The organism is Arthrobacter bussei (genome assembly GCF_009377195.2).
Classification (GTDB): Bacteria; Actinomycetota; Actinomycetes; order Actinomycetales; family Micrococcaceae; genus Arthrobacter_D; species Arthrobacter_D bussei.
The window spans coordinates 171,250-228,920 of record NZ_VJXX01000004.1 but is presented as its reverse complement, the minus strand read 5'-3'; the positions used below and the strand labels follow the sequence as shown (position 1 = coordinate 228,920).

General features: G+C 71.3%; 38 protein-coding genes, 1 tRNA gene and 1 other RNA gene (2 of these 40 only partly in view). 23 read left to right on the top strand and 17 right to left on the bottom strand.

Features of this window, described 5'->3' with window-relative positions:
• The 4 genes in view from FNH21_RS13000 to FNH21_RS12985 are tightly spaced (at most 5 nt apart) and all read right to left on the bottom strand, a layout consistent with a single transcriptional unit that may run on beyond the window.
• Positions 1-765, bottom strand: the 5' portion of a protein-coding gene (locus tag FNH21_RS13000) for a family 1 glycosylhydrolase (RefSeq protein WP_152816340.1). 567 nt of this gene lie to the left of the window's left edge; 765 of the gene's 1,332 nt are visible here — the first part of the coding sequence; the start codon lies at positions 763-765; its stop codon lies beyond the left edge, outside the window.
• The gene (locus tag FNH21_RS12995) at positions 758-1,021 is read right to left on the bottom strand and encodes a DUF6752 domain-containing protein (RefSeq protein WP_152816338.1); all 264 of its coding nucleotides are present in this window, start codon (positions 1,019-1,021) and stop codon (positions 758-760) included. Before FNH21_RS12995 ends, FNH21_RS13000 begins: the two co-directional genes overlap by 8 nt.
• Before the next feature lie 5 nt (positions 1,022-1,026).
• On the bottom strand, positions 1,027-2,598 hold the full coding sequence (locus FNH21_RS17145) for a methyltransferase domain-containing protein (RefSeq protein ID WP_152816336.1): 1,572 nt from the start codon (positions 2,596-2,598) through the stop codon (positions 1,027-1,029).
• Positions 2,595-4,058, bottom strand: coding sequence for a bifunctional cytidylyltransferase/SDR family oxidoreductase (locus FNH21_RS12985; RefSeq protein WP_152816334.1), 1,464 nt, complete (start codon positions 4,056-4,058; stop codon positions 2,595-2,597). The genes FNH21_RS17145 and FNH21_RS12985 overlap by 4 nt, the downstream gene beginning before the upstream one ends.
• 180 nt (positions 4,059-4,238) lie before the next feature.
• Between FNH21_RS12985 and FNH21_RS12980 the strand changes: the two genes are divergently transcribed.
• Positions 4,239-4,694, top strand: a complete 456-nt coding sequence (locus FNH21_RS12980; protein ID WP_152816332.1) for a 23S rRNA (pseudouridine(1915)-N(3))-methyltransferase RlmH — start codon at positions 4,239-4,241, stop codon at positions 4,692-4,694.
• Positions 4,695-4,771: 77 nt separating this feature from the next.
• Complete coding sequence (locus FNH21_RS12975; protein WP_152816330.1) at positions 4,772-5,497, top strand: DUF4232 domain-containing protein; 726 nt, start codon at positions 4,772-4,774, stop codon at positions 5,495-5,497.
• On the opposite strand, the gene FNH21_RS12970 is transcribed toward FNH21_RS12975, so the two are convergent.
• Positions 5,463-6,056, bottom strand: a complete 594-nt coding sequence (locus tag FNH21_RS12970; protein WP_152816328.1) for a hypothetical protein — start codon at positions 6,054-6,056, stop codon at positions 5,463-5,465. The genes FNH21_RS12975 and FNH21_RS12970 overlap by 35 nt on opposite strands.
• Here FNH21_RS12970 and FNH21_RS12965 point away from each other — a divergent pair.
• The 5 genes from FNH21_RS12965 to FNH21_RS12945 all read left to right on the top strand — a co-directional run bounded on the left by FNH21_RS12965 (position 6,037) and on the right by FNH21_RS12945 (position 15,241).
• Entirely contained in the window at positions 6,037-11,208 is a 5,172-nt protein-coding gene (locus FNH21_RS12965) for an Lhr family ATP-dependent helicase (protein WP_422108778.1), read from the top strand. The two genes, FNH21_RS12970 and FNH21_RS12965, sit on opposite strands and share 20 nt — an antisense overlap.
• On the top strand, positions 11,201-12,019 hold the full coding sequence (locus FNH21_RS12960; RefSeq protein WP_191931952.1) for a DNA-formamidopyrimidine glycosylase family protein: 819 nt from the start codon (positions 11,201-11,203) through the stop codon (positions 12,017-12,019). The genes FNH21_RS12965 and FNH21_RS12960 overlap by 8 nt, the downstream gene beginning before the upstream one ends.
• Before the next feature lie 54 nt (positions 12,020-12,073).
• The gene (locus tag FNH21_RS12955; protein ID WP_152816485.1) at positions 12,074-12,982 is read left to right on the top strand and encodes a pseudouridine synthase; all 909 of its coding nucleotides are present in this window, start codon (positions 12,074-12,076) and stop codon (positions 12,980-12,982) included.
• A gap of 62 nt (positions 12,983-13,044) precedes the next feature.
• The gene (locus FNH21_RS12950; RefSeq protein ID WP_152816326.1) at positions 13,045-13,680 is read left to right on the top strand and encodes a VTT domain-containing protein; all 636 of its coding nucleotides are present in this window, start codon (positions 13,045-13,047) and stop codon (positions 13,678-13,680) included.
• Complete coding sequence (locus FNH21_RS12945) at positions 13,643-15,241, top strand: TspO/MBR family protein (protein ID WP_191931951.1); 1,599 nt, start codon at positions 13,643-13,645, stop codon at positions 15,239-15,241. The genes FNH21_RS12950 and FNH21_RS12945 overlap by 38 nt, the downstream gene beginning before the upstream one ends.
• Before the next feature lie 175 nt (positions 15,242-15,416).
• Here the strand turns inward: FNH21_RS12945 and FNH21_RS12940 are convergent, their stop codons facing one another.
• The 4 genes from FNH21_RS12940 to FNH21_RS12925 all read right to left on the bottom strand — a co-directional run bounded on the left by FNH21_RS12940 (position 15,417) and on the right by FNH21_RS12925 (position 21,822).
• Complete coding sequence (locus FNH21_RS12940) at positions 15,417-16,355, bottom strand: NADP-dependent oxidoreductase (protein WP_152816324.1); 939 nt, start codon at positions 16,353-16,355, stop codon at positions 15,417-15,419.
• 307 nt (positions 16,356-16,662) lie between these two features.
• Positions 16,663-19,488 carry a phosphoenolpyruvate carboxylase gene (gene ppc / locus FNH21_RS12935; protein WP_422108781.1) on the bottom strand — a complete coding sequence of 942 codons (2,826 nt, stop codon included), beginning with the start codon at positions 19,486-19,488 and terminating at the stop codon, positions 16,663-16,665.
• A gap of 338 nt (positions 19,489-19,826) precedes the next feature.
• Positions 19,827-20,990 carry an acyl-CoA dehydrogenase family protein gene (locus FNH21_RS12930; protein ID WP_152816322.1) on the bottom strand — a complete coding sequence of 388 codons (1,164 nt, stop codon included), beginning with the start codon at positions 20,988-20,990 and terminating at the stop codon, positions 19,827-19,829.
• Positions 20,991-21,036: 46 nt separating this feature from the next.
• Positions 21,037-21,822, bottom strand: coding sequence for an SDR family NAD(P)-dependent oxidoreductase (locus FNH21_RS12925; protein ID WP_152816320.1), 786 nt, complete (start codon positions 21,820-21,822; stop codon positions 21,037-21,039).
• Between the two features lie 143 nt (positions 21,823-21,965).
• Between FNH21_RS12925 and FNH21_RS12920 the strand changes: the two genes are divergently transcribed.
• Both FNH21_RS12920 and FNH21_RS12915 read left to right on the top strand, forming a co-directional pair.
• Positions 21,966-23,027 carry a glycoside hydrolase family 76 protein gene (locus FNH21_RS12920; protein ID WP_152816318.1) on the top strand — a complete coding sequence of 354 codons (1,062 nt, stop codon included), beginning with the start codon at positions 21,966-21,968 and terminating at the stop codon, positions 23,025-23,027.
• A gap of 39 nt (positions 23,028-23,066) precedes the next feature.
• On the top strand, positions 23,067-24,299 hold the full coding sequence (locus FNH21_RS12915) for a saccharopine dehydrogenase family protein (RefSeq protein WP_152816315.1): 1,233 nt from the start codon (positions 23,067-23,069) through the stop codon (positions 24,297-24,299).
• Positions 24,300-24,430: 131 nt separating this feature from the next.
• Here FNH21_RS12915 and FNH21_RS12910 read toward each other — a convergent pair whose 3' ends face one another.
• Positions 24,431-42,853 carry an Ig-like domain-containing protein gene (locus FNH21_RS12910; RefSeq protein WP_152816313.1) on the bottom strand — a complete coding sequence of 6,141 codons (18,423 nt, stop codon included), beginning with the start codon at positions 42,851-42,853 and terminating at the stop codon, positions 24,431-24,433.
• Between the two features lie 453 nt (positions 42,854-43,306).
• Complete coding sequence (locus FNH21_RS12905) at positions 43,307-43,912, bottom strand: YdeI/OmpD-associated family protein (protein WP_152816311.1); 606 nt, start codon at positions 43,910-43,912, stop codon at positions 43,307-43,309.
• 56 nt (positions 43,913-43,968) lie between these two features.
• On the opposite strand from FNH21_RS12905, the gene FNH21_RS12900 reads away from it, so the two are divergent.
• From FNH21_RS12900 to FNH21_RS12855, 10 genes are all read left to right on the top strand, one after another.
• Positions 43,969-44,112, top strand: coding sequence for a ribbon-helix-helix domain-containing protein (locus FNH21_RS12900; RefSeq protein WP_152816309.1), 144 nt, complete (start codon positions 43,969-43,971; stop codon positions 44,110-44,112).
• On the top strand, positions 44,112-44,822 hold the full coding sequence (locus FNH21_RS12895) for a VOC family protein (protein WP_152816307.1): 711 nt from the start codon (positions 44,112-44,114) through the stop codon (positions 44,820-44,822). The genes FNH21_RS12900 and FNH21_RS12895 overlap by 1 nt, the downstream gene beginning before the upstream one ends.
• Positions 44,823-44,953: 131 nt before the next feature.
• Entirely contained in the window at positions 44,954-45,493 is a 540-nt protein-coding gene (locus tag FNH21_RS12890) for an NUDIX hydrolase family protein (protein WP_055765306.1), read from the top strand.
• Positions 45,494-45,598: 105 nt separating this feature from the next.
• Positions 45,599-46,468: a DUF6707 family protein gene (locus FNH21_RS12885; RefSeq protein WP_241743246.1), complete on the top strand. Its 870-nt coding sequence runs from the start codon at positions 45,599-45,601 to the stop codon at positions 46,466-46,468.
• A gap of 50 nt (positions 46,469-46,518) precedes the next feature.
• The gene (gene tgt / locus FNH21_RS12880) at positions 46,519-47,784 is read left to right on the top strand and encodes a tRNA guanosine(34) transglycosylase Tgt (RefSeq protein ID WP_152816305.1); all 1,266 of its coding nucleotides are present in this window, start codon (positions 46,519-46,521) and stop codon (positions 47,782-47,784) included.
• A gap of 111 nt (positions 47,785-47,895) precedes the next feature.
• Positions 47,896-48,561: a TetR/AcrR family transcriptional regulator gene (locus tag FNH21_RS12875; RefSeq protein ID WP_152816303.1), complete on the top strand. Its 666-nt coding sequence runs from the start codon at positions 47,896-47,898 to the stop codon at positions 48,559-48,561.
• A complete protein-coding gene (locus FNH21_RS12870; protein WP_152816301.1) occupies positions 48,558-49,061 on the top strand; it encodes a hypothetical protein in 504 nt (167 codons plus the stop codon). Before FNH21_RS12875 ends, FNH21_RS12870 begins: the two co-directional genes overlap by 4 nt.
• Positions 49,058-50,008 (top strand): TIGR01777 family oxidoreductase, encoded by a 951-nt coding sequence (locus tag FNH21_RS12865; RefSeq protein ID WP_152816299.1) that lies wholly within the window; start codon positions 49,058-49,060, stop codon positions 50,006-50,008. Before FNH21_RS12870 ends, FNH21_RS12865 begins: the two co-directional genes overlap by 4 nt.
• A gap of 4 nt (positions 50,009-50,012) precedes the next feature.
• Positions 50,013-50,834 (top strand): hydroxymethylpyrimidine/phosphomethylpyrimidine kinase, encoded by an 822-nt coding sequence (locus FNH21_RS12860; RefSeq protein ID WP_152816297.1) that lies wholly within the window; start codon positions 50,013-50,015, stop codon positions 50,832-50,834.
• A 31-nt stretch (positions 50,835-50,865) separates the two neighbouring features.
• Positions 50,866-51,357 carry a DUF6328 family protein gene (locus FNH21_RS12855; protein ID WP_152816295.1) on the top strand — a complete coding sequence of 164 codons (492 nt, stop codon included), beginning with the start codon at positions 50,866-50,868 and terminating at the stop codon, positions 51,355-51,357.
• Between the two features lie 12 nt (positions 51,358-51,369).
• Here FNH21_RS12855 and FNH21_RS12850 read toward each other — a convergent pair whose 3' ends face one another.
• The 4 genes from FNH21_RS12850 to FNH21_RS12835 form a co-directional block, all read right to left on the bottom strand.
• On the bottom strand, positions 51,370-52,047 hold the full coding sequence (locus tag FNH21_RS12850; protein ID WP_152816293.1) for a LytR C-terminal domain-containing protein: 678 nt from the start codon (positions 52,045-52,047) through the stop codon (positions 51,370-51,372).
• Positions 52,040-52,339 (bottom strand): type II toxin-antitoxin system VapB family antitoxin, encoded by a 300-nt coding sequence (locus tag FNH21_RS12845; protein WP_055765330.1) that lies wholly within the window; start codon positions 52,337-52,339, stop codon positions 52,040-52,042. Before FNH21_RS12845 ends, FNH21_RS12850 begins: the two co-directional genes overlap by 8 nt.
• A 99-nt stretch (positions 52,340-52,438) precedes the next feature.
• The gene (rbsD, locus tag FNH21_RS12840; protein ID WP_191931950.1) at positions 52,439-52,822 is read right to left on the bottom strand and encodes a D-ribose pyranase; all 384 of its coding nucleotides are present in this window, start codon (positions 52,820-52,822) and stop codon (positions 52,439-52,441) included.
• The gene (locus tag FNH21_RS12835; RefSeq protein ID WP_152816291.1) at positions 52,819-53,772 is read right to left on the bottom strand and encodes a ribokinase; all 954 of its coding nucleotides are present in this window, start codon (positions 53,770-53,772) and stop codon (positions 52,819-52,821) included. Before FNH21_RS12835 ends, rbsD begins: the two co-directional genes overlap by 4 nt.
• 77 nt (positions 53,773-53,849) lie before the next feature.
• Between FNH21_RS12835 and FNH21_RS12830 the strand changes: the two genes are divergently transcribed.
• Positions 53,850-54,770: a Cof-type HAD-IIB family hydrolase gene (locus tag FNH21_RS12830; RefSeq protein ID WP_152816289.1), complete on the top strand. Its 921-nt coding sequence runs from the start codon at positions 53,850-53,852 to the stop codon at positions 54,768-54,770.
• A 60-nt stretch (positions 54,771-54,830) separates the two neighbouring features.
• Here the strand turns inward: FNH21_RS12830 and FNH21_RS12825 are convergent, their stop codons facing one another.
• A complete protein-coding gene (locus FNH21_RS12825; protein ID WP_152816287.1) occupies positions 54,831-55,334 on the bottom strand; it encodes a glutathione peroxidase in 504 nt (167 codons plus the stop codon).
• Positions 55,335-55,487: 153 nt separating this feature from the next.
• On the opposite strand from FNH21_RS12825, the gene FNH21_RS12820 reads away from it, so the two are divergent.
• Entirely contained in the window at positions 55,488-56,396 is a 909-nt protein-coding gene (locus tag FNH21_RS12820) for an oxygenase MpaB family protein (RefSeq protein WP_152816285.1), read from the top strand.
• A gap of 48 nt (positions 56,397-56,444) precedes the next feature.
• Here the strand turns inward: FNH21_RS12820 and FNH21_RS12815 are convergent.
• Positions 56,445-56,529: transfer RNA gene (locus tag FNH21_RS12815), tRNA-Ser, on the bottom strand.
• Between the two features lie 112 nt (positions 56,530-56,641).
• Between FNH21_RS12815 and ffs the strand changes: the two genes are divergently transcribed.
• Both ffs and gluQRS read left to right on the top strand, forming a co-directional pair.
• An RNA gene (gene ffs, locus FNH21_RS12810) (signal recognition particle sRNA small type) lies at positions 56,642-56,737 on the top strand.
• 31 nt (positions 56,738-56,768) lie between these two features.
• Positions 56,769-57,671 carry the 5' portion of a tRNA glutamyl-Q(34) synthetase GluQRS gene (gluQRS, locus tag FNH21_RS12805; protein ID WP_191931949.1) on the top strand. Its footprint extends 51 nt past the window's final position, so only the first 903 of its 954 coding nucleotides appear in the window; its start codon is at positions 56,769-56,771; its stop codon lies beyond the right edge, outside the window.

Sequence of the window (57,671 nt, the reverse complement as noted above, 5' to 3'; positions counted from 1 at the left end):
GCCCAGGACGTCGATCGTCCCCGTGGGCAGGGACAGGAGGCGCTCGCCACCCACGGCGGCGAGGTCCCTGCCCAGCTGGCTGTCGACGTCGTACCCCCTGCCGAGGAAGGCATCGATGACCAGGAACCGGCGGTAGTTGGCCATGTCCGCGTACCGCTGCCCCGATGCGTCGGAGCCGGTGTGGAACTCGCACGTGTCGACCCAGACGTGCCGGGCGTCCGGCAGCAGGTCGCGATAGAGGGCCGAGGCCGTGGCCACCGCGGGCATCACGTTGAGGATGAGGTCCACGAATCCACGGAGCCCGGAGTGGTAGGGCGGCCAGATGGCCTCGTGCCCGCAGAGGAACAGGGTGGAGAACGGCTCGTTGAAGAGCGTGTACTCCTCGACCCACGGATACCGGCGGGCGAAGGCCTCCGCGTACCGCAGGTAGGCGGCTCCGAAGCGGTCGTCCGCGAAGCCGTCGGTGAGCCAGGCGGGATAGCTGGTGTGGTGGACGAGATCCACGATCGGGCGGAACCCCTCGTTGCGCAGGTACGCCATCACCTCGTCGGTGGAGGACCAGTCGTAGCTCCCCTCCACCTCCTCGATCCGGTGCCACCGCACGGGATACCGCAGCCGCGTGATGCCGGAGCGGGACAGCAGCCCGAGATCCTCGCGCCACCGGAGGTCGTGCTCCGTCGTCTCGAAGATGTCGCGGTCGTGGGCGGGCATGAAGGTGCTCTCGAATCCGCCGATGATCTCGAGGGGCCTTCCCGCCTCAGACACGTCCGTCACCGGCCCGTCGCGCACCCAGTTCCTCGTAGACGACGTCGAGCAGTTCGGCAGCGCGCAGGTTCAGGCGCCGCGACTCGTCGAGGTCGGCATCGAGCCGCACCACCTCCGCGCGCAACTGCTCCACGGCCGTGCGCAGCGCATCCAGCTGGAGTGCGAGATCGTCGTGTTCGGTGACCTCGAACCGCAGGCCCCCATCCCCGACCGCGGTGGTGTCCATCGTCTCCGTCAGATCCGTCGTATCGGTCATGTCCGTCATCCCTTCTCCCTCCTCACGAGGACGCGCCGGCTCAGTACCGTGCGTTCCCTGTCCTTGCCGTGCCCGTCCCGGTGCTGTCCCGGCCCGGAGTCCGGCTGATCCTCCGCCACGAGCGAGTACCGGGCCAGCTGCTCCTGGAACCTGGTCCAGTCGACGGGCTGGTACTCGGCCCAGCTGGCCGACCCCTCGGCTCCCGCGACCCCCACCTCGACGAACGCGCGGCTCCCCGGCGCCGCCAGCAGGTGTTTGACGAGCAGCAGCGTGGTGTCCCAGCCGAGCGGACTCAACGCGTTGAAGAGGTGGTTCGCGAGGACGTGCACGGTGCCGTCGAGCTCGGCGCACCGCTTCCGCAGGTGCAGCGCGTGCCGGGCCATGGTCAGGTTGGCCCGCTCGAACTCGATCGCACCGCCGTCGGGCGCCACGTTCTCCCTCGCCCACGCGAGCGCGGGCCGGCTGTAGTCGACCGCCAGGACGCGGTGCCCGCGCTCGGCCAGGTACCGCGCGTCCGCACCGAGCCCGCAGCCGAGATCCAGGACGGCCGACGACGGCGGGAGTGCGCTCGTCGCCGCGACGGCGAGGCCCGACGGCGCCGTCACCGGGCCGCCCTCGATCTCGGCGCGGTGGTGGTCCTCCCAGTTCTCGCGGTCGACGTCGAAGTGGTTGAGCCACCAGTAGTAGCGGCGGAAGGCCGCGGGCGGCGTGACGAAGGTGAAGGTGGGGTCCGGGACCTCCCAGGACGGCCCGTAGATCGCGGCCAGGAGCTGCTCCGGCTCTGCCGGACCGGGCAGCATCCGCCCGTTGACCGGCAACGGCTTCAGGGGGTGGAGGGTGACACTCTCCGCTCGCTCGCGGGCGTGGAAGGTCCCGTAGAACCAGCCCTCGCACTCGAAGTAGGTGAAGATGTCGAGGTAGAAGTGGTCCGTGATGGTCCCACCGGGGAACATCAGCTGGAGGTGGCCGCTCGAGTGCCGCACCACCTCGTAGCCCTCCTGCACGAGGGTCCGCTCGATGCGGAGGCTCTCGAGCACGACGTCGGACGGGTTCGTGTGGGTGCTCAGGTAGGCGAGGTCGGCGTCGTCGTCGTGCGCCATGATCCGCCCGTTGCGCACCGGACCGAGCAGCGTGCCACCGGTGACGAAGAGGTCGATGCCGGCGGTGCGTCGGAGCACCTGGATGAGGTGCTCCGCCTCGTCGAGGACGTGGTCGATCAGCGCGGCGTCACGGCCCTCGAAGGACCGGGCGATCCGCCCCCACTTGTTCACGACCTGAGGGACGCCCGTGCCCGGCTCGGACAGGTCGAACTCCCCGCCCGCGGCGTCGAACACGGCGGTGCCCGCGGCGATCTCGCGGCCGCCGTGCTCGACTGCCAGGCGGGCCGTGCCCGTCAGGCGCTCCGACAGGGACGGGGGCCACGGGACGGTGAGCGATCCGTCGTCGTCGGACTCCGGTGCGCGGACCGTCCAGATGCGGCGTCCGGCCAGCAGCACGGAGAGCGCGTCACCGCTCGGGACGGGGGCGCCGGTGATCACCAGCCGATCGGTATCGGCTGTCAGGGCGCGCGCGCTCACCGGACACTTTCGAGCTGTGCGGCCAGCGGGTCGACCTGCGGGAGGCGGACATCGAAGACCTGACCCGTGATGTCGGAGGCGAGGACCTGCGCGCTGACGCGGGCGACGTCGGCCGCCTGTACGAGCGTGTGCTCGTCCTCGTGGCCGAAGGCCTTCTCCCGCATCGGCGTGGCGGTGCGGCTCGGGCTGATGCAGTTCACACGGATGGAGTCGCAGCTCCACTCGTCCGCGAGCGCCTGCGTCAGGTTCACGAGCGCCGCCTTCGTGGCCGAGTACACCGTGTACTTGGCGCGGCCGCGCGTGTAGGAGCTCGAGGAGAAGAGCAGCAGCGACCCGTGCGAGTCCGCCAGGTGGGTGTGCGCCTCCTGTGCGACGACGAAGGCCGCCATGAGGTTCACGCCGACGTCGTGCTGGAGCTGTTCGTCGGAGAGGCCCACGAGGTCGCCGATGGTCAGGACCCCCGCGGTCAGGACCACATGGTCGATCCGCCCGTACTGCGCCGCGGCGTCGGCGAGCGCTCGTGACACCGAGGCGCGGTCCTCGACGAAGGTCCCGCTCCCGGTCCTGCTGTGGCAGGCCACGAAGGCGCCCTCCTCCTGGAGCTGCCGGCCGAGTTCTCCGCCGATGCCCGAGCTGCCGCCGAACACGACCACGACCTTCCCGCGCAGGGATGACGCGGGCACCGGGACCGGGTCCACGTGCTGGTGCTTGAGCTGGAAGAGCTTGTCGGCCAGGTGGATGTCGATGGGATGGGTGATCTTGATGTTCGCCTCGTGGCCCGGCACCACGATGATCGGGACGTCCGGACAGTAGGTCAGCACCACCGAGCAGTCGTCGGTCGCCGCGAAATGGGGATCCTTCCGTGCTGCACCATACGCCTCCATGAGCGTGTCCCACCGGAAGGCCTGGGGTGTCTGGCCCCGACGGAGCGACGCGCGAGGGGGGACCGACCGGATGAGATCGTGCTCGTCGACCTCGATGATGGTGTCCGCCGACGGGATACCGGTGTCCACTGCGTCGTAGGTGTCGAGCGCCTCGACGCACGCGCGGATGATGGACGGGTCCAGGAGCGGACGGACGGCGTCGTGGAAGACGACCTTGGATCCCGGCGTCGCGATCTCGCGCAGGGCCAGGTAGGAAGTTTCGTTGCGGTCCCGGCCGCCCGGCAGGAGTCCGGTCAGTTTGGGGAACTTCTCGCGAGTGACGAGGAGCTCCGCGCGGTCCATGGACCCGGGATCCATCATCACGATGATCTCGTCGATGAACGGGCACTGCTGGAAGATGTCGACGGTGTGCTCGAGGCTGGTCCGCCCGGCCACGGGGACCAGTTGCTTCGGGATCTCGAGGCCCATGCGGGTACCCACTCCGCCGGCGAGGACCACGCCGACCGTTCGTCGTCGGGGGCGCTCCTCGCTGCCCGCTGTATGTGTAGCGTCGATTCCGCCGGTGATGGTCGACATTGCCGCCCCCTTCGTCCGTGAGTAGCTCCAAGAATTTAGTAAGCGTACTTACGGCATATTCCGCCGGTCAGGAAAAAATTAAGGTCGCAGTTTCCTTGTGGAGGCGCCGGTCCTTTGCCTAGCGTTCACCCGCCGTTCAGTCCCGAGGTGATCCACGGGCACCCGCGATAGCCTGAACGCATGGCAATACGGGTGCTCGCAGTGGGCCGCAAGCACGAGAGCTGGGTGTCCGAGGGGATCGAGCGGTACGCGAAGCGGCTGAAGAAGCCCTTCGATCTCTCCTGGCAGCTGATCTCCCACTCGGCGCGCGAGAACGACGCCGCCCGCAAGGAGGAGTCCGAGCGGCTGCTCGGCAGGCTCGGCTCGGACTTCGTGATCCTGCTCGACGAGCGCGGTACGGCCGTCGACTCCCCCGCGCTGTCCCGAACCCTCCTCGCACCGCTCGAGACCTCCCGCGGTGTCACGGTCATCATCGGCGGTGCCTACGGTGTCGACCGGCCGGTACACCAGCGGGCCGACTTCGTCTGGTCCCTCTCCCCGCTCGTCTTCCCGCACCAGCTCGTCCGGCTGATCCTCGCGGAGCAGGTGTACCGCGCGCAGGAGATCGCAGGCGGACGGTCCTACCACCACGAGTGAAGGCCGTTCCGGTAACAATCGCACCACGCCCCGCCCGCGCCGTCGGCGGCTGCCGCACCCGGACGTAGGGTGAGGGAATGACTACTCTGCTGGGGAGCAAGCGTTGGATCGCGGCCGTGATGGCCGCTGGAGCACTGACGGCGGTGAGCGGCTGCACCGCCTCCGGGTCCGACGACGGCGGGACGGCGGCGACGTCCGCCGGAACCGCGAGCGCGTCCTCCACCCCTTCCGCCGCCCCGACCACTGCACCGTCCACTGCACCGTCCGCCGCACCGGGTCCCACGGGAACCGCCTCCGCGACGCCGTCGGCCTCCGCTGCCCCTGGCGGCGCCGCGTCGCCGTCCGCGTCAGCGAGCCCCTCGGCCTCCGTGCCGACCGCCGGCGGTCCCTGCACGGCGGCGCAGCTGACCGGCGCGGTGGAGGACCAGCTCGGTGGCGGTGCCGCGGGCAGCGTCTACCGCACCCTCGTCCTCACAAATGCGTCCGGCCACGAGTGCACCGTCCAGGGGTACCCGGGAGTCTCCTACGTGGACGCGGCGGGCACGCAGATCGGAGCCCCCGCGGAGCGGGACGGGACGGCGGCCGCCGCCGTCACCCTCGCGCCGGGAGCCTCGGCGAGCACCACCCTCCAGCAGACCACCGCCGAGAACTACGGCGCGGACTGCGGCATCACGCAGGCCGCGGGTGTCCGCGTGTACCCCCCGGGCGCGACCGACTCGCTCGTCCTGCCGCAGGACATCGCGGCGTGCTCGGCCGGTTCGATCGTGCTCATGCGGGTGGGAACCCTGCAGCCCGTTTCCTAGCTGCTGCAGGCGGGCCGTCCCGGGGGCCGTCCGTCGGCTGCTGCCGGCCCGTCTCCCGCAGGCGCCACGCCGCGAACCCGATGAGCGCGGCGGTCGACAGGGCGAGGACCAGCGTCACCCACGACCGGCCGGCGACGATCGACGCGAGCCCGAGGAGGGCCGTGGCCACGCCGGCAGTCACCATGACGCGCCCCCGCTCCAGCAGCCCGTACACCGCGAGGCCGATCCCCAGGACCACCCACGCGCCCAGGCCGTGGAACGCCGCCACGGCCCCGCCGAGCAGCGCCCCGAGCTCGACCACGACGGCAAGGACCAGGTAGGCGCCCGTCCGGGCGCTGATCGCCGGCGGATGACGGACGAGCCAGGGTGCCGTCACGAGGACGAGCACGAGCGTGCTCACGACGAAGTAGGCCGCGATCCGGCCGGTGTCGCCGTCGACCACGACCGCGGCGACCGCCCCGCCGAGGAAGAGCACGCCGATCGCGGCCACCGGCACCCAGTTGTTGGACACGTGTCCGGCGATTCCCGGTCGCTGCACCATGCCTGCTCCGGCCGTCATGCCCTGCTCCCGTCAGCCGTTCCGTCCAGCCCTTGGTCGAAACCTACTGCGCTCCACCCCCGTTCGGCGGCAGCCCTGCGGTGCGGCGGACGGAGCATCCGCGGAAGGACCGAGTGTCGGTGCGCTGGGGCATGATGATGGGGTGACGACGCCGGTGCTGACGAGGTTCACCCCCGCGACCCATGAGTGGTTCGCCGGGGCCTTCGCTGAGCCCACGCCGGCGCAGGAGGGCGCGTGGTCCGCGATCTCCGCGGGCTCCAACGCCCTCGTCGTCGCCCCGACCGGCTCGGGCAAGACCCTCGCCGCGTTCCTCTGGGCCCTGGACCGGCTCATCGCCTCGGGCGAGGGGAGCGGCGATGCCGACGAGGACGTCCCCGAGGTGCCGGCGAAGGGCCGTAAAGCCCCGCCGAAGAAGCCGAAGCGCACCACGCGCGTCCTCTACATCTCACCCCTGAAGGCGCTCGGCGTCGATGTCGAGCGGAACCTCCGCGCGCCCCTGATCGGCATCACGCAGACCGCGAAGCGCCTCGGGCTGCCCGCTCCGAGCATCACGGTGGGCGTCCGCTCCGGCGACACGCCGCAGGCCGAGCGGCGGGCCATGCTGACCCGGCCGCCGGACATCCTCATCACCACGCCCGAGTCACTGTTCCTGATGCTGACGTCGAAGGCGCGGGAGACGCTCATGGAGGTGGACACCGTCATCATCGACGAGGTCCACGCCGTCGCCGGCACCAAGCGCGGCGCGCACCTCGCCGTGTCCCTCGCCCGTCTCGACGCCCTGCTGGACAAGCCCGTGCAGCGCATCGGCCTGTCCGCCACCGTGGAGCCGAAGGAGACGGTGGCGCGCTTCCTCTCCGGGAACGCACCGGTGGAGATCGTCGCACCGCCGTCGAAGAAGCAGTGGGACCTGACCGTCACCGTCCCGGTGGAGGACATGACGGAACTCGGCGGGGCCGTGGCCCCGGGCGACGACGACGGCGACGCCGTGCCCCAGGCCAGCATCTGGCCGCACGTCGAGGAGAAGATCGTCGATCTGATCGGCCAGAACCGGTCCACGATCGTGTTCGCCAACTCGCGGCGGCTCGCCGAGCGCCTCACCGCGCGGCTCAACGAGATCCACGCGGAGCGCCTCGAGCGTGATGCCGTGTGGGCGGCCGTCGGCGACCCCGACGCCCCTGACGCCCCCGGAGCGACGGCGGCATCCTCCTCCGCCCAGCCCTATGCCCATACGACCGCGACCCCCGCACAGATGATGGCGCAGGCCAGCCAGAGCACCGGCGCCGAACCGCTGCTGGCACGCGCCCACCACGGCTCGGTGTCGAAGGACCAGCGCGCCCTCATCGAGGACGACCTCAAGTCGGGGCGCCTGCGCTGCGTGGTCGCGACGAGCTCCCTGGAACTCGGGATCGACATGGGCGCGGTGGACCTCGTGGTGCAGGTCGAGTCGCCGCACTCCGTGGCGAGCGGTCTGCAGCGTGTCGGGCGCGCGGGACACCAGGTGGGCGAGGTGTCGCAGGGCGTCCTGTTCCCCAAGCACCGCGGGGACCTCGTCAACACGACCGTGACGGTGGAGCGCATGCTCGCCGGGAAGATCGAGCCCCTGTACATCCCCACCAATCCCCTGGACATCCTGGCCCAGCAGACCGTCGCGGCGGCAGCGCTGGGCACCATCGACGTCGAGGAGTGGTTCGACGTCGTCCGCGCATCGGCGCCGTTCGCCACCCTCCCGCGCTCGGCCTTCGACGCGACCCTCGACCTCCTCGCCGGCCGGTACCCCTCCGACGAGTTCGCCGAGCTCCGGCCCCGCATCATCTGGGACCGCGTCGAGGGAACCATCACGGGCAAGCCCGGAGCACAGCGCCTCGCCGTCACCTCCGGCGGCACCATCCCCGACCGCGGGCTCTTCGGCGTCTTCCTCGTGGGCTCCGAGGGCGAGGGACCCCGCGCGGGCGGGCGCCGCGTCGGCGAACTCGACGAGGAGATGGTCTACGAGTCCCGCGTGGGAGACGTCTTCGCGCTCGGTGCCACGAGCTGGCGCATCGAGGAGATCACGCATGACCGCGTGCTCGTGTCCCCGGCGTTCGGTCAGCCGGGCAAGCTGCCCTTCTGGAAGGGCGACTCCCTCGGACGGCCGGTGGAACTGGGCCGAGCCCTCGGCGCCTTCAACCGGGAGATGTCCGGGAGCACGCCCGAGAAGGCGCAGGAACGGTGCGAGAGGATCGGCCTCGACGCATGGGCGGCGGGGAACCTCATCACCTACCTGACCGAGCAGCGCGAGGCCACCGAGGTGGTCCCGAACGACCGCACGCTCGTCGTCGAGCGTTTCCACGACGAGCTCGGCGACTGGCGCGTGGTGCTCCACAGCCCGTTCGGCATGCCCGTGCACGCCCCGTGGGCCCTCGCCGTCGGCGCACGGCTCGAGCAGCGGTACGGCATGGACGGGTCCGCCATGGCCTCCGACGACGGCATCGTGCTGCGGGTGCCGCTCATGGACGACGAACCACCCGGAGCCGATCTCTTCCTGTTCGACGCGGAGGAGCTGGACGGGATCGTGACCGCAGAGGTGGGCGGCTCCGCACTCTTCGCCTCGCGGTTCAGGGAGTGTGCCGCGCGGGCCCTGCTCCTGCCGCGCCAGAACCCGAGCAAGCGCACCCCGCTGTGGCAGCAGCGCCAGCGTTCCGCCCAGCTGCTCGACGTCGCCAAGAAGTACCCGACCTTCCCGATCGTGCTCGAGACCGTGCGCGAGTGCCTGCAGGACGTCTACGACCTCCCGGCGCTGAAGGACCTCGCCGCATCGCTGGAGCGCCGGGAACTGCGGATCGTCGAGGTCACCACGCAGCAGCCCTCGCCGTTCGCCCGGTCCATGCTCTTCGGCTACGTCGCCTCGTTCCTCTACGAGGGAGACTCGCCGCTCGCCGAACGACGGGCCGCGGCGTTGTCCCTCGACCCGACCCTCCTCAACGAACTGCTGGGCCGCGCGGAACTGCGCGAACTGCTCGACGCCCGGGTCATCGCCGAGACGGAGCTGGAGCTGCAGCGCCTGAAGGCGGACCGGCGGGTCCGCGGGCTCGAGGGCGTCGCCGACCTGATCCGCATCCTCGGGCCCCTCACGGTCGGTGAGATCGCCGAGCGGCTCGACGCGCCCGCCGACACCACCGCACCGGCCGACGGTGCCGGAGCCACTGCGATTCGTGACGACGCCGGCGTCGTTGCCCGCCCCGGCGTCGGCGACGCCACCGCCGGTGACGCCACCACGGCGGGCGGCTCGGGCGAGGACGCACCGCTCCGCGGTACCGCATCGGTGGACCTCGTCCGGCAGCACGTCGCCGTCCTCGTCAAGGCCAATCGCGCGCTCACCGTGAACATCGCCGGAGTAGAGCGGATCTCCGCCGTCGAGGACGCCGCTCGTCTGCGCGACGCCATCGGCGTACCCCTGCCGATGGGCATCCCGCTGGCGTTCATCGAGCCGGTCGCGGATCCGCTCGGCGACCTCGTGGGCCGCTACGCCCGCACGCACGGTCCGTTCACCGCCGCCGAGGCGGCAGCCCAGCTGGGCCTCGGTGTCGCCGTCGTCACGGGATCCCTGCAGCGCCTCGCCGGCGCCGGGCGCGTGGTCGAGGGGGAGTTCCGGCCCGCGGAATCGGTCCCCGTCCTCGACATCTCCGCGGACTCGGGCGCCGCTCCGGGCACCATCACCCTCCACGCGCCGGCCTCCAGCGAGTGGTGCGACGTCGAGGTGCTGCGCCGCCTCCGCCGCCGGTCGCTCGCGGCGCTGCGCCAGGAGGTCGAGCCCGTCGACCCGACCGCCTACGGCAGGTTCCTCCCCGCCTGGCAGCACATCGGGTCGGGTCTGCGGGGACTCGACGGCGTGGTCACCGTGATCGACCAGCTCTCCGGCGTCCCGATCCCCGCCTCGGCGTGGGAGCCCCTGATCCTCGCCCAGCGCGTGGCGAACTACACCCCGGCGATGCTCGACGAGCTGACCGCGACGGGCGAGGTGGTGTGGTCGGGGGCCGGGTCGCTCGCCGGGAACGACGGCTGGATCGCCCTGCACCTGGCCGAGAACGCCCCGCTCACGCTGCGCCCCGATCCGGCCTTCGAGCCCACGTCGCTGCACTCCGCGCTGCTGGATCTGCTGGCCGGTGGCGGCGGGTACTTCCTCCGGCAGCTGACCAACCTGCTCGATGTCCAGGAGGTCACCTCGGACACCGCCGTCGTCACCGCGCTCTGGGACCTCGTATGGGCGGGCCGCATCAGCAATGACACTTTCACGCCGGTGCGCTCGCTGCTGGCCAACGGGAAGACGGCCCACAAGCAACGCCCCGTTCCGGCACGCGCCCGCACCTCGCGGGCCGGACGGCTCGGCCGCGCCCCGGGGAAGTCCCTGACCGGCGCGTCGATGCGCCTCAGTGCCGCAGCCGACGACGGCGGGGCGGGCGGCTACCAGCGGCCCACTCCTCCCCTGGCCGCGGGACGCTGGAACATGCTGCCCGCGGTGGAGGCCGAGACGACGCTCCACGCGCACGCCACCGCCGAGCTCCTGCTCGACCGTTACGGCGTGGTCACGCGCGGCGCCGTCGGCAACGAGGGCATCCCGGGCGGATTCGGCCTCATGTACAAGGTGCTGGCGCGGCTCGAGGAGATGGGCCGGTGCCGCCGCGGCTACTTCATCGAGCACCTCGGGGCGGCGCAGTTCGCCGTGCCGGCGACGGTGGACCGCCTACGGTCCTTCAGCGCCGACAACCAGCTGCCCACGGCCCAGGACGTCCTCGGTGGTGAGGCCGCGCCCTTGAACGCCGTCGCCCTGGCCGCCACGGATCCGGCGAACCCCTACGGGGCGGCCCTCAGCTGGCCGCAGGCGGAGGGCGGGCACCGAGCCGGGCGGAAGGCCGGCGCGCTGGTGGTGCTCGTGGACGGAGCCCTGGCCCTGTATGTCGAACGGGGCGGCAAGACCCTCCTGACGTTCACCGAGGATGCGCTCGTCCTCCGTGCCGCGGCGCTGGCCCTCGTGCTGATCATCCGGCGCGGCGCCGCGGACAAGATGGCGCTCGAGAAGGTGAACGGCGGCGAGATCCTCGACACGGACATCGGACGCGCGCTCGCCGATGCCGGGTTCTACACCACACCGAAGGGACTGAGGATCCGTGCCTGAGGGGGACACCGTCTGGCGGGCGGCCCGTGAACTGCACCGGGCGCTCGCGGGCCGGGTGCTGACGCGCTGCGACGTCCGGGTGCCGAAGTTCGCCACCGTCGATTTCACGGGGGACACCGTGCAGGAGGCCGTGGCCCGCGGGAAGCACCTGCTGATCCGTGGCGGCGGGGACGACGGCTGGGACATCCACTCCCACCTGAAGATGGAGGGGCTCTGGCACGTCTACGCGCACGGCGAGAAGTGGCGACGCCCTGCCTTCAAGGCGCGGTGCATCCTCGAGACGGAGGACGCCGTCGTCGTCGGCTTCGAACTCGGCTTTCTGCGGGTGATCTCGCGTGCGGAGGAGGACGACGCCGTGGGGTACCTCGGACCGGACCTCCTCGGGCCGGACTGGGATCCGGACGAAGCGATTCGGCGGCTCCGCGACCAGCCCGAGCGGCCCATCGGGCTCGCCCTCCTCGACCAGCGGAACCTCGCCGGGATCGGCAACGTCTACCGGTGCGAGCTGTGCTTCCTCGCAGGGGTGCATCCGCTGACCCCCGTGGGCGAGGTACCCAACCTGCCGCGCATGGTCGAGCTGTCCAAGAAGCTGCTGGAGGCGAACAAGGCCCGCAGCACCCGGGCGACCACGGGCCAGCTCCGCGGCAACACGCTCTGGGTCTACGGCCGGTCCCGTCGCGGGTGCCTGCGCTGCGGCACACCCGTGGCGCTGGAACAGCTCGGGGACAAGGAGACCGAACTCCGCGAGCTGTACTACTGCCCGCACTGCCAGCCCCGGGTGGAAGCACCCGCGGGAGCGGCACTACCCTGACGGGATGAGTCACCACCGGATGGACCACCACGGGCAGGTCACGCCCTGATGGCGATGCGCTCACCCCTGCCCGTGCGCAACGGCGTCAATGCCACGCGGCTGCGGCTCCCGGCGGAGGGCCCGTGGGAGACGGCCCTCGAGTACATCCTCGACCGCTTCGACCACGTGGACCCCGACGGCATCGGCGAGCGCTTCGACCGCGGCGAGGTCGTGGCGCTCGGAGGCGAGGTGCTGACGAGGACCACACCGCTCGGTGAGCACACCTTCGTCTGGTACTACCGCGAACTGCCCGTCGAGGAACGTCTCCCGGTCGAGCTGTCGATCCTCCACCAGGACGAGCGGCTGCTCGTCGTCGACAAACCACACTTCCTGCCGACCACCCCCGGCGGCATGTACGTGGCGGAATCGGCCCTGGTCCGCCTCCGGGTGGAGCTCGGCCTACCGGACCTGATCCCCATGCACCGCCTGGACAGGATGACGGCGGGTGTCCTGATGTTCGCCGTCGACCCCGCGACACGGGGCGCCTACCAGTTGCTGTTCGAGAACCGGCGCATCAGCAAGGAATACCGGGCCGTCGCGCCCGTCCGCCCGGAACTGGGCCTTGACACGGCGCCGCTGGACGTCCGGAGCAGGATCGTGAAGTCGCGCACCTACCTCCTGGCGCAGGAGGTGGAGGGACCCGCGAACACGCACACGACCGTCAGCCTCCTGGACGAGCGGGCGGGGCGCGGGCTGTACCGCTTGCAGCCGCACACGGGCAAGACGCACCAGCTCCGGCTGCACATGGCCTCCCTCGGGCTCGGGATCATCAACGACCCGTTCTACCCTGTGCTGCATCCGCAGGCCCCGGACGACTACGCCCGGCCCCTGCAACTCCTCGCCCACAGCATCGCGTTCACCGATCCGGTGGACGGCACCGAGCGGACCTACGCGTCACGCCTGGCACTCGCCGAATTCGCCTGACCGCCATGGTCCGGGCACGAGACGGCCGTCCACGCAGGGGTGCTGGACGGTAGATTTGCAGGGTGGACCTGCCCGGCACGGACATCCCAGCACCGCTCTACCTCCTCGTCATGTTCGCCGTGATCGTCGTGGACGTGATCCTCCCCGTCGTGCCCTCGGAGCTCCTCGTCATCGGCGCCGGCACGATGTCGGCGCACGGCATGCTCCTCCTCCCGTTCGCGGTCGTCGTGGCCTTCGCCGGGAGCTGGGTGGGCGACGTTGCCCTCTTCCTGCTCTTCCGCCGCAGGCTGACGCACTTCCTCGACCGGTTCCGCTGGGGACGATCCATCCACCGCGGGCTGCGCAACGCCATCGAGAAGGCCGGCAGCTCCCCCACGTACGCGGCCGTCGTCGCGGTCCGGTTCCTCCCGGGCGGCCGCACGGCCAGCGTGGCGGTCGCCGGGATCGCCGAGCTGCCCCTGCGCCCGTTCATGCTCGCTGCCGCCGGCGGCGGCCTGCTGTGGACGGCCTGGCTCGTGGGCCTCGGGTTCGTGGCAGGAGCGTCCACCGGCCTGCCCGCAGGGGTGAGCGCCCTGCTCGGAATGGCGGTCGGTACGCTGGTGGGAGCCATCACGGCGGCAATCCTCGCCCTGAAGAAACACCGGAAGGCCAAAACGACGCATGAGCACCCCGAGAAACCCGGGTCCGACGCTCCCTGAGAAGCCGGCGGGGCCGCCGAGGATCGCGCAGGGAAGCCCCGCGCCCGAGCTGCCCTCGGACACCGCGAGCGTCCTCGAACGGCTCAAGGCAGCGCGGCCCCGGGTCGTTCCCGCGACGAGCGAGGATTCCCCGGCTCCACGGTCCGCAGGCCCCGAACCCGCAAAGGGCACGTCGGCGACGGCCGGCGCAGGAACCGTGGAGTCCACACGCTCCGGCTCCGACACCGCTGCCACTGCCGACAAGGCCGACAAGGCCGACAAGGCCGACAACGCCGGCAAAGCCGACAACGCCGACAGGTCCGGCAGGTCCGGCAGGCCCGGCAGGTCCGGCAGGCCCGGCAGGTCCGGCAGATCCGACAAGGCCGACATGGCCGACATGGAGGAGGCGCGGGTCCCGGCGGACACGAGCGCCACGGTCAGCATGTCCTCCACCGCCGCAGGCGAACGGCGGCGGGTCGCGGCAGCGAAGGCACGGGTTGCGGCGGAGAGGGCCCGCCGTGCCGCAGGGGTGACCGGAAGGACGATCGGTCGCGGAAGCGTCGCTACCGGTAGGGCGATCAGCCAGGGCAGCGCCACTGCCGGCAAGGCCATCGGCCGCGGCAGCAGCGCCGCAGGAATGGCGATCGCCGGAGGAAGCAGCGCCGCAGGGAAGGCGATCAGCCGCGGCGGAACCGCGACGATCCGCCACATCGGGGGGTGGGACGCCGACGTCGTCCGGCAGGCAGCCGTGACGCTCTGCGCGATCGCCTGCATCCTGGGTTCGGCGGCAGGGGTCGGCGCCTTCGGGGGCCCGTCGATCAGGGATGCGGCAGGTGGCCTGTTCTCCCCGGACGCGACGCTCCTGGCGCCGTCGTCGTCCGCCTTCTCGATCTGGAGCGTGATCTACGCAGGGCTCGTGGCCTACACGGTGTACCAGTGGTTCCCGTCGCAGCGGCGCACCGGACGGCAACGGCGCCTCGGCTGGACCGTCGCGGCCTCGATGCTGCTGAACCTCGCATGGATCCTGAGTGCCCAGGCCGGCGGGCTCACGGTGAGCCTCATCGTCATCATGCTGCTGTTCTTCACGCTCCTGGCAGCCGTGCGCACCCTGAACTCCCATCCCACCCAGACACGGGTGGAGGGTGCGCTCGTGGACGCGCCGATCGGCCTGTACCTCGGCTGGGTGCTGCTGGCGGCCGGAGCGAACGCAGCGGCATTCTTCACCGCCGGACGCTTCGACCTCTTCGAGTGGCAGGGCACCACCTGGGCGATCGTCGGTATCGCAGCGATCCTCCTGACGGCGGCCGTCATCTGCTCCACCGATCGCGGCCGGCTGTCGGTCGCCGCGGCCACGTCATGGGGTCTCCTGTGGATCGCCGTCGAGCGGGCACTGGGTGAGCCGGCCTCGCTGGCCGTGGCACTCGCCGCGGCCCTCGCGATCTTCCTGCTCCTCATCACCGCGGGTTCCCGCCGGCACCGCGTCGATCACGCCTACCGACGCTGGCTGCGGGCGGAGGAGGACGCCCTCCGCGAACCGATCGACCTGCTGGGCGACGACGACTACGAGGACTCGCGCTCCTAGGACGCGAGCCTTCCCCGACCGTGGACCACTCCCACGCCCGGGGGGGTGTGACCGGGCACGTCCGGCTAGTCACACGAGCGCGATCTCACCGCAGGACAGGCGGCCCTTGCGCACCTGAGGCGCCGCCCCCGACGGGTACGACGCCTCGACCGGCTACCTCGGGATGCCGGCGCGGCTACTCCTGGCCCTGATCGCCGACGGTGACGGCGATCTTGCCGCGGACATGGCCGTCCATGCTGCTGCGGAAGGCATCGGCGGCCCGCTCGAGCGGGAAGCTCTCCGCGAGCACCGGCGTGACGCTGCCCGCCTCGACGAGTTCGGTCAGGGCGAGGAGATCCGCCGGGTTCGGGCGGACGAAAATGTAGCGCCCGCCCCGGTCCTTGACCTCGGCGTCGGCGACGGAGGCGATCCGCTCCGGTGACTTCAGGTGCTCCAGGGAGGCGACCCAGTCCTCACCGCCCACGAAGTCGACGACGGCGTCGAGCCCCTCCGGCGCTGCCTCGGCGAGGCGCTCCGCGAGCCCTTCCCCGTAGGTCAACGGCTCCGCACCCAGGGAACGCAGGAACTCGTGGTTCTTCTCGGACGCGGTGGCCAGCACCCGGGCGCCCCACGCCGTCGCGATCTGGATGGCATAGGTTCCCACGCCACCGGCGCCGTTGTGCACCAGGACGGTGTCACCCTCCCCGACGCCGACGGCTTGCAGCGACTGGTAGGCGGTGAGCCCGGCCAGCGGCATGGTCGCCGCCTCCGCCCAGGAGATGTTCCTCGGCTTGCGGGCGAGCGTCCGCACCGGAGCGGCGACCTGCTCGGCGAAGGTGCCCAGCCCCACGGTGTCCATGCGGACGTACCCGATCACCTCGTCACCGGTCTCGAACTCGGTGACGGACGGTCCGGGCTGCACCACGACGCCGGCCACATCCCACCCCGGGATCACGGGGAAGGAGGTGGGCAGGGCCGCATCCAGATACCCGGCGGTGATCTTCCAGTCCACGGGGTTCACCGATGAGGCCCGCACGTCGACGAGCACCGAGTCCGGCCCCACCTTCGGGTCCGGCTGCTCGCCGTACTGCAGGACGTCGGGATCGCCGTACTTCTCGTAAAAGACTGCCTTCATGGTGCTCCTCCTGCTCGTCCGGTCGCTGCCGGCGGTGTTCGGGTTCCACTGGCGGCAACCGGCCACTCCCTGCCCCTATTCCGTCGAGCACGCTGTTCCGGTCGACGAGCGCAGGAGAACCAGGGACGCGTAGGCACCGGCGGACGCCCACCCACCGGCAGAGGCGCACCCGCCGGAGATGCAGGACGAGTAGGCACCGGCGAAGGCGCACGCGCCGGAGACGCAGGGACGCGTAGGCACCGGCGAAGGCGCACGCGCCGGAGACGCAGGGACGCGTAGGCACCGGTAGAGGCGCGCCGCGCCGCGGTCAGCCCGTGTTGCGCATCCCCGCGGCCACGCCGTTGATGGTGATGAGCATGGCTCGCTGGAGCCGACCGTCGGGCTGTCCGCCGTCGGCCTCCGCCCGCACGCGGCGCAGCAGCTCGACCTGCAGGTAGGAGATCGGGTCGAGATACTGGTCGCGCACGGCGAGGGACCGCTTGAGCACCGGCTGGTCGTCGAGGAGCTCCTGCTCCCCCGTGAGGTGCCGGATCTCGGCGAGCGTCAGCTCGTACTCCGCCCGGATCACGCCGAAGAGGTGCTGGAGTTCCGCCGGGACCAGCGCCTCCACGTAGTGCGCGGCGATCTCCAGGTCGGTCTTCGCGAGGGTCATCTCGACGTTGGAGACCACGGTGCGGAAGAAGTGCCAGCGCTCCAGCATCTCGGACAGCAGGCCTTCATGGCCCGCCTCGCGGGCGGCACGCAGGCCGGAGCCGACGCCGAACCAGCCCGGGACGATCTGCCGGGACTGCGTCCAGCCGAACACCCACGGGATGGCACGGAGACCGCCGAGACCGCTGCCGGAGTCAGGACGCTTGGACGGACGCGAGCCGATGTTCAGCGAGCCCAGTTGCTCCACCGGCGTCGAGGCGAGGAAGTACGCGGGCAGGTCCTGGTGGTCGATCAACCCGCGGTACCGCGCGAAGGCGGCGTCGGACACGGTCTCCATGACGTCGGCCCACCGCCCGCGATCGTCCTCGGACGTGCGCGGTGTGCGGTGCAGCGCGGAGCCCTGCATCACAGCGGCGAGGGAGAGTTCGAGGTTCTCGCGGGCCAGCGCCGGCAGCGAGTACTTGTCGCTGATGACCTCGCCCTGCTCCGTGAACTTGATCTCGCCCTCGAGGACGCCGTTCGGCTGCGCGAGGATGGCGTCGTACGTGGGACCGCCACCACGGCCCACCGATCCGCCTCGCCCGTGGAAGAGGCGGAGGCGGACGCCGTGCTTCGCTGCGACGTCGCGCAGGCGCCGCTGGGTCTTGTGGATCTCCCAGAGGCTGGTCAGCACCCCGGACTCCTTGTTGGAGTCGGAGTACCCGAGCATGACCTCCTGCAGGTCACCCCGCAGGCGGACCACCTCGCGGTAGGTCGGATCGGACAGCAGGGTGTCCACGATCTCGGCGGAGACGCGCAGCTCGTCCACGGTCTCCAGCAGCGGCGCGAAGCCGATCTTCGCGAACGCGCCCGAGTCCGGTCCGCCGGACCCGTCCCCGACGACGTCGACCAGTCCTGCCTCGCGTGCGAGCACCACGGGCGCCAGGACGTCGTCGGCCCCACGGGTCATGGACACGATGTAGGTCTCGATGACGTCGGGGCCGTAGGTGCGCAGCGCCGAGGCGATCTCACGGAAGACGTCGAAGGTTCGGCGTGCGCCGTCGTCGAGCGGTGGGTTGACCGTCGCGAGCGGACGCCGGGAGGCGAGTTCGCGGGACAGCGCCCGGAGGCGGCCCGCACGGTCGAGCTCCAGATAGGGCACATCCAGTTCGCCCAACCGGTCGGTCAGCTGCGCGACGACGTCGTGGTGCATGTCGGCGTGCTCACGGATGTCGAGTGTGGCGAGGTGGAGGCCCACCGAGGAGATGACGCGCGACGCCGTGGCGAGGGCGCCGTCGGCCGCCAGGCCCGCCGCGTGCTCCCGCAGCGAGTCCCCCACGAGCGCGAGGTCCGCGAGGACCTGCGCGGTATCGACGTAGTCGCGCCCCGGTTCGTGCGCCGTCTGGTTCTGCACCCGGGCCGCGGTGTTGAGCAGCTTGGCCTTCACGCAGGTGAGCTTCAGCCGGTAGGGCTCCTGCGCGTTCAGTTCCAGGACGCGCTTGTCGAGCCGCGGGAGGTTCGCGAGGTCGCGCTCGATGGACGCGGTCAGGTCCCCGGACACTCCGACGATCGCCGTGGACGAGGACAGCGAGGAGATGAGCCGGTCGATGAAGTGGATGGAGATACGGACGGCCTGCTGGTTCTGGATCTGGAGGATCTCGCGGGTCACCGCAGCCGTGACGTTCGGATTGCCGTCGCGGTCCCCACCGATCCACGAGCCGAATCGCAGCGGCGCCCCGGCGGCCGGCAGGGTGACGCCGTGCTGCGCCAGGAGGTCCGAGAGGTCCTCGAGCAGTTCGGGCATGGAGGTCGTGAGGATGTCCCCCAGGTAGTACATGGCGTTGCGCGCCTCGTCGATGGGCGTGGGCCGCACCTGCCGCAGCTCGTCGGTCTGCCAGATCAGGTCGATCACCTCGGCGAGCCGCCGGTCCTGCCGCCGGCGCTGCTGCGAGCCCTCCACCGCGGTCTCCGCGAGGACGTCGGAAAGGCGCCGGAGCTTGTCGAGCACGGAGCGCCGCGAGGCCTCGGTGGGGTGTGCCGTGAAGACGGGGCGGACGTCCAGTTCCTGCACGACGGCGGCGAGCGCTTCCGGGCCGGCGTCGGAGGCGATGCGAGAGACCGTCTGCGCCAGCCAGCCGTCCTCCTCCGACCGTGTGCGGAACCCCCGTACACGGTGCACCTGCTCGGCCGCGTTGGCGAGGTGGAAGTAGGCGGCGAAGGCGCGCACCAGCTCCGTGGCCCGGTCGATCGGCAGGGCCGCGAGGAGGTCGCGTACCTGCGCCGCGAGCGCGGCCCGCTCCCCGGCGTCGTCCACGGTGCCGGACTCCTTCGACTGCTTGGTGAGCAGCCGGACGCGCTCCACGAGATCGAGCAGCTCCTGGCCGTGCTGCCGGACGAGCGATTCGCCGAGCAGGGTGCTGACCCGGCGCACGTCGGCGCGGAGATCGTGGCTGATGTCGCCGTCGGCCGCACCGAACGGATCGGTGGCACGCACGGAGGACACTTCGAGGGGCACTGTCACGACAGCCTGCTTTCAGGGCACGGAAAACGAGGCGTATGCGGCACTGGATACGACGGATTGCTGTTGGGATCCTACCCAGAGATGTGGCGTGCGCCTCACCACGTCCGTCATGTGACCTCCGGAGCCACCCCGCCGCCGCTTCGTGCACGGGGTCGACTGCCTCAGGGTCCCGTTCTCCGGCGTGTCGCCGCCCGACACGCGCCCGGCATCCGGAAGCCCGTGCAGGACGCCGCATCCGGGCCGGGACGCGCCCGCGCCCGGAAGCGCGTGCAGGACGCCGCATCCGGGCCGGGACGCGCCCCTGGACGAGCCCAGCGACGTCAGGCGAAGGCCGAGATCCCCGTCAGCGCCCGCCCGACGATCAGGCTGTTGATCTCGTAGGAGCCCTCGTAGGTGTAGACGGCCTCGGCATCCGCGAAGATCTTCGCCATCCCGTAGTCCGTCACGATCCCGTTCCCGCCGAGGATCCCGCGCCCGAGGGCCACGGTCTCCCGCATGCGCGCCGTCGTGAAGGACTTGGCGAAGGCGGCCTGCGGCATGTCCGATGCGCCCTGCTCCTGCAGCTGGGCGATGTGCGCCATGACACCGAGGCAGGCGGTCGTGTTACCCATCATGGTGACGAGCTGGTCCTGGACGAGCTGGAAGCCCGCGATCGGCCTGCCGAACTGGTGGCGCTCCACGGCGTACTGCCGGGCGACGTCGAACGCGGCCAGTTGCTGGCCCACGGCCTGCCAGCCGACGAGGATGCGGGAGCCGAGCAGGAGCTGCCGGGTGTCGTTGAAGGTCTCGATGCCGGCGAAGCGGTCGGACTCGCCCACCCGCACGTCGGTGAGGGTGATGTCGGCGTTCTGGACGGTGCGCAGGGCCGTCTTGTTGGCGATGGTGGTGCGGGTGACGCCGGGCAGCGTGGCGTCGAGGATGAAGCCGCGCACTCCCCCGGTCTCCGTGTCCCGGGCCCAGAGCAGCATGTAGTCACAGAACGTGCCGTTGCCGATCCACCGCTTGGCGCCGTTGAGGATCCAGGAGTCGCCGTCGCGGGTGGCCGTGGTGGCCATGCCGCCGGCGACGTCGGACCCGTGCAGGGGTTCCGTCAGGGCGAACGCGCCGGTGATCCTCAGGTCCATCGCGTCCTGCAGCAGCCGGGCCTTCTGCTCCTCGCTGCCGAACATGTGCAGGGCTTCGACGAAGAGGTCGTGGTGCACCATGAAGAATGTGGCAATCGAGGTGTCGGCCCGCGTCATCTCGGCGATCACGAGCCCACTGAACAGATGGCTGTAGCCCTGCTGCACCGGTGTGCTGAGGTTCAGGCCCGCGAGCTTCGGCAGGATCTCGTGCGGGAACTCGGCCCTGTTCCACCATTCGGCGCACCGCGGGGCGACCTCCTTGGCCAGGAAGTCACGGACGTCCTGGAGCTTCTCGCGCTCGTGACCGGCGAGGAGGGATTCGAAACCGAGGAAATCGGCGGTGGGAAGCTGGCTCTCCATCGAGCCGTCCTTTCAATCGAGCTGAGACCGGGAGAACCTGGTGCGGCTACTTGGGCGCCATGCGGATGGCACCGTCGAGGCGGATCGTCTCGCCGTTGAGCATCTGGTTCTCGATGATGTGTGCTGCGAGCGCCGCGTACTCGACGGGCTTGCCGAGACGGGACGGGTGCGGCACCTGGGCGCCCAATGAATCCTGGGCCTCCTGGGGCAGGCCCGCCATCATGGGCGTCTCGAAGATGCCGGGGGCGATGGTGACCACGCGGATGAGCGACCGCGCGAGTTCACGCGCGATCGGGAGCGTCATGGCTGCGACCCCGCCCTTCGACGCGGCGTAGGCGGGCTGGCCGATCTGCCCGTCGAAGGCGGCGACCGACGCAGTGTTGATGATGACCCCTCGCTCGTCCGAGCCGCCGGTACCGGTGACGGTCGCCGTCCGGGCCATGGCGTCCGCGGCGAGGCGGATGACGTTGAAGGTGCCGACGAGGTTGACGGTGATGACGCGGGTGAACTGCTCGAGCGGCAGGACGCCGTCGCGCCCGAGGACCTTGCCCGGCGTCGCGATCCCCGCGCAGTTGACCACGATGCGCAGCGGGCCGAGGCCCACGGCGACGTCGACGGCCGCCTGCACCTGAGCGGCGTCGGCGACATCGGCGGGGGTGAACCTGACCCGCTCGCCCGAGGGGTCGAGGGTACGCGCTGCGTCGGCTCCGGCGGACTGCGGGAGGTCCACGAGGACCACCGAGGCGCCGTCGTCGACCAGCCGCCGGGCGGTGGCGAGGCCGAGTCCCGACGCACCTCCGGTGACGAGTGCCACCGATCCCCTGATGTCCATGCCGACCCTTCCGCCCGGGAGGACCGCCGTTGGTCCGTCCTCGCGCCCAGCGTACTGTGACGTGGCCCACTGCGCACCCGGCAGGGAATCCATTGCGCATCCTGCCCAGCGCCGGGCGACGCCGACGTGGCTAGGGTGGTCACATGCCCATCCCCGACGACGCCGCTTCGATCACTGCGGCCGGCGTGCGGCAGCTCTTCGCGCGGCGCAGCCTGCACGTCCCCGGTACCCGGCTCGGCTCCATCGCCTTCCCGCCACCGACGAGCGCCCGCAGCCACTGGCACTACTGGTGGCAGGCCCACTTCCTGGACTGCCTCCTCGACGAGCACCTCCGGACCTCCGGCGCAGGCGACGGCGATGGCGACGGCGCAGGTGACAGCGCAGGTGACGGCACCGGTGCGCTGCCCGAGGCCCGAAAGCTGGCACGCGGCATCTGGCTCCGCAACGGCGGCCGCTGGCGGAACTCCTACTACGACGACATGGCATGGCTGGCGCTCGCTCTCCAGCGCCTCGACGCCGTCGAGGCGCGACGCCGGCCACGGCGTCGGGTGCGGATCCTCGGCGCCGCACTGCGCTCGGCCCACACCGCCGAGCTCGGCGGCGGGGTCTACTGGAACACCACGCGGGACTACAAGAACACGCCCAGCACGGCGCCGGCGGCGGTGTTCTTCGCCCGGGCCGGTGACACCGCGCGGGCGCAGGACCTGCTCGACTGGCTCCGCGACCGCCTGTTCGACGAGGACAGCGGGCTCTTCCTGGACGGGGTCAAGGCCGACGGGCGTGTGGACCGGGGCCTCCACACGTACAACCAGGGCACGGTGCTCGGCGCGCTGATCGAGGTCGGAGGGGCGGACAATCTCTCCACCGCCGCGGATCTCGTCGGTGCCATCGCGCGCGGTGTGGCCGACGACGACGGCGTGCTGCCGCTGGCCGCGGGCGGTGACGCCGGCCTGTTCACCGGCATCCTCGCCCGGTACCTCGCCGAGGCGGCGGTCGCCGGCATCGGCCCTGTCGCGTCGGCGACGGCCCAGCGGCTGCTCGACGCGACGGCGGAGCACCTGTGGGACGGCCGGCTGAGCGCAGGGGGGACGCTGATCTTCCCGCCGGTGCAGAACGGCCCGGTCAGCCTGTCGTCCCAACTGCAGGCGTGGATGGTGCTCGAGGCGCGGTCCGCGGCCGGGTCCACCGGAACCGCCCGGGCCTGACCGGCTGCGCACCGGCCCCGGCGGTGCAAGACTGCTGGGATGGAGACCTCAGCGCGCGCCCATGACCTCGTCCTTTTCGGTGCGACCGGCTTCGTCGGCGAACTGATCGCCGGCTACCTCGCGGACCACGCCCCGGCGGATCTTCGGGTGGGACTCGCCGGCAGGTCGAGGAAGAAACTCGAGGCGGTGCGGTCCAGGCTGCCCGCCGCCGCACGGGGCTGGTCCCTCATCGAGGCCGACACGGAGCACCCCGACTCGCTCGCGTCGCTGGCCGCGGGGACCCGCGTGCTCTTCACCACGGTGGGCCCCTACGCGAAGTACGGGCTGCCGGTCGTCGAGGCCTGCGCCCGCGCCGGCACCCACTACGGGGATCTCACGGGCGAGTCGTCCTTCGTCCGCGAGGCCATCGACCGATGCGACGAGATCGCGCGGACGACCGGCGCGCGGATCGTCCATGCCTGCGGGTACGATTCTGTCCCCTCCGATCTGGCGGTACTCCTCCTGCATCAGGCTGCGGAGGCCGACGGCGCAGGCGGTCTGACCGAGGTCCAGCTCGTCGCGACCGCCAGGGGCGGTTTCAGCGGGGGCACGGTCGACTCGATGCGTGGCCAGCTGGACGGCATGCGGTCGGACCCCGTGCAGCGGTCGCTGGCGGCGGATCCCTTCTCCCTCAGCCCGGACCGGTCCGCCGAGCCCTCGACCCGGCAGCCGCGGGACCTGGGCTGGGTCGGCCGGGCGGCGGACGGCCGGCGGACGGCGCCCTTCGTCATGGCGTCCGCGAACACGCGGATCGTGCGCCGCAGCAATGCGCTGCAGGGCTGGGCGTACGGCCGGTCCCTGCGCTACGGCGAGGTCATGGGGACAGGCCGTGGAGTGAAGGGCACGGTGATGGCGGGGGCGACCGCACTCGGTCTGCGGGCGTTCGGTGCCGCGCTCGCCCTCCCACCCACGCGGAAGATCCTCGACCGGGTCCTTCCGGCGCCAGGAGCCGGACCGGGTGAGGCTGCACGGCAGGCCGGCTGGTTCCGCTCCCAGGTGACCGCGGCCACGGAGAGTGGCCGGCGTTACCGGGCCACCGCCTCGGGCCCCGGCGATCCGGGGTACGCCGCCACGGCGGTGATGGCCGGCGAGACGGCGCTCTCACTGGCCCTCGACGTCGAGAACCTCCCGGGTGCCACCGGTTCCCTCACCCCGGCGACCGCCCTCGGGAACGTCCTGGTGGAACGGTTGAGGGCGGCCGGGCACACCTACGAGGTCACACCCCTGGACTGACGGTGCTCCGGGCGCGGCGCCGTCGGTCGGTGCGCCCCGGACGACGCTCCGATGGCGCAGCCGGACCCGGGTGACAGCGGAAGGGCGTGCCCCTACCGGGAGGACCGGTACGGGCACGCCCCCAGGTGCGTCTAGTCGTCCGCCGCCGCGCGTCTCCGCCGGATGACCACCAGTGCGATTCCGCCGGCCACGAGCAGGCCGAGCGCGGAGGCGACGATCCCTGTCAGCTGTGCGCCGGTCACGGCGAGCCCCGGGATCGGGTGGACCACCGGCGGAGCGTCCACCACGGGGTTGACCGTGACGTCGCCGTCGGTGACCGGCGGAGCAGGCGTCGGTGGCGCCGGCTGATCCACGGGCGGATCAACAGGACCGGCAGGCGGATCGACCGGCGGATCGACGACGCCGATGGCGGTCGCCGAGTTCCGGAGCACCCCGTTGCCGGAGTCGCCGGAGTCGCCGGAGTCGCCGGAGACCGTCACACCGTAGGTGATCACGGCCTCCTCGCCGATGGCGAGCGGACCGGTCCAGCGCAACTGCCCGCCGGTGACGGTCACCTCGCCCCTGGTGGCCGAGGTGCCGGGCTTCAGCATGGCGTCGTCCAGCACGTCCGTCAGGTCGTCCTCGACCACCGCCTCGGCGAGGTCCACGTTGCCGTCGTTCTTCACCGTGACCGTGTAGTCGACGTCCTGGCCGTCGGTGACGTCTCCGTCGTCGCCCGCCGAGACGTCCTTCTCGACGTTCACCGAGGGCCGGGCCGGGACGGGCGTGGTGGTGACCGTGTCCTGCGGCGACCCGATCCGCTCGCCGTCGAGGAACCCGAAGGCCCGCGCGGTGTTGGTGATCGAGCCGACGGTGACGTCCTCGTCCGTGACCACGTACGGGTCGGCCTCGAACGTCTCCGTGGCACGAGGAGCGATGCCGCGAGGCTCGTCCAGACCCGTGACGCGATCGTCCTCCACCCGGACGTCCTCGATGAGGACGGGCCCGGTGTTGGTGACCCTGAACGAGTACGCGATGGTCTCACCGGCGTCGGCGAGCCCGTTCCCGTTGACGTCGTCGAGGTCGGCGATCTTCTCGAGCACCAGCTCCGGATCACCGGCGGGCAGTTCGACGGTCGACGGTGCCGAGAGCACCGGCGGCGCCGGATCCCCGTTCGGCAGCGTCGGGGCCGTACCGCCCACGGTCGCCGTGTTGAGCACGGAGCCCGCGGCGACGTCCTCCGCCGTCACGCGGTACGGATCGGCCTCGAGCGTGCGCGCCTCCCCCGGTGCCAGCGTGAGATCACCGGTGTCGGGGAAGGTGACCTGAGGGTCGTCGACCGTGACACCGCTGATGACCACGTTGCCGGCGTTCCGGACCCGGAACGAGTAGGTGATGATCTCGCCCTCGTTCGCGATGTCGTCGTCACCCGACAGCTCGGCGGTCTTCTCGACCGTCAGCAGTGCCTCACGCTCCACCGTCACCGTGCTCGTGGTGTCCGGCGCGCTCTGCACGGCCTCGGCGGGCGCTCCCGGCACGGCGGCCGTGCGTCCGGTCGCCGTCGCCGAGTTGTCCGCGGCGCCTGCGGCGATGTCCTCCGCCGTCACCGTGTAGGGGTCGGCGGTGAAGCGGACCGTCTCGCCGCGCCGGATCGTCGCGGACTCGGGGGCGAGCCCCGTGACCTTCGGATCCTGGACGGCGACGTCGGTCAGGGTGACGTTGCCGGTGTTCGTGACGTCGAAGACGTACCTGATGGTCTCGCCCGGGTCCGCCACACCGTTCTCGTTGGCGTCCTCGAGTGCCGCGATCTTGTCCACCGCGAGGCCCGGCGCAGCGTCACCGACGACGACGACGATGCGTGCCTGCGTCCGGGTGCCGTTCGTATCGGCCACCGAGTACCCGACCGCCGTGGTGGTCCCGTCGAAGCCGTCCGCCGGCGTGAAGGTGACCTCCCCGGTGAATGCGTTCACCGAGTAGGTGCCCTCGCCGGGCACGAGCAGGCCCCGGCCGTCGGCGCTGAGCACGGCATCCTCGACGCCCTCGGGCGCCAGGAGCCCGACGCTCGTGGGCACCAGGAGGGCGCCGGCGCTGCCCGGCTGATCATTGGACAGCACGTCGATCCGCACCGCCGTCTCCGGCTCGGTGACCGCGGAATCGTCCCGAGCGAGCGGTGACACCGCGGCCACCGTCACGGTGAAGGACGCGCTCACCGTGGCGCCGTCGACGTCGCTGACCGCGTAGGTCACCGGCGCCGCGGTACCCGTGAAGGAACCTGCGGGGGTGAAGGTGATGGCACCGGTCTCCGGATCCACGCGGTAGGTACCCTCGCCGGGTACCTGCAGCGTCTTCCCGTCCTCGGACAGCTCGGCACCCTCCACACCCGCCGGCGCGGTGAGGACCACCGTGGCCGGATCGAGCGGAGTGGTGTCGTTGCCCGCGGAGTCGTTCCCGAGCACGTCCACGGTGACCGGGACGCCCTGCCGGGTGGTCACGGCGTCGTCCCCGGCGAGCGGGGTGACCGCGAGCACGCTGATGTCGATCGTCGAGGTGGCCGTGCGGCCGCCCGTGTCGGCGACGACGTAGCGCACGGTCCCCACCGACCCGGCGAATCCGGGTGCCGGCGTGAAGGTGATCCCGCCCGTCGCCGTGTCCACCGTGAAGGTGCCGCCGTCGACGGCGAGCTCCTGCACGGGTCCGCCGTCCGCATCGAGCAGGCGCACGGAGGCCGGATCGACCGGCGTGCCCCCCTCGACACCGGGCAGGTCGTTGGCGGCCGGCGCGAGGGTCACCGGCGTGTTCTGGCCGGTGCGCGTGGTGTCCGCCGTCGCGCGCGGACCCACACCCTCGACGTCGACGACGACGGCGGCCGAGGCCACTTCGCCGTTGTCGTCGAGGACCACGTAGGTCACGGGCGAGGTGGCCCCCACGAAGAGGACTACCGGCTGGAAGGTGATGGCACCGTCGGCGCCGACGGTCCAGGTGCCCTGGCCGGGGACCACGAGCGTGCGGCGGTCCTCGGACAGCTCGGCGCCGGCGAGCGGCCGCAGTGTGACGGATCCGGGGACGAGCGGTGTCTGCCCGTCCACGGGGACGTCGTTCCCGAGGACCTCGATCGGCACGGACGCGCCCTGAGTGGTGGTGGCGGCGTCGTCGTTCGCTGTGGGGGCCGTGGCCCCCACCGCGACGTCGATGGTCGCCTGGCCGCGCTCCCCGTTCGCATCCGCGATCGAGTAGGTCACGGTCGCGGCCGAACCGATGAAGCCGGTGGTCGGCCGGAAGGTGACGATGCCCGTGGTGGTGTCCACCGTGTAGCTGCCCCCGCTGACGGTGAGCGTGGTGACGAGCTGCCCGTCCCCGTCCACGAACCGGAGGGTGGCGCGGTCGGGGGCGCTGCCGCCCTCGATCCCCGGCAGGTCGTTCGCCGCGGGATCGAGCGTCACCGGCGTGTTCTGGGCCGTGCCGACGGCATCCGCGCGGACACGGGGCCCGACGGCGGTCACCTCGACCGTGATGTCCGCGGACACGCCCTGCCCGTCCACGTCACGCACCGTGTAGGTGACCGTCGTGGCCGTTCCCGCGAAGCCGGGCTCCGGCAGGAACGTCACCACCCCGGTGTCGGGAGCGACCGTCCAGGTGCCCTCACCGGGGACGTCGAGCTGGCGGCCACCGGCCGAGAGCTCTCCGCCGTCCACGGCATTCAGCACCACGGTGGTCGGGTCGAACGGCGTCTCGTCGTTGCCCGCGAGATCATTCCTGAGGACGTCGACGGAGACCGCACGGCCCTGGACGGTGGACGCGGAGTCGTCGTTGGCCACCGGGTTGACGAGCAGCACCGTGAGGCTGATGCCGGCCGTACCACGCGAGCCGTTGCCGTCCGTGACCACGTAGGTCACCTGCGGGACCGTCCCGGTGAATCCCTGAGCCGGTGCGAAGGTGATGCTGCCGGTGGCGGGATCCACGGTGAACGTGCCCGCTGCGAGGACGAGCTCCGTGACCTCGGCGCCCGCTGCGTCGAGCAGTCGCACCGAGGCGGGAACGAGCGGCGTGCCGCCGTCCACCCCGGGGCGGTCGTTCGCCGCTGGGTCGAAGGTGACCTGCTGGTTCTGGCCGGTGCGGACGACGTCGTCGACCGCGCGCGGTGCCACGGGTGTGACCTCGACCTGGATCGAGGCGCCGGCGGAGGTGCCGTCCACGTCCGTGACCGTGTAGGTCACGCTCGTGGCCCGGCCCGTGAAGGCCGGATCGGCATCGAAGACGACGACACCCGACTCCGCGTCCACCGTGTAGGTGCCCTGGCCGGGGACCACCAGGGTGCGGCCGTCGGCGGAGAGCTGGCCGCCCTCCACCGCCGTGAGCACCACGGAGCCCGGTACCAGCGGCGTCGCGGCGTTGCCCGCGGTGTCGTTCGCGAGGACGGTGATCCGTGCGGACCCGCCCTGCGCCACCTCGACGGGATCGTTGCCCGCCGTGGGTGAGACGGCGTCGACGCTGACATCGATGGTCGAGCGCGAGGACTGCCCGTTGCCGTCGGTGATCACGTACTCGACCTGCGGCACCGCGCCGGCGAAGCCCTGTGTGGGTTCGAAGCGCACGGAGCCGGTCGAAGTGTCCACGGTGAACACGCCACCGGTGACGACGAGGATGTCCACGGCGTCGCCGGTTGCCGGGTCCACGAGCCTCACGGAGGAGGCCAGCGGCGTGCTGCCGCCGGTCACTCCCGGGAGGTCGTTCGCGGCCGAGGTGATCGTGACGCCCACGTTCTGCTGGGTGGTCACGGCGTCGGCCACGGCGCGGGGCGCCACCGGGGTGACGGTCACGGACAGTGTCGAGGAGACCTCCGTGCCGTTGATGTCACGCACGGTGTACGTCACGGTTGCGGTGGTTCCCGTGAAGGCGGGTACCGGCGTGAACAGGACAGTGCCGGAAGCAGGATCCACCCTGAAGGTGCCCTGACCCGGGACCTGGAGCGTCCGGCGGTCCTCGGAGAGCTCAGCGCCGCTGCCGTCCGGGCCGCCGAGCGTCACGGTGGCGGGGTCGAAGGGTGATGCCTCGTTGCCGGGGAGGTCGTTGGCGAGGACCGGCACCGGGACGGCCTCGGCCTGCGTCGTCGTCCTGCTGTCCGCGTTCGCCACCGGGGCGACGGACACGACGTCGAGGGAGATGGAGCCGACCGAGCGCTGACCGATGCCGTCACGGATGCTGTAGCGCACCTCCGGCACGCTGCCGGCGAAGCCGACGGCGGGCGTGAAGGTCACGCGTCCGGTGTCGGTGTCCACCGTGAACCTCCCCGCGGCGAGCACCAGCTCGGTGACCTCGGCACCTGCCGCATCCAGGAGCCGTACGCTCGCCGGCACCGGGGCGCTGCCGCCCTGGACGCCGGCGCGGTCGTTCTCGGCCGGGGCGAACGTGACGGCCGTGTTCTGCTCGGTGGTCACGGCGTCGGCCACGGCCACGGCAGCCACGGCGGTGACGGAGACCGTGATGGTCGCCGTCGCCGGCTGTCCGTCGCTGTCCTGCACGGTGTAGGTCACGGGGGTGGCCACCCCCGTGAAGGAGGCGATCGGAGTGAAGGTGACAGTGCTCCCCTGCACGCGCCAGGTGCCCTGGTTCGGGACGGCGAGCGTCCGGCCGTCCTCGGAGAGGGTTCCGCCGTCCACCGCGCCGAGTACCAGGCCCTCGGGGACGAGCGGGGTCCGCGCGTTGCCGGGTACGTCGTTGGCGAGGACGTCGATGCTCGAGACCTCGCCCTGGAGAACGGTCCCGGAATCGTTGCCCGCGGTCGGCGTGACCCCGGTGACGAGGATGTCGATGGTGCTGACACCCACCTGGCCGTTGCCGTCCTCGATCTGGTAACGCACCTCGGGCACGGCACCGGAGAACCCGGCGGCCGGCGTGAAGGTCACGTCACCGTTGGTGGCGTCGACCCGGAAGACGCCGATGTCCGTGAGGGACAGCACGGTCACCGGGGCGGTGCCGTTGAGCAGGCGCACCGAGGTCACGTCGACCGGGCTTCCGCCGGTGACGCCGGGGAGGTCGTCGGCGCCGGGCTGGAACGTGACCGGGGTGTTCTGCTGCGTCACCGCGGCATCCGCGACCATGCGCGGGCCCACCGGGGTCACCGTCACGCGGATGTCCGCCCTGACGGCGAGGTCGTCGGCGTCCTGGACCTCGTACTCGACGGCGGTGGCCTCCCCCACGAAGGAGGCTGCGGGCGTGAACGTCACCACTCCGCTCGCGTTGATCCGGTAGACGCCCTGGTCGGCGACGGTGAGCGTCTTCCCGTTGTCCGAGACCACCCCTCCGCCGTCGCCCGTGAAGATCACGGAGGTGCGGTCCAGCGGGGTGTTGTCGTTGCCGGGGCGGTCGTTGGCGACGACGTCGATCACGGCTGCCTGCGCCTGACGCGTGGTCGCCAGGTCCGGGTTCGCCACCGGAGTGACCGCCGTGACGAGGACGTCGATGGTGCTGATGCCCACCTGGCCGTTGCCGTCCAGCACGCGGTAACGCACCTCGAGCACGGGTCCGGCGAAGCCGGCTGCCGGCGTGAAGGTGACATCGCCGTTCGCCGTGTTCACCCGGAACACGCCCTCGTCGAGGGTGAGCACCGTGACCGGGGCGTCGTTCGCGCCGAGCAGGCGGAGCGAGCCGAGGTCGACGTCGCTGCCGCCGTCCACGCCGGGGCGGTCGTCCTCACCGGGCTGGAAGGTGACCGGCATGTTCTGCTGCGTGACCGCGGCGTCCGCGACCATGCGCGGGCCCACCGGCGTGACCGTCACGCGGATGGTCGCCGTGGTGGTCTGACCGTCGACGTCGGCCACCCGGTACTGCACCGGCGAGGCGGCGTTGACGAAGCCCACCTGAGGGGTGAACACCAGTCCGCCGTCGGCGTCCACCGTGTAGACGCCCTGGTTGGAGACCGTGAGGGTCTTCCCGTTGTTCGAGACCGTTCCTCCGCCCACGCCCGTGAAGACCACGGTGGTGGGATCCAGCGGCGTCGCCCCGTTGCCCGGGACGTCGTTCGCGAGCAGGTTCGCCGTGGCCGGGACTGCCTGACGCGTGGTCAGGAGGTCCTCGCCCGCGACGGGTGTCACGGAGCCCACGGTGATGCTGATGGTGCTGGTACCGATCTGCCCGTTGCCGTCCTCCACCCGGTAGAGGACCGTCGGTACCGAGCCGCTGAAGCCGTCCTCGGGGTCGAAGGTGACATCACTGGTGGCCCTGTTCACCGTGAAGGTGCCCTGGGGCAGGGACAGCGTGTCCACGGGCTCGTCGCCGTCGAGCAGGCGCAGCGTGGTGAGGTCCACGGGGCTGCCTCCGTCGACGCCGGGGAGGTCGTCCGCCCCCGGCTGGAAGGTCACCGGGACGTTCTGCTGCGTCACGGCGGCGTCCGCCACCATGCGCGGCCCGACCGGGCTCACGGTCACACGGATCTCGGCGGTGACGGTGCGACCGTCGGCGTCCTCGATCGAGTACTGCACCGGCGTGGCGTCGTTCACGAACGAGGCCTCGGGATCGAAGGTGACCACGCCGTCCCCGTCGACCGTGTAGACACCCTCGCCGTCGACCGTCAGCGTCCTGCCGCCGTCCGAGACGGTACCCCCCACGCCCGTGAACACCACGGTCGCAGGATCGAGCGGCGTGCGCTCATTGCCCGGGCGGTCGTTGGCAACGACAGGGATGACCGCGTTCTCGTCCTGGCGCGTCGAGACGACGTCCAAGTTGGCGACGGGCGTGACGCCGGTGACGAAGATGTCGATCGTGCTGATTCCCACCTGCCCGTTGCCGTCCTGCACCTGGTAGCGGATCTCGGGGACGGCGCCGACCACTCCGGCGGCAGGGGTGAAGGTGACGTCGCCGGTGGCCCTGTTCACGGTGAAGGTGCCCTGGGGCAGCCTCAGGGTGTCCACGGGCTCGTCGCCGTCGAGGAGCTGCAGCGTGGTGAGGTCCACCGGGCTGCCGCCGTCGACGCCGGGGAGATCGTCTTCGCCGGGCTGGAAGGTCACGGGCGTGTTCTGCTGCGTCACGGCGGCGTCCGCCACCAAGCGCGGTCCCACGGCGGTGACGGTCACGCGGATCTGGGCCGTGACGGTCTGGCCGTCGACGTCCCGGACCGAGTACTGCACCGGTGTAGCCGTACCCACGAAGGCCGCCTGCGGGTCGAAGGTGACCACGCCGTCGTCGTCGATGGTGTAGTCGCCCTGATCCGTGACGGTGAGGGTCTTGCCCGCGTTGGAGACGATCCCGCCGCCCTCGCCCGTGAAGACGACGGTGGCCGGATCCAGCGGAGTGTTGTCGTTGCCCGGGCGGTCATTCAGGACCACGGGGATGATCACGGTCTCGTCCTGGCGCGTGGTCCTCTCGTCCGGGTTGGCCACCGGGGTCACGGCGGTCACGAGGATGTCGATCGAGGTGGTGCCCACCTGTCCGTTGCCGTCCTCGACCTGGTACCGCACCTCGGGCACAGTTCCGGTGAAGCCTGCCACCGGCACGAAGGTGACGTCGCCGGTGGCCCTGTTCACCGTGAAGGTACCGGCGCCCGCGACCGTCAGCGTGTCCACGGGCGTGGTGCCGTCGAGCAGGCGCAGCGTGCTGAGATCCACGGGGCTGCCGCCGTCCACGCCGGGGAGATCGTCCTCGCCCGGCTGGAAGGTGACGGGTGTGTTCTGCTGCGTCACCGCGGCGTCCGCGACCATGCGGGGACCCACCGGGGTCACCGTCACGCGGATCCTCGCCGTGGCGAGCTGGTCGGCGATGTCGCGGATGGAGTACTCCACCTCGGTGGCTGCGTTCACGAAGCCCGCCTCGGGGTCGAACGTCACGATCCCGTCGGCATCGACCCTGTACACGCCCTCCCCGCTGACCGTCAGCGTCCTGCCGTCATCGGAGAGGACTCCTCCCACTCCGGTGAAGACCACGCTGCCCGCGACCAGCGGCAGGTTCGCATTGCCGGGCCGGTCATTGGCGACCACCGGGATGATCGCATCCTGGTCCTGGCGCGTGGTGACGATGTCGGGGTTCGCGATGGGGGTGGCCCCGCGGACGACGACGGTGAGCGTCGACGTGGAGCTCCGGTCATTGGCGTCGGACACCCGGTAGGTCACCGGCCGCACCGCTCCGCTGAAGGCGAGGTCTGGCGTGAACGTCACGATGCCCGTCTCGATGTCGACCGCGAAGGTGCCGCCGTCGACGTCGAGGGTGGTGACGGCCTGGTCGCCGTCGAGCAGTCGCACGGACGCCGCGACCGGCGCGCTTCCGCCGTCGACACCCGGGAGGTCGTTGGCCGCGGGGTCCAGTGTCACGGGCGTGTTCTGCGGCGTGGACGCCGCATCCGCGACGGCGCGCGGAGCCGCGGCTGCGACCGTGACCGAGAGGGTGGCGCGGGCGGGTTGACGGTCGGCGTCGAACACCACGTAGGGAACGGGCGTCGCGTCGCCGGTGAAGGCGGCGAGCGGCGTGAACGTGATGACGCCGGCGGCGTCGACACGGTAGGTGCCCTGGTTCGGGACCGTCAGTTCCTTCCCCTCGAGCGTGGGGCCGGCGCCGGGAAGGGCCTCGAGCTGCACGCTGGAGATGTCGAGGGGGGTGGCAGCGTTGCCGGGACGATCGTTGTCGAGCACGATCGCACGCACGGCTTCGCCCTGACCGGTGGTCTCGGCGTCGTTGTTCGCGACCGGCCGCACGCCGACCACGCGGACCGTGACGACGGCCTGGCCCGTGGCTCCGGCGACGTCCGTCACGCGGTACTCGGCGGTCGCGTTACCGCTGAAGCCGGGCGCGGGGGCGAAGGTGACGACGCCGGCGCCGTCCACGCGGAAGTTTCCACCGGCCGTGGTGAACGAGCCGTCATCGGCTGCACCGATGAACTCGACCGTGGCGGGGTCGATGGCACTGCCGCCCTCGACACCCGGCGTGTCGTTGGCGAGGACCTCGAGGGTCACCGGAGTGTTCTGGCCTGTCGACGCCGCGTCGGCGAGAGCCCGCGGGCCCAGCGGAGTGACGCTGAAGGCGATGGCGCCCTCTGCCACGTTGCCGCCGGCATCCGTCACCGCGTACGTGACCACTGTGGCGTCGTTGACGAAGCGGGCCACGGGGGTGAACGTGACGGTGCCGTCCGGCGCCACCTCGACGGTGCCCTGGCCGTCGATCGTCAGAGTCTTGCCGTCCTCGGACAGCACGCCTCCCTCGATCTCGCGGAGCACCACGGTGGCCGCGACGAACGGGGTACCGGCATTGCCCGGGCGGTCGTTCGCGAGGACGTTCACCGACGCTGGTTCGCCCTGCAGGCTGCGGGCGGCGTCGTCGTTGACCATCGGCATGCTGGCCGCGACGGCGATGTCGATCGTTGCCGTGCTGGTGAGCCGGTTGCCGTCCGCGACCCGGTAGGACACGGTGGGCACAGGTCCGGAGAAGGTGGCGTCCGGAGTGAATGTCACCTCGCCGGTTCCGACGTCCACGGTGAACAGGCCGCCCTCGACGTCGAGCTCCGTCACGAAGGTGGTACCGGGCCCCACCAATCGGAGCGTGCTCGGGACCACGGCGCTGCCGCCCGTGACACCGGGGAGGTCGTTGGCCGCCGGGGAGAACGTGATGGGCTGGTTCTGGCCCGTGGAGTAGCCGTCCGCGATGGCGCGTGCCGCCACGGCGTCGACCGTGACCGTGACCGTCGCGGTGTCGACCGAGCCGTCGACGTCGGACACCGAGTAGGTGATGGCGCGTGCAGCTCCCACGAAGGCCGGGAGCGGCGTGAACGTCAGGTCACTCACCGTCCCGTCGGTGGTGTAGGCGTAGGTGCCCTCATCCGGCACGACCACGGTGCGGCCGTCCGGCGACACCTCCGCCCCGGCGATGCCCGGCGCGCTGAGGACCACGCTGCTCGGAGCGAGCGGGGTGTTCACGTTGCCGGGCAGGTCGTTGTCCAGGATGTCGAGGGCTATTGCACGGCCCTGGGGCGTCCGCGCGATGTCGGCGTCGGCGGTCGGCGTGACCACGCTGACCGTGATGTCGACGGTGGCCCGTGAGCGCAGGTTGTTCGTGTCCGCGATCGAGTACTGGATCTGATTCACCCGACCCGTGAAGCCCTCCTCCGGCGTGAAGGTCACGTCACCGTTCGCGGCGACCGTGAAGACTCCCCGACCGGCGATGGCGAGAGTGGTGACCAGCGCGTCGCCCGCACCGACCAGACGGACGCTCGAAGGGACGACGGGCGCTCCGCCGGTGACCCCGGGGCGATCGTTCGCCGCGACGGGGAAGGTGATGGGCGTGTTCTGCTCGGTGGTCTGCGCATCCGCTGCTGCGCGGGGGGCCACGGCGGCGACGTCGACCACAATGGTTGCGGTGCCCGTGCTGCCGTCGACGTCCGCCGCCGAGTAGGTGACGGCCCGGGTGGCCCCGGTGAACGCCGCGACGGGGACGAAGACGACCGCGCCCGTGGTGGTGTTCACGGTGAAGGTGCCCTGGTTCGGGAACGTCAGGCTGAGGCCGTCCGCCGAGGGAGCGACGCCGTCCGAGGTCTGCAGGCGGACGCTGGTGACGTCGAGGGGCGTGTTCTGGTTCCCCGCGACATCATTGCCGAGCACGGCCACCGTGACCGGCGCGTTCTGCGGCGTCGAGATGCGGTCGTCGTTGACCTGCACGACGGCGGGCTGCACGGTCACGTCGATGGTGCTGACCCCGGTCTGCCCGTTCCCGTCGGTGATCCGGTAGCGGATCTCGGGCACGAGTCCGGAGAAGCCGGGTGCCGGGTCGAACGTCACGGCACCCGTGGTGGTGTCCACCGTGAAGGTGCCCTCGGCAAGCGTCAGCGTCTCCACCGGTGTGTCGCCGTCGAGCAGTCGCAGCGTCGTGAGGTCGGGCGCGGAGCCGCCGTCGACGCCGGGGAGATCGTCCTCGCCCGGGAAGAAGGTGACATTCGTGTTCTGCTCGGTCACGGCTGCATCGGCCACCATGCGCGGGCCCACGGCAGTCACGATCACGCGGATCACCGCGGTGGTGCGCTGCCGGTCGACGTCCTGGATGGCGTACTGGACCTCGGCGGCCGCACCCGTGAAGCGCGCGAGCGGCGTGAAGGTCACCACGCCGTTCCCGTCCACGGCATAGGTGCCCTCGCCGTCGACCGTGAGCGTCCTGGCGTCGTCGGAGAGGGTTCCGCCGCTCTGGTCGGCGCCGGTGAAGACGACGCTTCCGGGGACGAGCGGGGTCGCGTCGTTACCGGCGCGATCGTTCCCCACCACCGGGATGATGGCCGGCTGCGCCTGGCGCGTGGTGGCGCCGTCGTCGTTGGCCACCGGGATGACGGCCGCGACGAGGACATCGATGGTGCTGACCCCGGTCTGCCCGTTCCCGTCGAGGATCCGGTAGCGGATCTCGGGCACGCGGCCGGAGAAGCCGGGTGCCGGATCGAAGGTGACGGCACCCGTGGTGGTGTCCACCGTGAAGGTGCCCTCGGCGAGGGTCAGCGTCTCCACCGGCGTGTCGCCGTCGAGCAGGCGCAGCGTCGTGAGGTCGGGCGCGGAGCCGCCGTCGACGCCGGGGAGATCGTCCTCGCCCGGGAAGAAGGTGACGTTCGTGTTCTGCTCGGTCACGGCGGCATCGGCCACCATCCGCGGGCCCACGGGGGCGACGGTCACGCGGATCAGGGCCGTGGCCGGCTGGCCGTCGACGTCGGACACCCGGTACTGGACCGGCGTGGTCGCGCCGATGAAGGGAGCGACGGGCGTGAAGGTGACCACGCCGTCGGCGTCCACCGTGTAGGCACCCTGGCCGTCGACCGTCAGGGTCTTGCCGGCGTCGGACACCGTGCCACCGCCGGCACCCGTGAGGACGACGCTGCCGGGGACCAGCGGCGTCGCCCCGTTGCCGGGGCGGTCGTTCGCGAGGACCGTGACCGGGGTCGGTGTGCCCTGGCGCGTCCGGGCGGTGTCGTCGCCCGCGCTGGGAACCGCGCTACCGACGACGACGTCGATGGTGCCGATCCCTGTGGCACGGTTGCCGTCGGTGATGACGTACCGCACCTGCGGCACCTCTCCGGTGAATCCCTGGGCGGGACGGAAGGTGACATCCCCGGTGGCGGTGTCCACGGTGAATACGCCCGCGGTCACAGCGAGCCTCGTGACCGGAGCGTCGCCGTCGAGGAGGCGCAGGGTGGTGAGCACGGGGGCGCTGCCGCCGTCCACGCCGGGGAGATCGTCCTCGCCGGGCTGGAACGTGACGGGCGTGTTGCGCTCGGTGACCGCGGCGTCCGCCACGGTGCGGGGGCCCACGGGCGTCACGGTGATGCGGAGCTGCGAGGAAGCCGTCTGGCTCGCCGCATCGCTGATGGAGTAGGGCACTGCGCGGGCGGCACCCACGAAGGCGGGCTCGGGCGTGAAGGTCGCCACGCCCTCGACCAGGGTGTAGACACCCTCGCCGTCGACGGTCAGGCTCCTGCCGTCGTCCGACAGCGTGCCACCGGCGATCGCGGTGAAGACCACGGTGGCGGCGTCCAGCGGGAGCGCGGCGTTGCCTGCGCGGTCGTTGGCCGCGAGATCCACCGGGATCACGGTGCCCTGGCGCGTGGTCCCGGCGTCCGGGTTCGCGACGGGCCGCGCTGCGACGACCTGGAGGTCGATGACGCTCGTGGAGGACTGTCCGATGCCGTCGCTGATGCGGTAGCGCACCTGCGGGACCGACCCGCTGAAGCCCGGCTCGGGAGTGAACGTCACCGTACCGGTCACGGAGACGCGGAAGACGCCGGCACCGGGCAGGGACAACTCGGTGACCGGCAGGTTCTGCGCGGTCAGCAGGCGGACGGTCGCTGCGACGGGGGCGCTGCCGCCGTCGACGCCGGGGAGGTCGTTGGCCGCCGGGTCGAGGCTCACGGGCGTGTTCTGCGGCGTGGTGGCGGCGTCGGCGACGGTCCGCGGCGGCGCGGCAGTGACGCTGATGCTGAGCTCGGCGCTGTCCGTCCGTCCGTCGGCATCGCCGATCGTGTAGACCACGGGTGTCGCGGCGCCGGTGAAGGATGCCACGGGCGTGAACGTGATGACGCCGCTGGGCCCGACGGTGTAGACACCCTGCCCGGCCACGGCGAGGCGCTTGCCGTTCTCCGTGGGCTGCACACCGTCGAGGGCGGACAGCACCACGGACCCGGCGGTGAGCGGGGTCCGTGCGTTGCCCGCGCGGTCGTTGGCGATGACGTCCACGGGTACGGCCTGCGCCTGCGGGGTCGTAGCGGCGTCGTCGTTCGCGACGGGGCTCACGGGCGTCACCTGGACGTCGATGGTCCCGGTGCCGGTCTGCTGGTTGCCGTCCGTGATGCGGTACTGGATCTGGGGCACGAGTCCCGTGAAGCCGGCTGCGGGCGTGAAGGTGACGTTGCCGTTGGCGGTGTTCACCGTGAAGACACCGGCGGTGACGGTCAGGGTGTCCACGGAGGCGCCACCGGCGCCGACGAGGCGGACGGTGGAGAGGATCGGCGCACTGCCGCCGTCCACCCCGGGGAGGTCGTCGGCGCCGGGAGCAAAGGTGACCGGCGTATTCTGCTCGGTCACGGCGGCATCGGCCACCATGCGGGGACCCACGGGGACGACGGTGACGGTGAGCTGCGCCGAGGAGGTCTGCCCGGCGATGTCGGAGACGGAGTACGGGACAGTGCGCGCGGTGCCGACGAAGGCGGTGACCGGCGTGAAGGTGACCACACCCCTGACGTTCACGGTGTAGACGCCCTCGCCGGCGACCTCGAGTCGCCTGCGGTCGGCGGAGAGCGTCCCGCCCTCGACGGTGGAGAGGACCACGGTGTCCGGGACGAGCGGCAGTGCGGGATTGCCGGCGCGGTCGTTGGCGAGCACCTCGAGGGACACCGGGGAGGCCTGCGGTGTCGTGGCGACGTCGTCGGCGGCGACCGGCACGGCGGCGGTCACGGTGATGTTGATCCCGGCGCTGGAGCGCTGGGTGTTGCCGTCGGCGATGGAGTAGCGCACCTGCGGCACCACACCGGAGAACCGGGGCGCCGGGGTGAAGGTGACGCGACCGGTCGCGGTGTCGACTGCGAAGCGGCCCTCGGTGAGGGTGAGGCTCTCCACGAGCTGGCCGTTCGCACCGATGAAGCGGAGGGTGTTCGGGACCACGGCGCTGCCGCCGTCCACTCCGGGGCGGTCGTTCTCGGCGGGGTCGAGTGACACGGGGGTGTTCTGGGGTGTGGTGCGGGCGTCGTCCGTGGCGCGTGGGGCGACGGCGGTGACGGTGACACTGAGCTGCGACTCGGCCACGGTGCCGCTGGTGTCGGCCACGCGGTAGGTCACCGGTGTGGCGCTGCCCGTGAAGGAGGCGAGCGGGAGGAAGGTGACGCGTCCGTTCTCGACGTTCACGAGGTAGGTCCCCTGGCCGGGCACGGTGAGGCGGCGACCCTCCTCGCCGAGGGTGGAGCCGGCGGGGGCGACGAGGCGCACGGTCCCCGGCACGAGGGGTGTGTTCGCGTTGCCCGCGCGGTCGTTGGCGAGCACATCGAGGGTGGCGGCAGTGGCCTGCGTCGTCGTCTGCGCGTCCGGGTTCGCGACGGGCGTGGCGGCGGCGACCTGCACGTCGATCGTGGCACGGGAGGTCTGGCCCGCGGCGTCGCTGATGGCGTAGGTGACCTGCGGCATGGTGCCGGAGAAGCCCGCGCGCGGGGTGAAGGTGACGGCGCCGGTGGCCGTGTTGACGGTGTAGCGGCCGTCGGCGAGCTGCAGGTCCGTCACCGCCTGGTCGGCGCCGTTGACCAGGCGGAGGGAGCCGGGCACGAGGGCACTGCCGCCGTCGACGCCGGGACGGTCGTTGGCGCTGGGCGCGAAGGTCACCGGCGTGTTCTGGTCGGTGCCGACGGCGTCGTTCGCCGCGCGCGGGGCAACGGGAACGACGTCGATGACGAGGTTCGCGGTGGCGGTGGTCCCGTCGGCGTCCGCGACCGTGTAGGGCACCGCGGTGGTGGCGCCGGTAAAGGCGGCCACGGGGACGAACCGCACGGCGCCGGTCGTCGGGTCGACGGTGTAGGTGCCCTGCCCGGCGACGGTGAGGGTGCGCCCGTCCGCGGAGGGCGTGTTCGCGCCGACGGCGGAGAGCCGCACGGTGGCGGGACGGAGCGGCGTGGCCGCATTGCCCGCGGCGTCGTTCGTGAGGAGGGGCACCGTGACTGCGGCTGCCTGCGTGGTGCTGCCGCGGTCATCGTTGGCCACCGGGCGCACGGCCGTGACCGAGACGGTCAGGAGGCCCGTGGAGGTGAGCCCGGCCGTGTCGGCGATGCGGTAGGAGACGTCGGGTACGCGCCCGGAGAACCCGGCGGCGGGCGTGAACGTGACCGCGCCCGAGGTTGTGTTGACGGTGAACGTGCCCTGGCCCGCGAGTGCCAGGGTGGCCACGGCGGTGCCGTCGGCGCCGAGGAGGCGGAGCGAGGAGGCGTTGACGGGGGTACCGCCGTCGATGCCCGGGGCGTCGTTCGCCGCAGGGTTCACGGTCACGGGGGTGTTCTGCGGGGTGACCACGGTGTCCGGGGCGGTACGCGGCGGTACGCCGGTGACGGTGACGGTGATGTTCGCCGTCGCGGTGCGGCCGTCGACGTCGGACACGGTGTAGGGCACCGCCGTGGCGGGCCCGGTGAAGGCGGTGACGGGCTGGAAGGTCACGGCACCTGTGGTCGCGTTGACGGTGTAGGTGCCCTGGTTCGGGACGGTGAGGGTCTTGCGGTCCGCCGACAGCACTGCGCCGGGTGTGTTCGCGGGGACGGACAGCACCACCGTGCGGGGATCCAGCGCGGTGTTGGCGTTACCCGGGAGGTCGTTGGCGACGACCTCGAGGGTGACGGCGGTGCCCTGGCGGGTCTCGGCGGTGTCACCGCTCGCGGTCGGGGTGACGGCGCTGACGCCGACGGTGATGGTGCTTCGCGCGGTCAGACCACGGGTGTCCGCCACCTGGTAGGTGACGGCCGGCGTGGTGCCCGTGAAGCCACGGGCCGGCGTGAAGGTGACGACGCCGGTCGAGGTGTCCACGACGAAGCGGCCCGAGGGGATGGTGAGGTCGGTGACGAGGGCACCGTTGGCGCCGACGAGGCGCACGGAGGCCGGGTCGATCGGCGTGCCGCCGTCGATCCCCGGGCGGTCGTTGCCGGCCGGGCTCAGGGTCACCGGGTTGTTCTGGCCGGTGGTGGCGGTGTCAGCGGCGGCACGGGGGGCCACGCCCGTGACGGTGGGGGTGATGGTGGAGGTCGCGGTGACGCCGGACTGGTTGGCCACGCGGTAGGTGACGGGCCGGGCGGCGCCGGCGAAGGCGGCCACCGGCGTGAGAGTCACGTCGCCGGTCGCGGCGACGGTGTAGGTACCCTCGCCCGCGACGGTGAGGGAGGTGACGAACTGGCCGGTCGCGGGATCCAGCAGGCGGACGGAGGGTTTGTTGATCGGCGAGTCGACGCCGTTGTCGTTGACCGTGGGATCGAACGTCACGGCCACGCCCTGCGTGGTGGTCGGTGCGTCCGCCACCGGAACGGGGGGATCGGCCGTGACGGTGACGGTCAGCGTCGAGGACGCCGTCGAGTTGTCGGCGTCGGACACCCGGTAGGTGATGGGACTCGCCGTGCCGATGAACGCGGTGACGGGCGTGAAGACGACCTGCCCGTTGGTATTGGCGGTGTACGTACCCTCGTTCGGGACGGTCAGCGTCTTGCCGTCGGCGCTGACCGTGGCGCCCGTGACACCGGGGGCGGAGAGGATCACCGAGCCCGGTACCAGGGCCTTACCGCCTGCGCCCGGCGCGTCATTGGCCAGGATGGCGGTGGTGACCGGGGTGTTCCGCTTGACCGCCGCGGTGTCCGGAGCCGCCGTCGGGACCGGCTGGTCCTGCAGGGTGATGAAGGCGTTCCACTGATCGACGTTGGTGGCCGTCAGCGTCGTCGCCACGCCGTAGACCTTCAGGCCCGTCGTGATCGTGACCTGGGTAAGCCCCGTGCCATTGATGACCATGCTGCCGCAGCCCGCGGGAACGGCCGCGTTGCAGGCGGTACTCGGCTGGTTGATCGATGTCTGGAAGCGGTTGTTCGCAACGGCGAGGCTTGTGGATCCGGGCTGGGGCTGGCCCAGGGTCGCTCCAGCCGGGACGGAGGTGACGGTTCCGTAGGTCGAGTAGGTGTTCTGGACGGTGCCCCCCGAACTGGTGGTGGCGCCCAGCCCGACGACGTGCAGGACGGGATTGTTCACGGGTTTGCTGAAGGCGATGGTGACGGAACCGTTGGGTGCACAGAACGCATTGGTGTTCAGCGTGGTGGTGCAGCCCGTCCCCGAGGTATCGAGCTGGGTGACGACCGTCCCGGCCGGGAGCCCGGGGGCGAAGGTCGCTTCGGTGGCACCGCGGACCGGCAGCACCGAGGTGGTGCCGCCCGTGGCTCCCTTCACGGTGTTGCCGGCGACGGTCCACGAGCCGGTGACGTTCTCGGCGTTCGGCTGCGTGAACACCTGGGAGTAGGTCGCTGCTCCGGTGTCGGTCACGTTGGCGATCCGCGCCGCCTCGGCGCTCGGCGCCGTTGCCACGGACAGGGCGATCACCGATCCGGCGCCCAGGACGACGGCCAGGCACATCGCGACGAGGCGCTGCAGGAACGAAACTGAGACCGGGTACCGGTGAGACCGCCGGCGCGCGCGAGGCTGCGACAAGATATTTCCCCTGTTGAGCAATCGCCGCGGCTGGTGACCTCTGCGATCAGTGCGAATGAAGTTGTACCGGTCAGCCTCTGCTCCCCAGCAGTACGACTGGCTGACGCGGGGTGGTGCGGGTCCGCGCGTCTCCGCCTCGGTCCATTCCTGCTTCCTGTTCGCGGAAGCGGGCGCCCGGGATGGGTGCTGATCCTGGAAAGATCTGGAACGGGCGCTTTCCGAGGATAGCGGGCGGGCCTCAGCCCATTCACCGGTGCTGTCGCAAGAAGGTCGCAAGAAAGGCGAAAGCCCGTGCGTCCTCCTTTGCCCGCAGCCGGTCCTCCCCTGGTCCTCGCCGCCGGCGCCGACCTGGCCCTGGCCGACGGCCCGGGTGCGCGCCTAGCCCTGGCCGCCGCGCCGCCGGCCGCTCTGGGGATACAGCGTCTCGCCGCGCGCGAGCATCGCGACGAACTTCGCGATGTTCCGCTCCCTCGCCGCCTGCGTCTTCAACTGGGAGATACGGAAGATCATGGCGTACCGGTTCTGCGAGGACAGCGTGCCGAACATCGCGAGCGCGGCAGGGTCTCCGTCGATCGCGGCCGCGAGGTCGGCGGGGACCTCCGCGGTCGCCGGGCCCGCGTAGGCCCTGTCCCATCTGCCGTCCGCCTGTGCTGCGGCCACCGCCCGCTCCCCCGCCTCGCGCATCCGGCCCTCGCTCCTCAGGCGGTCCACGTAGGTGCGGTTGCGGATCGACCAGATGCTGCGCGGGCCGCGCGGGGTGAAGCGCTGGAAGTAGCTGCCCTCGTCCCGGGATCGGGCCTGGCCGTCGATCCAGCCGAAGCACAGGGCCTCGTCCAGAGCCTGTGCATAGGTGAGCTGGGTCGCCGTGCCGCCCTTCTTGTGCTCGATGAGCCACACGCCGGGCGAGGTCCGGTGGTTGTCCTCGAGCCACCGTTGCCAGGCGGCAGCGTCCGGCAGCAGGAGTTCGGGGGGCTCGGGCTTCATGCGTCAACCGTACGCCTGACACCGCCGGCGCCATACTAGTTTGCTAGTATCCGGACATGGCCGACGCAGCGAAAGTGCAGTTCAACGTCTACCTCCCCCCGGACCTCGTCCGCGAGGTCAAGCACCGCAGCATCGACGAGACCCTCAGCCTCTCGGCGTTCGTCGAGCGGGCGCTGCGTGCCTACCTCGAGGAGAGCTGATGCTCCGCGTCCGACCCCTCGTGCACACAACGGATCTTGCCCGGGGAGCCCGCTTCCTCACGGCACTCGGACTCACGTCCGCCCGGGACCCCGAGCCGGAGGACTCCTACGCCGTGTTCGACGCCGGGAGCGGCAGGGTCGCGCTGCACGCCTGCACCGCGGGGAGCGAGGAGGACGGCACGACGGCGCTCGCGTTCGACGTCGGCGACGTGCGCGATTTCGCTCGCCGTACCGCCGAGGCGGGCACCGCCGTCGAGCTCACCGAGGAGGGCCACGGCCTCGCGGCCCGCATCACGGCGCCCGACGGCCTGAGCTTCCTGGCCGGCGCCGGACCGCGGGACACCGGGGCTCCCGCGTCACCCCTCGCGGTCCTCGCGCTCTGGTACACACCCGACGCCGGCGCCGCGGCACGCGTCCTCGCGGACGTGGGAGCGAAGCCGAGGATCAGCTCCGATGCCGGTACCCGGCACGACGTCCGGGCGAAGAACGGGGGGCTCATCGGAGTACACACCGGGCCCGCCGTCGGATGCGGGCTGGCCTTCGAGTACGAGGGCGACGTCCGGGATCTCCTCCCCCGCATATCCGGCGCCGGCTTCGACCCCACGGTGGTGGACGAGAGCTACGGACGCTCTCTCCGCGTCGCCGCCCCATGGGGCGCCGAGGTCCGGGTCTGCGAGGGGCGGCGTCACGTCGAACGCCCCGCGGCGTGACGTCGAACGCCCCGCGGTGCGGTGACCCGCGCCCTATCCGCAGCCCGCCCCTCGCTGTACCGGATTCAGCCACGGGCCGAAGAACCGCGCGCCGTCTCCACCGGGGCCGGGGTCTGCGCTAGAACTGGGGTATGAACGTACGCACCCCTGACCCCAATCCGGGCTGGCTCTCCGAGGATGATCTCTACGAGGCTCGCCGCCGCCTGCCGATGGTCTACGTCGAGGCGATCCCCGTGCGGTGCGACACCCTCGGGTATGTCAACGAAGTGGGGCTGCTCCTGCAGGCCAACGAGCAGGGCGAGATGGTGCGGACCTTCGTCTCCGGCCGGGTCATGTACCGGGAGACCATCCGCGCCGCGCTGCTGCGCCACCTGGAGAAGGACCTCGGCCCGATGGCCCTCCCGCAGCTGGCGCCGTCGCCGCTGCCGTTCACGATCGCCGAGTACTTCCCCTCGCCCTCCGAGACGGGACTGACCGATGACCGCCAGCACGCCGTCGCCCTCGCCTACCTCATTCCCGTCACCGGTGAGTGCAATCCCCGCCAGGACGCGCTCGAGCTCTCCTGGCTGACACCCGCCGAGGCCCTCAGCCCCTCCATCCAGGCCGAGTTCTCGGGCGGTCGCGCCGATCTGCTCCGCCAGGCGCTCGCGCACGCCGGATGGGGCCGCTAGCCGCGACGGGGCTCCGTACCGGATGCCCGGTTCCCGTATCGTGAGATGGGCGCTGGGGAGCAGAGCATCGTCCGGGGGCTATTGGCAGAGGTTGGCAGGACGCACATGATGGTGAACAGGATGGACAGGACCGGCCTGCGCGCGGTTCCGGCGGAAGTCGTGGTGTCGGGCGACGTCCTCGCACTGCCCGACGGCGATGCGACGGCGGAGGTAACCGCCATCGCCGTGGTGAACGACGATTTCGGTGTACCCGCCCTCGTGGTCGCGACGCTGGCCGACGGGCGACAGGTCAGGATCGCCACCGGCTCCATGGCCTACCTCGAACCCGTCGACTCCGAGCTCGGCGTCTCCGCCGTCGCCGCGGACCACGGCTCTCCCGAGGAACTCGTGGCGCAGATCGCCCAGGCGCACCCGGACAGCGACACCCTGCAGGGGGTCGCCGCGAGGCTGGCCCGCGGTATCAACCTGAAGGCCGGCAGCAACCTGCAGGACCTGCACCAGTTCGCGCTCACCCTCCTCGTGGACGAGGGCGACACGGCGTCCGCCCTCTCCGTCGCGGATCTCCTCGCCGGGCTGCCGTTCGACGGCAACTTCGGCCGGTGGAAGTGGATCGAGGGCGGCCTGGCGATCGCCGCGTACCTCACGCGCCACGACGACGCCCGCTCCGCCCGGTACTCCGCCGCCCTTCGCGCGGCCGACGACGCCGAGACGGACCCGCTCCGCGCCAAGACCGCCGCCATGTACCGGCAGCGGCAGCTCAACGAGCCCAACGTCTACGATCCGGAGATCCTCCGGGCATCGGGCGCGGGCCGGACCGACGTCGAGCGGGACTGGCGGGTCCTGCGCATCGGCGTGCTGCTGTACCTGCGGGCACACGGCGGCTCGGAGACGCTGAGCCGGGACGTCCTGGAACGGCGTATTGCCGCCGAGCTCGCCGCCGTCACCGCCCTGGACGCGCGGCTGGCCGGCGGGTAGGCAGCCCCCCGCGCCCGTCCCGGTGCCAGTCGTCGGGCTGGCAAAATGGGATGGTGCATCCACAGTCCCAGCCGTCCTCGTTCTCCTTCGCCGTCCACCACCGCATCGAGGAGACGACACCGGGAGCGGGCGGACCCGGACCGCGGCACGGACGCACCGGCACCATCACCACGCCGCACGGCGAGATCCGCACACCGGCCTTCATCCCCGTGGGTACCAAGGCATCGGTCAAGGCCGTCCTTCCCGGAGCCATGGCCGAGCTCGGGGCCCAGGCATTGCTCGCCAACGCCTACCACCTGTACCTGCAGCCCGGGGCGGACATCCTCGACGAGGCCGGCGGGCTCGGTGCCTTCATGAACTGGCCCGGCCCCACCTTCACCGACTCGGGCGGGTTCCAAGTCATGAGCCTCGGTTCCGGGTTCAAGAAGGTCATCACCATGGACGTGCCGGTGGACGCCGAGGCGGCGAGGGCGGACGACCGCGTGGCCGTCGGCAAGGAGCGTCTCGCCCACATCGACGACGACGGCGTCTGGTTCAAGTCCCACCTGAACGGCGACCGCCACCGCTTCACGCCGGAGATCTCGATGCAGGTGCAGCACCGGCTGGGCGCGGACATCATGTTCGCCTTCGACGAGCTGACCACCCTCATGAACTCGCGCGGCTACCAGGAGGAATCCCTCGAGCGCACCCGCCTGTGGGCCGAGCGATGCGTCGTCGAGCACCAGCGGCTCACCGTGGAGCGCAGCCACCGCCCGTACCAGGCACTGTTCGGCGTCGTCCAGGGGGCCCAGTACGAGGACCTGCGGCGGAAGGCCTCCGCAGATCTCGGGGCCATGGACTTCGACGGCTACGGCATCGGCGGCGCCCTGGAGAAGGAGAACCTCGGGACCATCCTCGGCTGGTGCAGCGACGAGCTCCCCGAGGACAGGCCACGCCACCTGCTCGGCATCTCCGAGCCGGACGACCTCTTCACCGGGATCGAGAACGGGGCGGACACCTTCGACTGCGTCTCCCCCACCCGGGTTGCCCGCAACTCGGCGTTCTACACGCCGGACGGCCGGTGGAACCTCTCCAACGCCCGGTTCAAGCGGGACTTCGCGCCGCTGGTCGAGGGTTGCGACTGCTACACCTGCACGCACTACACCCGCGCCTACATCCACCACCTGTTCAAGGCGAAGGAGATGGTCTCGGCGACGCTGATCTCCATCCACAACGAGCGCTTCGTGGTGCGGATGGTCGACGACGCCCGCGCGGCCCTCGAGGACGGCACCTTCTACGACCTGAAGGCAGAGGTGCTCGGCCGCTACTACGCCTGATCGCCGTCGTCGGAGGCGCACCCTTCGTCAGCAGACGGGCTGCAGGCCATCTATTGAACGTGTTCAAAAGAGGCGTACACTTCGAATTGAACACGTTCAAGAAGGAGTCCGATGCCGACGTCGACGGCCAGAGGTGAAGCCACCCGGGAGCTGCTGGTGTCCACCGCGCTGCGGCTGTTCCGCGAGATCGGCTACGAGAAGACGACCATGCGCGCCATCGCCACCGCCGCGAACGTCTCCACGGGCAGCGCCTACTACTACTTCGCCTCCAAGGACGACCTCGTGCACGAGCTGTACCGCAGCCTGCAGGAGGAGCACCGCACCCTCGCACTGCCGCTGCTGCGCGAGGGCCAGAATCTCGGCGAACTCCTGAAGATCGTGCTGAACACGGGGATCGACGTCATGGGCCCGTACCACGACTTCGGCTCGAACTTCATCGGCATCGCCATCAAGCCCTCCGCGACCACGAGCCCGTTCGGCAGCGAATCGGCCGTGGCCCGGGCCCGCGCGATCTCCCTCTTCCGGCAGGCAGTGCTGATGTCCCGGCCGCAGCCACCGCTGGCCATCCGGGACGACCTCCCCGAACTGCTCTGGTACGCCTACATGGGGGTCACGCTCTTCTGGGTGTACGACGCGTCGCCGGGCCAGGCCAGGACCCGCCGGCTCATCGACCAGGCCGCGCCGCTCATCTCGAAGCTGGTGATCCTGTCCCGGCTGCCCGTGGTCCGCAAGATCGTCGAGGACATCGTCCAGCTCATCCGCGGGATACGGCAATGATTGCGCCCCGTGGCCCCGCCGAACCGGACGACGGCGCCGGCCGTGACAGCGCGGCGGACGACGGCACGGGCACCCCGGCGGGCGCCGTCGGATCGGCCGACGCCGGACTGACGCCCTCCCGGCACCACGTGACCTTCGGGATCGGCGCCGTGGTGGTCGGCTTCCTGGTCGGCGTGGTCACCCTCGCCCTGGTCTTCGCGCTGCGGTGGGGTCCCGGCGGCCTCGGCATCTTCGTGATCGCCCTCTGGTACGGCCTCGGCATCGGGTTCGTGACCGGCCTGCCCCTCGGCGTCGTCGTCGGATACCTCCTGCGGCCGGTCCGCAACCAGTGGATCCATGTCGGCGTCTTCTTCGTCGCCTTCGCGGTGGCCGCCTTCGTGGTCGCCGTCCTGCTGTCCCCGTCCACGGCCCTCGGGGACGGTCTCCCCACGGCCCTCGTCATCGGAGGTGCGGGCGCCCTGGCCCGTGCCAGTGTCTGGAAGCTGGTCCGCACGCAATGAACATCGTCCCGAACACCCTGCAGACCGTCGTGATCGCCGGCGCGTCCGGCTTCATCGGTACACACCTCGTCCGGCGCTTCACCGAGGCCGGGGTGGAGGTGCGCACGATCGGCCGCAGCGGGCCCGCCGTCTGGGGGGACACCGCGGCCATCGCGAGCGTGCTCGACGGCGCCGATGCCCTCGTCAACCTCGCCGGCCGGAGCGTCGACTGCCGCTACGGCAAGCGGAACGCGGACGCGATCTTCTCCTCACGGGTCGACACCACCGAGGAGCTCGGGCGTGCACTCGCCCTGTGCAGGGAGAGTGGTGGGACGCCGCCGCCGGTATGGATGAACTCCAGCACCGGCACCATCTACCGGCATGCCATGGACCGGCCGCAGACGGAGGACGACGGCGATCTCGGTACGGGGTTCTCCGTCTCGGTGGCGCGGGCGTGGGAGCAGGCCCTGGCCGACGCCGCCACACCCGGCGTGCGGAAGGTCGCCCTGCGCATCGCGATCGTCCTGGGCCCCGGCAGCGTCATGGCTCCGCTCTCCACGCTGGCACGGACAGGACTGGGCGGTCGGATGGGGCCGGGCACGCAGAAGTTCAGCTGGATCCACCTCGACGACCTGTACCGCGCCGTCGTCCTCATCGCCGCGACCCCGACCCTCGAGGGTCCCGTCAACCTGGCAGCACCCGGTGTGGTGACCAATGCCGAGCTGATGGCCGCCGTCCGCGAGCGCCTCCACGTGCCTGCCGGCCTGCCGACACCGGCCTGGCTCCTGGAACTCGGCGGCATGATCATCCGCACCGAGGCCGAGCTGGTCCTCAAGAGCCGGTGGGTCTCCCCGAGGAAGCTCCTCGACGCCGGGTTCACCTTCGACTACCCCACCCTGGGCCCGGCGCTCCGGCAGATCCTCACCCCCGACCGGGTGGAAGCCCCCGCACCGGTTCGGGCACACTAGGGGCATGCCCGATACCCAGACGCGCCCTGCCCCCGCCATCACCCTGACGATCGCCGGGTCCGAGGCGACGGGTGGCGCAGGTGCGCAGGCCGACCTCAAGACCTTCCAGGAACTCGGCGTGTACGGCATCGTCGCGCTGACGTGCATCGTCTCCTTCGATCCGAACAGGGACTGGCAGCACCGCTTCGTCCCCGTGGACCAGCAGGTCATCGCGGACCAGCTCGAGGCCGTCCAGTGCTGCTACCCGCTCAGGACCGTCAAGCTCGGCATGCTCGGCACACCTGCCACCATCGACACGGTCGCCACCGCGCTCGGGAGCCAGGAGTGGGACCACGTGGTCCTCGACCCCGTGCTGATCTGCAAGGGCCAGGAGCCCGGTGCCGCGCTGGACACGGATCAGGCCCTGAAGGCGAACATCCTGCCGCTGGCCACCTTCGTCACGCCGAACCACTTCGAGGCCGAATCACTCTCGGGCATCACCATCGGCGATCTCGAGGACCTGAAGGAGGCCGCGCGGATCATCCACCGGCAGAGCGGGGCCGTGGTCCTCGCCAAGGGCGGCGTGCGCATCGAGGGTCCCGACGCCGTCGACGTCTACTACGACGGCGAGACCCTCGAGGTGCTGTCCGAGCCCAAGGTCGGGGAGATCGCCGTCAGTGGCGCGGGCTGCACGCTCGCCGCCGCCATCGCAGCGGAGCTCTCCAAGGGCGCGGCCCCGCTCGACGCCGCGCGGACGGCCAAGGCCTTCGTCACGGAGGGCATCCGCAACCGGGTGGCGTCCAACGCACCGTTCGACGCCGTCTGGCAGGGCGGCGCGCGGGCCTGACGGACCCGCCGCACCGGAGGATGCGCCCCGGATGAGCAGCCCCGTGGAGGACGACGGCCGGGGCGAGAGCAGCAACCAGCGCCTGGACCGCAACTGGCAGGAGATGCTGCAGGAGCTGCGCGTGATGCAGACCGGCATCCAGATCCTGACGGGCTTCCTGCTGACGCTGCCGTTCCAGAGCCGCTTCGCCGAGCTCGACGACGTCCAGGTCACCGTGTACCTCTGCCTGGTCTGCGCCTCGGCCCTGATCACCGCCCTCGTCCTGACCTCGGTCAACCTGCACCGCGTCCTGTTCGGGCTCCGGGTGAAGGCGACCCTGGTGCGTCACACCGCAGCTCTCATCCGCACGACGATCGCCCTCGTGGGGCTGGTGCTCGCCGGGACGGCGTGGCTGGTCTTCGACCTGGTGGTGAACCGCGCGGCAGGGCTGATCGTCGCCGCGTCAGTGCTCGCCGTCGTGCTGGTCCTCTGGGTCGTCTACCCCCTCGGTGCGCGGCGCGCAGCCCTGCGACGACGGGCCTGAGGCCGACGTCCGCTAGGGAGCGGTGGGCGTCGGGGTGGGCGTCTCGTCCTCACCCGCGCACCTCAGCGGCGCGGGGGTGATGTCGACGCCCTCGGGCGGAACGATGCCCGCGTAGGACGACCCGACGATCACGTCCACCGTCCGGTCCTCGCGCTCGTCGGCCACATAGAGGGAATCGGGGATGGTCCGCTGGAGGGTGAAGGCGTTGGCTCGTCCGCCCTCGCCGGAGACGATGATCGCGGTCATGCCGGTGGATCCGACCTGCCTGTTGCCGATGTCCCGCACCGCGAAGGCGCGCCCGCGCAGCTGGTCGGCCGCCGTCGTCGCCAGGCCGTCGATCGTGGTGCTGTTGAAGACGTTGACGGTGATCGCGCTCGGGTCCTGGTAGTCGAACGGCCCGGCCGGGCAGGTGGAGGTCGGTTCGGGCGAGGCCTCGGCCGCACCGACGCTGATGTCGCCCCGGGCGATCCCGAGCGCCACGTACACGGCGGCAGCGAGCAGGCCGATCAGGACGACCAGCACCACTCCGTGGCGGATGCGGCGCATCGAGGCACGACGGCGCCTGGCGGCGTCGTCCTCCTCGAACACCGCGCCGAGGTCCGTCTCGGTGACGATCCTGTGCCCGTGCCACTCGGTGGGATCCCGCTTCGCCTGCGCCCGCTGACGGCGCGGCGAGTCCTCCTCAGTCATTGAGCACGAGGACCCTCGCGTGCAGGATGGTCCGCTGGTGCAGCGCGGTCCGCACGGCGCGGTGCAGGCCGTCCTCCAGGTACATGGTCTCGTTCCACTGCACCACGTGGGGGAACAGGTCACCGAAGAAGGTCGAGTCCTCGGCCAGCAGCGCCTCGAGGTCGAGCGTCGTCTTGGTGGTCACGAGTTCGTCGAGCCGCACCTGCCGCGGGGGCACCTCGGCCCAGTCCTTGGGGGTCACGTGTCCGTGGTCGGGGTACGGCCGGCCGTCACTGACTGCTTTGAAGATCACTGCTACAGCCTAGGTAATTGCGCGGGGCAATGGAACGCGGCCGCCCGGAAGCAGGCATCTCGTGGCCCAAAGGTTACCCCCGGGCACGGAACGCTCACATCAGAAGTCGACGCCGCACTGCAGGACGATGTTGGCGTAGGGAGTTGCCTCCCCGGTCCGGATGATGAGCCGGGCCTCGGGCAGAAGTCCCTTCAGGTCCTCGTGGGAGATGCGTGTGGGCTGCAGGCCACTGTCCTCGAGCCAGGCGTCCACGTCCGACCCCCGGGCCTCCGCGGCGGCCGTACTACCCTCCACCACGATCTCGGCGAGCACCGCGTCCAGCACCTGGGTGAAGGACGGGATCCCGCGCACCAGCGCCAGATCCAGGACGGACGCCGAATCCGGCAGCGGGAGTCCGCAGTCGGCGATGACCACGAGGTGACCGTGGCCGAGCGTCGCCAGAGCCCGACTGAGGGGTGCGTTGATGATGCCTGACTTCTTCACGGACTCGATTCCTGCTGGGAACCCGCGATGCGCGGGTGCTGTGGTTCGGGCAGCTCGTCATCGAGCGTGGGGTAGGAGGGCTGGGCCCCCGGGTGCTGGACGGCGTAGGAGCCGACGCGGACGGCGAAGTGCACGGCATCGTCGAGGGTGCTTCCGGCGGCGAGCCGGGCCGCGAGCGCGCCCACGAAGGCGTCCCCCGCACCCGTGGTGTCCACGGCGGAGACAGTGGGCGCCGGGACCGGACGCACGGCGGCGCCGTCGGACAGCAGCGCTCCCGCGCCGCCGAGCGTCATCACCACGGAGGCGAAGCCACAGGCGAGGAGCGCCTCGACCACGGAGCCATGGCCGCCGGTCGCGGTCCCGCCCAGCTGCTCGAGGACCAGGGCTCCCTCGTGCTCGTTGACGACGAGTGGATCTGCCCGGAGCAGGACGTCGCGCTCCATCCCGATGACGGGCGCCAGGTTGACGACGACGCGCCCGGTAGCGGCGCGGACGGCCGCCTCGATGGATGCTGCCGGCAGTTCGCCCTGGACGATGACGACGGCAGCGTTCCGGATCGCCTCCGCTGACGCCGTGACGACGTCCGGCGTGACCTGATCGTTGGCGCCGGGCAGCACCACGATGGTGTTCTCCCCGTCGTCGGACACCTCGACGACGGCGACGCCGGTCCCGCCGTCGAGCCTGCTGACCGCGCCGAGGTCGACACCCGCGGCCGACAGTGCGGACAGCGCGATATCCGCGTACGCGTCCGACCCCACGGCGCCGATCAGCGTGACATCCGCGCCCAGCAGCGCGGCCGCCACCGCCTGGTTGGCGCCCTTGCCGCCGGGCAGCACCGTCATCGAGCGCCCGAGCACGGTCTCACCAGGATGCGGGTGCCGTGCGAGGGTGACCACGAGGTCCGCATTGATGGACCCGACGACGACGATGCCCGGCGACGCTCTTTTCATGGGGTGAAGTGTCGCACGAAGCAAGGTCACCGTAGCCGCGGATGGAAGGGCGGCCCGGGCGGGAACATAATGGGGACATGCCTACGGATGCCCCGCTCGATCTCCTGCCCGACGCCCCCGCACTGCCCGTCACCGCTCCGGCGCAGCCCACGGCGGGACTCCTGCTCGATGTCGACGGGCCCGTCGCCAGCCCGGTGACGCGCACCGTACCGGCAGGGATCATCGCGGATCTGCTCACCCTCGCCGCCGCAGGCTGGCCCGTCGTCTTCAACACCGGCCGGTCGGACGCCTTCATCCGGGAGCAGGTGATGACGCCCATGATCGCCGCCGGCATCCCGATCGGCGTCACCTTCCACGCCGTCTGCGAGAAGGGCGCCACCTGGTTCTCGTTCACGGCCGACGGCGCCGGGGAGGTCTTCGTGGACCGCGACCTCGCCCTGCCGGTGAGTTTCGCCGATGACGTGCGCGACCTCGTGGAGGAGAAGTACGCCGACCTCATGTTCTTCGACGAGACCAAGCTCGCCATGGTCTCGGTGGAGCAGCTGCTCACCGCGACCAACGCGGACTACCTGATGGGCCAGCAGGGGTTCGACGACGACGCGATGGACATCCTGCACAGCCACGACATGGGTGCGTCCCGCCTCGACCGCGAGGAACCGGACAGCGACGGCCACATCGACTACCGCGTGGACCCGACCATCATCTCGACCGACATCGAGTCGGTGCGGACGGGCAAGGATGTGGGAGCCGAACGTGCCCTCACGCTCGTCGCACCCTTCATGGACCCTCCGCGCACCTGGCGGACCGTGGGCGACTCCCGGACCGACTACGCCATGGCCGACTACCTGCACGAGCAGGGGTTCGACGTCGCCCACGTGGACGTCCGGCCCGCGGACGGCGTCCCGGCGAAGCCCTACGAGGTCATCACCGAAGGGGCTCTCATCCACGAGGAGGCGGGCGCCGCCTTCCTCGCCCGGTGCGTGGCCTCGCTCGGCTAGGATTGCTGGCCCCGGCGCCTACCGGCCGGCACACCCGGGTTGCTGCCGAAGGCCTCCGGCTCAGGCCGCCTGGGCTTCCAGGACCTTCTCGATGGCGGCGACGACCTCGGGGGCGTCCGGCTCCACCGTGGGCGCGAAGCGTGCGACGATCTCGCCCTCGCGGTTGACCAGGAACTTCTCGAAGTTCCACTTCACGAGGCCCGGCAGCACGCCGTTCTTGAAGGTCGTCAGCTGCTGGTAGAGCGGGTGCTGGTCCTTCCCGCGGACGTCGCCCTTGGCCATCAGCGGGAACGTCACGCCGAACGTGGTCGAGCAGAACTCGGCGATCTCGCCGTCGTTCAGGGGTTCCTGCCCCATGAACTGGTTGCAGGGCATGCCGAGGACCACGAGGCCCTGCTCGGAGTACCTGCTGTACAGCGCCTCCAGCCCCGCGTACTGGGGCGTGAAACCACACTTGGACGCGACATTGACCACCAGGACGGGCCGGCCGCGGAAGTCGCCGAAGGACCTCGGTGTGCCGTCGTTCATGGTGAGGTCGATACCGTACAGGTCCGTCGAGGACATGGCTGCTCCCTGGTAGGTGGTGTGCTCCTGCTTCGTCCCACCCTGCCATGCGGATGGGCACCACCGGGGTCACCGGAGCAAACCGGGGCGGAAGGACGTTGGACAGCTGACGGCCCGCAGGGCCGCGGAAGCACCGACAGGACGGATCGCCGCATGGGAATCATCGCCACGTGGAAGACGCAGCTCCGCACCACCTTCACCGACGGCGATCCCACCATCCCGCAGTGGCAGTTCGAGTTCGAGAAGGGCGACGATCCCGGCTATTTCCCGGTCGGATCCGCAGTGTGGACCGTCCATAGCTCCATCACCCCGACCGTCGCGGGCATCCGCGCCCTCCTCCTCCAGGCACTGCATCCCGGCGCGATGGCGGGCGTGCACGCGCACTCCAGCTTCCGCGAGGAGCCGCTCGGGCGCCTGGCCAACACCATCCGCTGGATCTACACCGTCACCTACGGCTCGAGGGTCGCCGCGCAGGAGGGCTCCGCCTTCGTGCAGCGGCTCCACACGAGGGTGCACGGCACCTACGTCGACAGCCGCGGGACGGAGAAGCCCTACTCGGCTGCCGATCCGGACCTCATCCGGTGGGTGCACCTGGCCTTCACCGACGCCTTCGTGGCGGCGCACCGGGCGTACGGCGGGCCCATCCCCGGCGGTGTCGACGAGTACGTGCGCGAGTGGGCGGCCGCGGGCGAGCTGATGGGCCTCGAGGACCCGCCACGGTCCGAGGCGGAACTCCGGGCCCAACTGGCCGCCTTCGACGACGAGCTGACCGGGAGCGACCAGGTTCAGGAGGCGCTCGCGTACATCCGGCACCCGCCCCTGCCACGGTCCCAGCGCCTCGGCTACCAGATCCTCCTGGCGGGCGCGGTGGCGACGCTCGAGCCGCGGCACCGCGAGATGCTCGGGCTGCGCGTCCCGTCGCTCGGGCCCGTCCCGCTGCCCATCCGTCCGGCGGTGCGGCTCGTCCTCGGCGTCATCAGGCTGGGGCTCGGGCCCGAGGGTCCCGCGGAAGCGGCGGCGAAGATCCGTATCCGCAGGGTCGGCGGCACCTCGCCCGCATAGACAGCAGGACCCCGGCACGGATGCCGGGGTCCTGCTGATTGCTATGAGCGGAGGATGGGGGATTTGAACCCCCGAGGGCGTGAACCCAACACGCGTTCCAGGCGTGCGCCATAGGCCGCTAGGCGAATCCTCCTCGTTCGGAGCAGATACCAGAATACCCATACAAGCGGCTCCTGCCGAATCGCGCCGCATTCCGGGCCCCGCCGTCGATTCGGGGGCGGCACTGTCAGCTGTGTAGACTATTTCCCGGCCCCTCATGTGGTGTCATCCTGTGAACTCCCCCAGGACCGGAAGGTAGCAAGGGTAAGCGGGCTCTGGCAGGTGCATGGGGGGTCTTCACTTTTAAGCGAGCCCAGCCGAGGAGGGTGCACGGTGGCAGACACGGGCGCCGGTCGCTTCGCACCCAGCCCCTCCGGCCGGCTGCACGTCGGCAATCTCCGGACCGCCGTCGTCGCCTGGTTGTTCGCCCGGTCCACCGGGCGCCGTTTCCTCATCCGGGTCGAGGACCTCGACCGTGTCCGGGCAGGTGCCGAGGCGGATCAGCTGGCGGAACTCGCCGACCTGGGCATCACCTCCGATTCCCCCGTCCTCCGACAGAGCGACCGCACCGACCTCTACTCCGAGGCCCTCCGCGCGCTGATCGATCGGGACCTCGCCTACGAGTGCTTCTGCACGCGCCGCGACATCGCCGAAGCCGCCAGCGCACTCCATGGACGTCCCGGCTTCTACCCCGGCACGTGCCGGGGCCTCACAGCCGAGGACCGGGCACGACGGCGCCGCGAGCGCCCTCCGGCGCTCCGGCTGAGAGCCGCGGTGGACACCTGGGCCGTCGAGGACGTCCTCGCCGGGCGCGTGGCAGCGCCGGTCGACGACGTCGTGCTGCGACGGAACGACGGGGTGATCGCCTACAACCTCGCCGTCGTCGTCGACGACGCCGCGCAGGGCGTCGACCAGGTGGTGCGCGGGGACGACCTCCTCACGTCCGCGCCGCGCCAGGCCTACCTCGCCTCCCTGCTCGGCCTGCCCGCGCCGGTCTACGCGCACGTCCCCCTGGCGGTCACGGCCGAGGGGCGCCGCCTTGCCAAACGGGACGGAGCCGTGACACTGGAGGACCTCGCCGCGCAGGGGCGGACGCCCGGTGCGGTCCTCGCGCTCCTGCTGTCCTCCCTCGGGCTTCCCGAGGGATCGCTCCAGGCCGCGCTCGGGGCTTTCGACACGGCGCGCCTCCCGCGGCAGCCGTGGGTCGTGGACCCCTCGGGCCTGTTCTCCACCCCT

Excerpts from the sequence above, each read along its gene's own strand:
- FNH21_RS12925 (WP_152816320.1), bottom strand. The coding sequence starts at position 21,822 with ATGGACATCAGGGGATCGGTGGCACTCGTCACCGGAGGTGCGTCGGGA.
- FNH21_RS12970 (WP_152816328.1), bottom strand. The coding sequence starts at position 6,056 with ATGACGGCCGGAGCAGGCATGGTGCAGCGACCGGGAATCGCCGGACAC.
- FNH21_RS12940 (WP_152816324.1), bottom strand. The coding sequence starts at position 16,355 with ATGAAGGCAGTCTTTTACGAGAAGTACGGCGATCCCGACGTCCTGCAG.
- FNH21_RS12930 (WP_152816322.1), bottom strand. The coding sequence starts at position 20,990 with ATGGAGAGCCAGCTTCCCACCGCCGATTTCCTCGGTTTCGAATCCCTC.
- FNH21_RS12875 (WP_152816303.1), top strand. The coding sequence starts at position 47,896 with ATGCCGACGTCGACGGCCAGAGGTGAAGCCACCCGGGAGCTGCTGGTG.
- FNH21_RS12965 (WP_422108778.1), top strand. The coding sequence starts at position 6,037 with ATGCCTGCTCCGGCCGTCATGCCCTGCTCCCGTCAGCCGTTCCGTCCA.
- FNH21_RS12870 (WP_152816301.1), top strand. The coding sequence starts at position 48,558 with ATGATTGCGCCCCGTGGCCCCGCCGAACCGGACGACGGCGCCGGCCGT.
- tgt (WP_152816305.1), top strand. The coding sequence starts at position 46,519 with ATGGTGCATCCACAGTCCCAGCCGTCCTCGTTCTCCTTCGCCGTCCAC.
- FNH21_RS12830 (WP_152816289.1), top strand. The coding sequence starts at position 53,850 with ATGCCTACGGATGCCCCGCTCGATCTCCTGCCCGACGCCCCCGCACTG.
- FNH21_RS12920 (WP_152816318.1), top strand. The coding sequence starts at position 21,966 with ATGCCCATCCCCGACGACGCCGCTTCGATCACTGCGGCCGGCGTGCGG.
- FNH21_RS12955 (WP_152816485.1), top strand. The coding sequence starts at position 12,074 with ATGCGCTCACCCCTGCCCGTGCGCAACGGCGTCAATGCCACGCGGCTG.
- FNH21_RS12855 (WP_152816295.1), top strand. The coding sequence starts at position 50,866 with ATGAGCAGCCCCGTGGAGGACGACGGCCGGGGCGAGAGCAGCAACCAG.
- FNH21_RS12905 (WP_152816311.1), bottom strand. The coding sequence starts at position 43,912 with ATGAAGCCCGAGCCCCCCGAACTCCTGCTGCCGGACGCTGCCGCCTGG.
- FNH21_RS12820 (WP_152816285.1), top strand. The coding sequence starts at position 55,488 with ATGGGAATCATCGCCACGTGGAAGACGCAGCTCCGCACCACCTTCACC.
- FNH21_RS12835 (WP_152816291.1), bottom strand. The coding sequence starts at position 53,772 with ATGAAAAGAGCGTCGCCGGGCATCGTCGTCGTCGGGTCCATCAATGCG.
- FNH21_RS12915 (WP_152816315.1), top strand. The coding sequence starts at position 23,067 with ATGGAGACCTCAGCGCGCGCCCATGACCTCGTCCTTTTCGGTGCGACC.
- FNH21_RS12985 (WP_152816334.1), bottom strand. The coding sequence starts at position 4,058 with ATGTCGACCATCACCGGCGGAATCGACGCTACACATACAGCGGGCAGC.
- FNH21_RS12900 (WP_152816309.1), top strand. The coding sequence starts at position 43,969 with ATGGCCGACGCAGCGAAAGTGCAGTTCAACGTCTACCTCCCCCCGGAC.
- FNH21_RS12865 (WP_152816299.1), top strand. The coding sequence starts at position 49,058 with ATGAACATCGTCCCGAACACCCTGCAGACCGTCGTGATCGCCGGCGCG.
- FNH21_RS12910 (WP_152816313.1), bottom strand. The coding sequence starts at position 42,853 with ATGTGCCTGGCCGTCGTCCTGGGCGCCGGATCGGTGATCGCCCTGTCC.
- FNH21_RS12895 (WP_152816307.1), top strand. The coding sequence starts at position 44,112 with ATGCTCCGCGTCCGACCCCTCGTGCACACAACGGATCTTGCCCGGGGA.
- FNH21_RS12825 (WP_152816287.1), bottom strand. The coding sequence starts at position 55,334 with ATGTCCTCGACGGACCTGTACGGTATCGACCTCACCATGAACGACGGC.
- FNH21_RS12890 (WP_055765306.1), top strand. The coding sequence starts at position 44,954 with ATGAACGTACGCACCCCTGACCCCAATCCGGGCTGGCTCTCCGAGGAT.
- FNH21_RS12850 (WP_152816293.1), bottom strand. The coding sequence starts at position 52,047 with ATGACTGAGGAGGACTCGCCGCGCCGTCAGCGGGCGCAGGCGAAGCGG.
- FNH21_RS12995 (WP_152816338.1), bottom strand. The coding sequence starts at position 1,021 with ATGACCGATACGACGGATCTGACGGAGACGATGGACACCACCGCGGTC.
- FNH21_RS12980 (WP_152816332.1), top strand. The coding sequence starts at position 4,239 with ATGGCAATACGGGTGCTCGCAGTGGGCCGCAAGCACGAGAGCTGGGTG.
- FNH21_RS12945 (WP_191931951.1), top strand. The coding sequence starts at position 13,643 with ATGAGCACCCCGAGAAACCCGGGTCCGACGCTCCCTGAGAAGCCGGCG.
- FNH21_RS12860 (WP_152816297.1), top strand. The coding sequence starts at position 50,013 with ATGCCCGATACCCAGACGCGCCCTGCCCCCGCCATCACCCTGACGATC.
- FNH21_RS12975 (WP_152816330.1), top strand. The coding sequence starts at position 4,772 with ATGACTACTCTGCTGGGGAGCAAGCGTTGGATCGCGGCCGTGATGGCC.
- FNH21_RS12885 (WP_241743246.1), top strand. The coding sequence starts at position 45,599 with ATGATGGTGAACAGGATGGACAGGACCGGCCTGCGCGCGGTTCCGGCG.